Here is a 55,523-nt window from a genome sequence, read left to right as displayed (position 1 = left end):
TGCTTGACGATCGCCAGCCCCAGCCCGGTGCCACCAGTATTGGACGCACGGCTGGAATCGACCCGGTAGAAACGCTCGGTGAGGCGCGGCAGATGCTTGGCGTCGATGCCTACGCCTGAGTCCTGCACGCTCAGGTGCGCACCCTGTTCGTCGGCCCACCAGCGAATGCGGATGCTACCGGCGTCCTGGGTGTATTTGACGGCGTTGAACACCAGGTTGGAAAACGCGCTGCGCAGCTCGGACTCGCTGCCTTTGAGGCGAATGCCCGGGGCTGCTTCCAGGGTGATGCGCTGGTTGCGCGGCCCGGACAGCGCCTCGGCGTCATGCTTGATGGTGCCAAGCAGGGCATCGACACTGACCGGCTGGTTGTCCGACGGATAGTCCGTGGCTTCGAGCTTGGCCAGCAGCAGCAAGTCGTTGAGCAGCGTCTGCATGCGCGAACCTTGTGCGCTCATCTGTTGCAAGGCGCGGCTCCAGCGCGGGTTCACGTCCTCGACGTTATCGAGCAGCGTTTCCAGGTAGCCGGTGATCACTGTCAGCGGTGTGCGCAGCTCGTGGGACACGTTGGCGACGAAGTCTTTGCGCATTTGTTCGAGCTGGTGAATGCGGGTGACGTCGCGCACCAGCATCAGGTGCTCGCTGTTGCCGTAGCGGGTGATGTGCAACTGCACGCGCAGCCGGTCGTTGATCGGGGAGGGGATTTCCAGCGGTTCGAGGTAGTTTCCGGCGTCGAAATACTCCTTGAAACGCGGGTGGCGCACCAGGTTGGTCACAGGCTGGCCGCCGTCCTGCGGGGTCTTGAAGCCAAGCAGGGTTTCAGCGGCGCGGTTCCACCATTCAAGGTTGCCGTCGCTGTCGAGCATGATCACCGCATCGCGCAGCGCAGCGGTGGACTCCTGCACCCGGTCGATCACCGCTTGCAGGCGCCCGCGCACCCGCAGGTCGCGGCGTTGCAGGTGGTAGATGCTGTCAAAGACTTCGCCCCACAGGCCATAACCGTCTGGCGGTGCCTCGTCGGGTTGGTGGTTGCGCAGCCAGTCGTGCAGGCGCAGCAGTTGCTTGAGGGTCCAGCCCAGGTACAGCGCCAGGCCGATAGCCAGGCTCCAGCCGTAGTAACCGCTGATCAGCCCGCCGACCAGGCAGACAGTGATCAGCAACAACAGATGACGAATCAGGGTTGCGTGCCAGTTCTGGTTCAATTTGCGGATCCTTCGGATCCCGCTGCAAGTTGCGCGCTACACGCTGCAAGTCGAAGCGGATCGGTGATGCTTCTAGTCCATGTTCCGGCCTGACGCTGCCGGCTTGCCGCTGCGTTTCTCAGCTCTTGGTAGAGAAGCGATAGCCGGTGCCGCGCACGGTTTGTACCAGATTTTCGTAGGCTTCACCCAGCGCCTTGCGCAGCCGGCGAATGTGCACATCGACCGTACGCTCCTCGACATACACGTTGCCGCCCCACACCTGGTCGAGCAACTGGCCACGGGTGTAGGCGCGCTCCTGGTGGGTCATGAAGAATTGCAGCAGGCGGTATTCGGTGGGGCCCATTTCGGCAGGCTTGCCATCGATGGTCACGCGGTGGCTGATCGGGTCAAGCAGCAGGCCGCCCACTTCGATCGGCGCTTCGCTGTCGCTAGGCCCGGCGCGGCGCAATACGGCTTTCAGGCGCGCGACCAGCTCACGGGGCGAGAATGGCTTGGTGATGTAGTCGTCGGCGCCGACTTCCAGGCCCTGGATCTTGTTGTCCTCTTCGCCCTTGGCGGTGAGCATGATGATCGGAATGCCGCCGGTCAGCTCATCGCGCTTCAGGCGCCGGGCCAGCTCGATACCCGAGGTGCCCGGCAGCATCCAGTCGAGCAGGATCAGGTCGGGCTTGCGGTCAACGATGATGGCGTGGGCCTGCTGCGTGTTTTCGGCCTCCAGGCAGTCATAGCCGGCCATTTCCAACGCAACGGCGATCATCTCGCGGATAGGCGCTTCGTCGTCGACGATCAGAATGTTTCTGCCAACCATGCTCAATTACCTCTCCCGGGAACGATGTCTTGGCCCGCATTAGATAACGGAATTATTGCAGCTGTGTGACAGAGCATGGGCGGTCGTGGCGACATTTCATGACTGGACTAGGCTTGAAGGGGCCGCCCGGGCGGTGCAGCACCCCCCAAAAAAGCCCCGAATACCATGGTGAATCCAATGACACGACATACGCTGAGCTGGATGGCCCTTATCGCAACATTCGCAGTGCCAGGGGTGGCGTTGGCGCAACCCGCGATGGAGAAGGGCGGCATGCTGGTTGATCATGCCGGCATGGCCTTGTACACCTTCGACAAGGACACCGGCGGCAAGTCCATGTGCAATGACGCCTGCGCAAGCAACTGGCCGCCGCTCAAAGCCAGCGCCGGCGACAAGGCCGAAGGCAAGTGGACCCAGATCAAACGCGACGACGGCTCGATGCAATGGGCCTACGACGGCAAGCCACTGTACACCTTCGTCAAGGACAAGAAAGCCGGCGACATGACCGGGGACGGCATGAAGGACGTCTGGCACGTCGCCAAGCCTTGATACCGCAATCGCAGGCTGTCGCCAGCTCCCACAGAGGCCATGTTCAACCGCAATATTGCTGGTTGGACCCAATCCTGTGGGAAATGACAGAGAGTTGTGGCGAGCGGGCTTGTCCCGCGTTGGGCTGCGCAGCAGCCCTGAAAACCCAAGGGGCTGCTACGCAGCCCAACGCGGGGCAAGCCCGCTCGCCACCAGGATATGTCTGGCGGGAGCAGGCTTGTACAAAACCATAGAATCTCCCACCAGGAGCGGCGTTGCTTTTGATTTTTGTGGGAGCTGGCGACAGCCTGCGCTGAGGCCCTTGCAGGCCTCAGCGCAGCGCGTAATCCACCACCACACCGATAAACACCAACATCCCCGCCCAGTGGTTGTGCAGGAAGGCCTTGAAGCATGATTCGCGGTCCAGCTTGCGCGTCGACCAGAACTCCCAGGCAAAGCACGCCGCCGCCCCCAGCAGGCCCAGGTGGAACCAGCCGCCCAGCTCGAAGCGGTTGCCGGCCAGCAGCAGGCAGCCCAACGACAGCATCTGCAAGGTCAGGATGATCACCCGGTCCGCCTCACCGAACAGAATTGCCGTCGACTTGACCCCGATTTTCAGGTCGTCATCGCGGTCGACCATGGCGTAGTAGGTGTCATAACCCACCGTCCACAGCAGGTTGGCGATGTACAGCAGCCAGGCGCTGGCCACCACTGTGCCGCCGGCCGCCGTGAAGGCCATCGGAATACCCCACGAATACGCAGCGCCCAGCACCACCTGCGGGTAATAGGTGTAGCGCTTCATGAACGGGTAGCAGAACGCCAGCGCCACCGCGCCGAATGACAGCCACACTGTGGCTGCATTGGTGCATAGCACCAGCACAAAGCTCACCGCCACCAGCACGGCGAACAGCGCCAGTGCCTCACGGGGTTTGACCCGGCCGCTGGCCAATGGCCGGTCGGCGGTCCGCTTGACGTGGCCGTCGACCTTGCGATCGGCGTAGTCATTGATGCAGCAGCCTGCGGCGCGCATCAGCACCACGCCCAAGCCAAAAATCAGCACGTTGGCCAGCGTCGGCGAGCCGTTGCCGGCAATCCACACCGCTGAAAGCGTTGGCCACAGCAGCAGGTAGATGCCGATCGGGCGGTCCATGCGGCTCAACTGGACGAAGTCCCAGGCACGCGGGTGCAGGCGGTTGAGCGACTTGAGCAGTTGCACGTACATCAGCGGTTATCCTCCTTGTCCGCCTGCCACAGCGCCGGCAGAAACACCTCGGCGACCAGCAGGTCGAGCCCGCCACGTTCAAAGCGCGAGCGGCGCCCCCACAGGCCTGCGTGGGCGCTGCCGGCTGGCAGCCATGCCTGAGGATAAGCGCAAGCTTCGAGCGGGTGCCGGACGAACGCCTGGTCGCAGAACAGCAGCTCGCCCAGCGACCGGCTGCCCAAGGTTTCGAGGTCGAGGCCGCCGCGTTGCAGCACACTGCGCCCGGCCACACTGCGGGCAAATACCCAAGGCTGGCCGTGGCCGCGCAGGTACACCTCGCGTACCCAGCCTTCCTCCCCAGGCGCCAGGCCCAGCGCTGCGCATTCGTCGTCGCGCAGTGGCTGCCAGCCCTCGAACAGGGGCGTCACGCTGAAATGGTCATGGGACAGGGCGGTGAGCCGACGGGTCAGGGAACCTTCGTCGAACAGCCAGCCGAGAGTGTGCTGGTCGAGGTGGCTCGCCAGCTGCGGATACGCCAGCCACGCGACAGCGGCTGCTTGCGGGGTTTCGTACGGCACGTCGGTATGCTTGTTACTGCCAGAGAGGCGGCGAGCTTAGCATGATTGCCCCGGCGGCCTGCATACAGTACAAAGCCCCGACGAGATTGCGCGGTTGCCTCATCGCTGCGCCCACGCAGAAAGCATTGAGCGTGGGAAATCACCCAGCCCTTGCAGGCTGCGCTGCGTGGGAGCGGGCTTGCCCCGCGATGAGGCCATCAGCCGCAACATGAACCCTGCCTGACCGAGGACCCCCCTGATGAAAAAGTGGCAATGTATTGTCTGTGGCCTGATCTACGACGAAGCCGAAGGCTGGCCCGATGACGGCATCGCCCCCGGCACCCGCTGGGAAGACGTACCAGAAGACTGGCTGTGCCCGGACTGCGGCGTCGGCAAGAGCGATTTCGAAATGATCGCCATCGGCTGATCACACCCCTGCACTGAACGAGGAAAGCACGACATGACGTCCCCTGTGGTGATCATCGGCACCGGCCTTGCCGGCTATAACCTGGCCCGCGAGTTTCGCAAGCTCGACAGCGAAACCCCGCTGCTGCTGATGACTGCTGACGACGGCCGTTCCTACTCCAAGCCCATGCTCTCCACCGGTTTTGCCAAGCAAAAGGACGCCGATGGCCTGTGCATGGCCGAACCCGGTGCCATGGCCGAGCAGCTCAAGGCCCAGATCCGCACCCACACCCGCATCAGTGGCATCGACCCCGGCCACAAGCGCCTGTGGGTCGGCGAGGAAGCGGTCGAATACCGCGACCTGGTGCTGGCATGCGGCGCGCAAACCGTGCAGGTGCCGATCGAGGGTGATGCGCGCGAATGGGTGTTCCCGATCAACGACCTTGAGGACTACGCGCGCTTTCGCGCCGCCGCCGCCGGCAAGCGCCGGGTGCTCATCCTGGGCGCAGGGCTGATCGGCTGCGAATTCGCCAACGACATGGCCCTGGGCGGCTTCGAGTGCGACGTGGTCGCGCCCTGCGAGCACGTCATGCCGACCTTGCTGCACCCGGCTGCGGCGGCGGCTGTGCAGGCGGGGCTTGAGGCGCTGGGTGTGCGGTTTCATCTGGGGCCGGTGCTCACGCGGCTACACAAGGCCGCGAGCGGGCTAGAGGCGCACCTGTCTGACGGCCAGGTGATCGCCTGCGACCTGGTGGTTTCGGCCATCGGCTTGCGCCCGCGCACCGACCTTGCCGCCGCTGCCGGCTTGCAGACCAACCGTGGCGTGGTGGTCGACCGCCACCTGCGCACCTCGCACGCCGATATTTTCGCCTTGGGCGATTGCGCCGAAGTCGATGGCATCAACCTGCTCTACGTAATGCCGCTGATGACCTGCGCCCGCGCGCTGGCGCAAACCTTGGCGGGCAACCCCACCGCTGTGAGCTACGGCCCGATGCCGGTCACGGTAAAAACCCCGGCATGCCCGCTGGTGGTTTCGCCCGTGCCCATGGGCCTGGATGGAACCTGGCAGGTTGAAGGCAGCGGGGCGGACCTCAAAGTGCTGTGCCACGGCGCCGATGGCCAGTTGCTGGGTTACGCCCTGACGGGCGAGGCAGTAATGGAGAAACTCGCCCTGAATCGCCAGCTACCCGCGCTTATGGCGTAAATAGCGGGCTGTCTGTCGGTTTTGTCCTGTTCTGGCCGCGACAATGGCCTCTGCGGTACTGGCGCGCCCCCGGAGGGCGTGCCATTCTCACTGGCGTCTGCCGCAGCCTAGAGCCTGCGGCGCCTTGAACGCTGTTCCCCTTCAGCAGCACGGCATAACAACAAAAATTCCGTCCAAAGAGGCTTCACTATGCGTAAACCAGAACTCGCCGCTGTCATCGCCGAAAAAGCCGATCTGACCAAAGACAAGGCCAACCAGGTCCTCAACGCGATTCTCGACAGCATTACCGGGGCGCTCGACAAGGACACCGTCACGCTGGTTGGTTTCGGCACCTTCGAAAAACGCCACCGTGGCGCCCGCACCGGCAAGAACCCGCAAACCGGCGAGCCGGTGAAGATCAAGGCCAGCAACACGGTGGCTTTCAAGCCCGGTAAAAACCTGCGCGACAGCGTCAACGTACCGGCCAAGCCTGCGAAGAAAAAATAACCGTCCCGTCTCTGCGGTTGAACGAACGGGCGCCTGAGGGCGCCCGTTGTGTTTGTGTAGGGAAATGTAGCGAAATTGCTTTATTGGCCCAATTAGCGGATAAACTCCGCGCTTCGGTCACTTTTTAATCGAGGCGCGTTGATGAAGTTCCGCTTTCTTCTTTGGGCTTTGGGGCTGTTGATGGCCAGGGCCAGCCGCAAAAACCCGGCGTTCGAGCAGCAGTTGCAGGGCAAAGACCTGGTGTTCCAGATGCAGACCCTCGACGGCAAGATCGCCCGGCATTTCACGGTGAAGGATCAGCGCATCAGCAGCAAAGGTGGCATGCACCCGCAGCCTGCGTTCGCCATTGCCTTCAAGGACGCCGCCTACGGCTTCGCCACCCTGCAGGCGGGCAACAAGCAGTTGGCGTTCATGCAGGGCATTCAGGACAAGAGCATCCAGATCAAGGGCAACCCGGCGCTGGTGATCTGGTTCCAGGGCTTGATGAAGTACCTGAAACCGAGAAAGAAGAAGGGTTGAGCGCGTAACGGCAGCCCTTTGAGCGCTCGCTATCGCGGGGCAAGCCCGCTCTCATAGAACAAACGCTAACTATCTGATTTACATGGATAACGTGGGAGCGGGCTTGCCCCGCGATAGCGATAGCACTGCCAACATCGCATCGCGGGGCAAGCCCGCTCCCACGGTGCCCAGTTCTCTGCGCGACAGCGCAGCCCGGAAGGGCTGGGTGATCTCCCACAAAGGCAGCGTTCATGCTTTCTGTAGGAGCGGCCTTGCGCCGCGATGGGGCGCGCAGCGGCCCCAACTATCAGCCTCATGCAAAAAACGCCGTCAGTGCGGCGCCTGGAACTGCGAGGCCAGCTCACGCAACAGCGCTTCGGCCTCCAGCACCTTGTTGACCACTTCTTCAGCCTTGCCACGGGTCAACCCCAGGCGCTCGAGCAGGGCATCCGGAATCTCTTCCACCGGCCCTGAACCAATGCCGCGCGAGCGCAGCAGGCGCACCGCCAGGCAGACCAGGTTGGGGTACGCCGAGTATTCGCCTTCATAAGCCGGGTCGTGCTGGAAGCGCAGCGCGGTGGACAACTCGTCAGGCATGTCCCACAGCTTCATCAGCCAGGCGCCGATCTGCTCGCGGCTGATGCCCAGCAGGTGCGTTTCGACATAGCTGTGGCACAGGTGCGGGTTGACCTCCAGGTGCCGGCAGATCAGCGAGAAGTGCGGCGGGAACACATGGGCCAGCAGCAGGTAGCCGAAGTTGTGCAGCAGCCCGGCGAGGTAGGTCAGGCCAGCCTCGGGGCGCTCTGCGCGCGGCATGGCGCGGGTCAGGCCCTCGATGACCGCGGCGGTGTAGATGGATTGTTGCCAGTACGGCGTGGCCTGTTGTGGGTTGTCCTTGGGCAGGCTCAGGGTCTTGCCCAGCGCCAGGCCCAGCGCCAGGTTGATCACCAGGTCGAAGCCCAGCACGCGCACGATGGCGTCTTCCACCGAGCGAATCTTGCCGGGCGAGGCGTAGTACGGCGATGCGGCCCAACTGACCACCTGCGCCGCCAGGGCCGGGTCGGTTTCGACCACGCCGGTGATGTCGTCGATGCTGGCGTTGGGGTCGACCCGCAGCTTGATGATTTTTTGCGCGGTATCGGCCAGCGGCGGGATCTCGATGGTTTCTTCGAGGCGCTTCTGGATGCGCCGGGCAGTGAAGGCACCGACCGCGGTGATGATCTCCTTGGAGTCATCGGCTGGGCGATCCAGGTTGGGGCGGATATCGCGCACCGCCAAGCCGAACGTGCCGGCGCTGGCTTTGCTGAGCATGCGCTTGAAGTCGTCACGGCCGATTTTCAGCAGCAGGCCGCTTTCACCCGACTGGATCAACACATAATCGTTGTCCAACAGCTTGGCTTCGTACTGGCACGGGGAGCTGGTCAATGCCGGAATCGCCGGCAAGGTCTTGAGTTGGTGCTTGTCGAGCATGCTCTTCAAGCGCGGCAGCGGTACTGCCGTGAGTTTGCGACCGGTCAGCTCGTGGAGGCGGTCCAGGTCCAGCAGTTTGCTCTGCGGGAACAGCACCATCAGCGCGCCCACTTCGTCATCGAGGAGGATGGCCTGGACCCGCGACGCAGCGGGCAGGTCGGCATATTCCGGCACCTCGACAAAGGCAACGCCCAGTTTTTCGAGCAACAGCCGGATGACAGACGGTGCGTGTGGGGTTGCGGTGTCGAGGGCAACTTCAGTCATGGTCTGTATCCATTCATTCTTGTAAACGCGAAGTATAACCAGCCTGTCTGGCAAGCTGGATCGATAACGAGACCGGCGTCACACCTGGCCATATTGCTGGCCATGGCGCAGCCACCGGTCGAGCAGCGGGCTGACGTGGCCCGGCCAGCGAGCCAACAGAGCCTGGGCGGCATCACGCACTGCCGGCAGCAAGTCGGCATCGCGCATCAGGTCCGCGACCTTGAACTGTAGCAAACCGGTTTGCCGGGTCCCGAGCATCTCACCGGGGCCGCGCAGTTCGAGGTCCTTTTCGGCGATGACGAAACCGTCGTTGGTTTCGCGCATGATGCCCAGCCGTTCGCGGCCAATCTGCGACAGCGGCGGGTGATACAGCAGCACGCAATGGCTCGCCGCACTGCCCCGGCCCACCCGGCCCCGCAACTGGTGCAACTGTGCCAGGCCCAGGCGTTCGGGGTTCTCGATGATCATCAGGCTGGCGTTGGGGACATCGACGCCCACTTCGATGACGGTGGTGGCCACCAGCAGTTGCAGGTTGCCGGCCTTGAATTCGGCCATCACCGCGGCTTTTTCGGCAGGCTTCATGCGCCCGTGGATCAACCCCACGCGCAGTTCGCCCAAGGCACTGCCGAGGTCTTCGAAGGTGCTTTCGGCCGCCTGGCAGGTGAGCTCCTCGGACTCCTCGATGAGTGTGCACACCCAATAGGCCTGGCGCCCTTCGGCACAGGCGGCGCGCACCCGCTCGACCACTTCGAAGCGCCGGCTGTCAGCCACCAGCACGGTATTGACCGGGGTCCGGCCTGGCGGCAGTTCGTCGAGCACCGAGGTGTCGAGGTCGGCGTAGGCACTCATGGCTAGCGTGCGCGGGATCGGGGTGGCGGTCATGATCAACTGGTGCGGGCACAGCTGGCCCATCACGCCTTTTTTACGCAGCGCCAGGCGCTGCTGCACGCCGAAGCGGTGTTGTTCGTCGATGATCGCCAGGGCCAGGTGCTTGAACTGCACTTCGTCCTGGAACAACGCATGGGTGCCGACCACCATCGGGGCGCCCCCGGCGATTTGCTCCAGGGCGCTGGCCCGCGCCTTGCCCTTGAGTTTGCCGGCCAACCAGGCGACTTCGATGCCCAGCGGCTCCAGCCAGCGCTTGAAGGTGATGTAGTGTTGCTCGGCGAGAATCTCGGTGGGCGCCATCAACGCCACCTGGTAACCGGCCTCCAGCGCCTGCAAGGCAGCCAGCGCGGCGACCACGGTCTTGCCGGCGCCAACATCGCCCTGCACCAGGCGCATCATCGGCTCGGGCTGGCTCAGGTCGTAGGCAATTTCGTTGCCGACCCGCTGTTGCGCGCCGGTCGGCTGGAACCCCAGGTTGGCCAGGTATTGCGCCGGCAAGCGGGTGGCCTTGGGCAGCACCGGCGCGCGCAGGGCACGCTGGCTCTCGCGCAGGCGTTGCTGCGACAGCTGGTGGGTGAGCAGTTCTTCGAATGCCAGGCGGTGCTGGGCCCAGTGATGGCCTTCGGCAAGTTCGTCGACGTCGGCATCGGCGGGCGGGTTGTGCAGGTAGCGGATGGCATCGTCCAGCGGTGCCAACTGGTAATCGCGGGCCAGCTCGTCTGGTAGCCAGTCCGGCAGGCTGCGCGGGCCGAGCATGCCCAGGCTCTGCTGGCACAACTGGCGCAGGCGCTGCTGGGTGAGGCCTTCGGTGCTCGGGTAGATCGGCGTCAGCGTTTGCTCGACCGGCGGCGCCGGCTCGTCGCCATTGAGCGCGCGGTATTCCGGGTGGTAGATCTCCAGCCCAGAGGCGCCGGGGCGCGCCTCGCCATAGCAGCGCAGGTGCGTGCCGCGCTTGAGGCCTTCTTTTTGCGCATTGCTGAAGTGGTAGAAGCGCAGGCTCAGCACGCCGGTGCCGTCGCCCAGGCGCACCACCAGGCTGCGGCGCTTGCCCATGGTTACGTCAGCGCCGCTGACCACGCCTTCGATGACCGCGTCCTGCCCAGGGCGCAACTGGCCGATGGGCACCACGCGAGTGCGGTCCTGGTAGCGCAGGGGCAGGTGGAACAGCACATCCTGCAGGTTCTCCAGGCCGACCTTGGCGAGCTTTTCCGCCATGGCATCACCAACGCCCTTGAGCGCCGTGACCGAAACCTTCGACAGCTCGGTCATGATTCAGGCCGGTTCTTCCACGGGCGGCTTGGCTACCGAGCAGAGGCGGATCGAGTCAGCGAGGATCTCGATGGCCTTTGGCCGCGGGAAGCTTGCACGCCAGGCGATGGCGACGGTACGGAACGGCGCGGGCGCCGTCAGCGGGCGGACTTCGATGATGCCCGGTGCGTAGTGATGGCTGTGGACTGCCGACAACGGCAGGATCGACACGCCCAGGCCCGAGGCGACCATATGGCGGATGGTTTCCAGCGAGCTGGACTCGACCGTGGTGTGCTTGGCCCCTTCGCCGCCCTTGGTCAGCGTCGGGCAGGCTTCGAGCACCTGGTCACGGAAGCAGTGGCCTTCGCCGAGCAGCAGCAGGCTCTTGTCATTGAGCAGCGCGGGGTCGATGGTTTTTTTGGCGGTCCATGGGTGGTCGGCGGGCATCAGCGCGCAGAACGGCTCATCGTACAGCGGCAACGTCAGCACGTCGGCTTCGTTGAAGGGCAGGGCGATGATCACCGCATCGAGCTCACCGTTGCGCAGTTTTTCGCGCAGCACATGGGTGAAGTTTTCTTCGATGTACAGCGGCATCTGCGGCGCTACGCGGTGCAGTTGCGGGATGAGGTGCGGGAACAGGTACGGGCCGACGGTATAGATGGCGCCGACCTTGAGCGGGGCCGTGAGCTGGTTCTTGCCGGCCTGGGCCAGTTCGCGAATGCCCTGGGCCTGTTCGAGCACTTTTTGCGCCTGGGCCACGATACCCTCGCCAACTGGCGTGAGGCGTACCGCGCTCTTGCTGCGCTCGAAAATCAGCACGCCCAGTTCGTCCTCGAGCTTTTTCACGCCAACCGACAGGGTGGGCTGGCTGACATGGCAACGCTCGGCGGCGTGGCCAAAGTGCTGCTCCTGGGCAAGGGTGACGATGTAGCGGAGTTCGGTGAGGGTCATAACGTGCGTCCATGAAGTTGCGGCCCCAGCATAGCGGCTGCAATTGATAGACGCACGTTATCAGACTTGCCGTTTTGTGACAGAAACAAAACGTCAGCGTCGGTCCAGCGAGTACACGAACGGCGCAACCACTTCGATGGTGCCGTTGTTCAACAGCTCTGCCGGGGGCTTGGGCACTGTGCCTGCACGGCGGATCATCTCCAGCGTGGCGCGGTCCAGCGCAGCGCTGCCAGAGCCTCCGGCGAGCGAGAACGACAACACCTTGCCGTCGGCATCGACCACGAAGCGCAGGCGGTTGATGCCCTGCAGCCCGCGACGACGCGCGTCCTCCGGGTACTTCTTGTACTTGGCCAGGTGGCGCAGCAAATCGCTCTGCCAGCTCGGCAGGGCATTGCTGTTGGAGGCGATGCTCGGTGCCGGTGCTGCCGATTTTTTCGGCGGCGCGGTGCTTGGCGGAGTATCGGCCACTTGTTCCTCGGCCGGCGGCTCATCCTTGGGCGGCTCAGGCTTTTTCTCAGGCTTGGGCGGCTGCGGTTTGGGCTTGGGCTTTGGCGGCTTGGGCATGGCGATTTTCGGCTTCGGCGCTTCCACAAGCTTGGGCAGTGGCGGCTCCTCGACCGGGGTTGGCGGTTTTGGCGCAACTTTGGGCGGTGGTGGCGGTGCCGGCTCCGGCAATGGCGCCATCTCGACCATCATCGCTGCCGGCGGCAGTTCGATGGCCTGCGGCACCGACCAGTTGAGCGTCAGCACCACGGCGACCACATGCACGCCCAGCACGATGGCCAGGCTGGTGCCATAGCGCGCCATGTTCGAGCGCGTTTTCGTCATTTCTTGGCTGCCGTCTCGAGGCCGACCAGGCCGACCTTGAGGTAACCGGCGGCGCGCATGGTGTTCATGACTTCCATCAGGTCGCCGTAATCGACGCCTTTGTCAGCCTGGAAGAAAATGGTGGTTTCCTTGTCGCCCTTGGTCTTGGCATCGAGCAAGGCGCCCAGCTGTTCAGGCTGCGCCACCTGGTCATCGCCGACGTACAGCTTCTTGTCGGCCTTGACGCTGACGAACACCGGTTTTTCCGGCCTTGGCGCAGGCTTGGCAGTGGAGGCGGGCAGGTCGACCTTGATGTCGACCGTGGCCAAGGGAGCGGCGACCATGAAGATGATCAGCAGCACCAGCATTACGTCGATGAACGGCGTAACGTTGATTTCGTGGTTTTCGGCGAGGTCGTCGCCACCTTCGTTAAGATGCAGGCCCATGGCTTACCCCACTTTCACCATGTGCGGGGCGACGCGTTCGCCACCTTGGTGGTCCAGGTCACGGCTGACCAGCAGCAGTACCTGGGCGGAGGCGTCCGATACCTGGGCCTTGTAGCCGGCGATGGAGCGGGCGAAGACGTTGTAGATGACCACTGCCGGGATTGCCGCAACCAGGCCCAGCGCGGTTGCCAGCAGGGCTTCGGCGATACCGGGGGCGACCACGGCCAGGTTGGTGGTCTGGGTCTTGGCGATGCCGATGAAGCTGTTCATGATGCCCCATACGGTACCGAACAGACCGACGAACGGCGCGGTGGAACCGATGGTGGCGAGCACGCCGGTGCCGCTGCTCATGTTACGGCCGCTGGCGGCAACCAGGCGCTCCAGGCGGAAGCTGACACGTTCCTTGATGCCTTCTTTCTCGCGGGCGTTGGCCGACAGGCGCATTTCTTCGAGCGCGTCGTGTACCAGCGTGTGTGCCAGGGTGCCTTCCTTGTTGGAGACTTCGCTGGCTTCCTTGAGGCTGATGGACTTCTTCAGGGCAGCGATTTCACCGCGCAGACGGCGCTTGGCACCCATCAGCTCGAAGCCTTTGGCGATCCAGATGGTCCAGGTGATGATCGAGGCGATGGCCAGGCCGATCATCACGGCTTTCACGACGATATCGGCATTTTTGTACATGCCCCACGGCGACAGGTCGTGGGCCATGCCCAGCGAGGTGTCTTCAACCAGTGCCTGGACGTTGTCGTCGGCAGGTGCCTGGCCTTCGGCGGGCGCTGCGGCATCGGCGGGCGCGGCGGCTTGCGCGGCCTGGCCTTCGGCAGCAGGTGCGGCCGGCGCGGCAGCGGTGGCTGGCGTGGTGGCCGGGGTGGTAGCGGGTTCTTCAGCCATGGCTGCCGGGGCCAGTACCAGGCTGAACATCAGCGCGGCGATGGCGCGCCAGGCGCGCGATGGGGTTGGCGAAGCGGAAGGTTGAATGCGAGTCATGCTGGCCGGACCTGATGAAGAAAAATGGGTTAAGTTCTCCAGGCCTCGAAGCAGGCCGAGAACAGACACGGGCGCCATTATTGCAACTAATTCTTGTTAGCAAAAGTAATAATGTTTCTTTTTTTGGCCCTGTCGTAGCCATTGATCGGTAAGACCGATAGCCTGCGCCTTTAAGAAAGGGAGAATGTGCATGTCAGCTGCTTCTGCTTTGATCGTCGGTTGCGGGGATGTTGGCGGGCGTTTGGCGCGTCAACTGCTGGCCTTGGATTGGCATGTCAGCGGCCTGCGGCGTTCGGTCAAGCTGCTGCCCGACGGTGTGCGGCCGATTGCCGCCGACCTGTCCGACCGGCGCATGCCGGATGACTGGCCAGAGCAGGCACCTGACTACCTGGTGTATTGCGTAGCCGCCAGCCAGCATGACGAGGCCGGCTACAAGGCGGCTTATGTCGAGGGGTTGCGCAACGTGCTCGGCTGGTTGCAGCGCAGCGGCCAGGCGCCGCGCCGGCTGCTGTTCGTGTCCAGTAGCAGCGTGTTCGCGCAGAAGGGTGGCGAGTGGGTCTACGAAACGTCTGCCACCGAGCCTGAGGGTTATTCGGGCAAGCTGATGCTTGAGGCCGAACGCCTGGCGCTGGCCAGCAGCATCCCCGCCAGTATTGTGCGCCTGACCGGCATCTACGGCCCGGGCCGTGAATGGCTGTTGACCCAGGTGCGCCAAGGGTATCGCGTTGCCGATGAGCCGCCGCTGTATGGCAACCGTATCCACGCGGATGACGCTGCGGGCTTGTTGGCATTCCTGCTGCAAGCCGATGCTCGGGGTGTGGCGCTTGAAGACTGTTATATCGGCGTGGATGATGCACCGGCGCCGTTGGCCGAGGTGGTGGCCTGGCTGCGCGAGTACCTGGGTGTTACCGAATGGTCAGATGAGCAGCGCGTGCGCCGTACCGGCAGCAAGCGCTGTAGCAACCAGCGTGCGCGGGCGCTGGGCTGGGCGCCGCAGTATCCGACCTATAAAGAGGGGTATGCGGAGATTCTGCAGGGTATCAACTGAGGCAGGCACCGGCTGCGCCGGTGAATCTGTGTGAGCCCAGTGGTCACGCAAGGGCTGTATGTGATCCCTGTAGGAGCGGCCTTGTGCCGCGATGGGCCGCAAAGCGGCCCTGGCGCCTTCAGTTCTTCTCCAGCACCCACTGACGCGCACCCGCCGCCAACTGCGGCATCTCATCCGGCTGGGCGCGGTTCACCGCCTGGAAGATTTCCAACCGATTGCCTTCGCGCTTGAAAATCCATGGCGCGCCAAGCTGGTTGCGCTCAAGCCACAGGCTGTCGTTGCCAGCACCCATGGTCGCGCAATCGCCGGCCATGCACAGGGCAAAGCGATCCGGGCCGGGCAGGCCGGTGACGCTGCCGTTGTCGCTGAAGCGCACGACAGCACCTTGGCCGCGGCCTTCAAGGATCTTCCAGTCACCGCCCAGGTACGCCTTGTACAGCTCGCGCTCGAAGCTGCTGCCCAGCGGCGCGCTGTTGCTGGCTTGCGCGCGAACGAAGGTTTGCGTGTGGCCGGAAGGGTCCTTGGCTTCGAGTTCGTCCCCTGCGAGGGTCAACTGCTCGTTCTGACCGCCCTCGAACTCCACCTGCCAATCTTTCTGGTTGGCAGCCAGGCGCCCATCGGCGGCTTCAAAGCCGTTGCTGAAGCTGGCTTTCTGGTTTTTGACGTCGACCTTCCACTCGAACACCGGGCCGTGATCGGCCAGCGCCTGGCGCAGGCTGGTGCCTTTGACGGCAGCGTCGATGGCGTCCTGGTTGATCCAGGTGCCGTTGAAATCTTCAGGTTTGTGGCTGGCGCAGCCGCCCAGAAGCAGGGCTGCCAGGGCAAGGGGCAATGCATGGCGCATGGGGAGTAACCTTGGGGCAGAAGGGGGTGGTGACGGGCGCCGCGCCCGCCACCTAGGGCATTACTCGAGGACCAGAATTGCGTCCATTTCGACCTGCGCGCCCTTCGGCAGGGCGGCGACGCCAATGGCGGCGCGGGCCGGGTAGGGCTGCTCGAAGTAGCGGCCCATCACCTCGTTGACCTTGGCGAAGTGGCTCAGGTCGGTAAGGAAGATGTTCAGCTTGACGATGTCCTTGAACGAACCGCCAGCGGCTTCTGCCACCGACTTGAGGTTCTCGAATACCTGCACGGTCTGGGCTTCGAAGCCTTCGACCAGCTCCATGGTTTTAGGGTCGAGCGGGATCTGCCCCGACATGTAGACAGTGTTGCCAGCCTTGATCGCTTGCGAGTAGGTGCCGATAGCGGCAGGTGCCTTGTCGCTGGTGATGACGGTCTTGCTCATGAGTGACTCCTTGCGGTGGGCGGACTACGCACGCATGCGGGTGATGCGGACCACGCCGGTCAAGGTGCGCAGCTTCTTGATCACGCGGGCCAGGTGCACGCGGTCGTGCACGCTGACCACCAGTTGGACCACGCTGATACGGCCGTCGCGTTCGTCCATGCTGATTTTCTCGATGTTGCCGTCGGCGGCGTTGACGCTGCTGGCCAGCAGCGCAATCAGGCCGCGCTGGTGCTCAAGCTCCACGCGCAGTTCGACGTTGAACTCGCCGGTAACGTCCTTGGCCCAGGAAAGCTGCAGGCACTTTTCTGGGTTGTGCCGCACTTCGCTGATGTTGCGGCAGTCTTCCAGGTGCACCACCATGCCTTTGCCCGCGGACAGGTGGCCGACAATCGGGTCACCGGGGATCGGGGTGCAGCACTTGGCGTAGCTGAGCACCAGGCCTTCGGTGCCGCGAATGGCCAGTGGGCCTTCGGGTGCTGGCAGTTGCTCGCCTTCGGCGGACAGCAGGCGCCGGGCGACCACGTAGGCCATGCGGTTGCCCAGGCCGATATCTTCGAGCAGGTCTTCGATCAGTTCCAGGCGGTATTCGCTGAGAATCGCTTGCACGCGCTCTTGGGAAATTTGCTCCAGGCTGCTGTCGAAACCGGTGAGCACCTTGTTCAGCAGGCGTTCGCCCAGGCTGATGGACTCGGAGCGGCGCTGTTGCTTGAGGGCGTGGCGAATGTGCGTGCGCGCCTTGCCGGTAACCACGAAATTGAGCCAGGCCGGGTTGGGCCGCGCGCCGGGGGCGCTGACGATTTCGACCGTCGAGCCGCTTTGCAACGGCTCGGACAGCGGCGCCAGGCGGCGGTTGATGCGGCAGGCAATGCAGCTGTTGCCGACGTCGGTGTGCACCGCGTAGGCGAAGTCGACGGCGGTGGAGCCTTTGGGCAGCTCCATGATCCGGCCTTTAGGGGTAAAGACGTAGACCTCGTCCGGGAACAGGTCGATCTTCACGCTCTCGATGAATTCCAGCGAGTTGCCCGCGCGCTGCTGCAGCTCGAGAATGCCCTTGACCCACTGACGGGCGCGGGCGTGGCTGCCCTTGGGGTGCTCGTCCTCGTTGGACTTGTACAGCCAGTGCGCAGCGATGCCGTTGTTGGCCAGCTCTTCCATTTCGCGGGTGCGGATCTGGATTTCGATCGGCACGCCATGCATGCCGAACAGCGTGGTGTGCAGCGACTGGTAGCCGTTGGCCTTGGGGATTGCGATGTAGTCCTTGAAGCGCCCCGGCAGCGGCTTGTACAGATTGTGCACGGCGCCCAGCACGCGGTAGCAGGTGTCGACCTTGTCGACGACGATGCGGAAGGCGTACACGTCCATGATCTCGGTGAAGGCGCGGCGCTTGCCACGCATCTTCTTGTAGATGCCATAGAGGTGTTTCTGCCTGCCACTGACTTCGCCCTCGATGCCATCGGCAGCCAGGCAGTTGGCCAGCGAGGTTTCGATCTTGGCGACCAGCTCCTTGCGGTTGCCACGGGCAGCCTTGACTGCGCGGTGGATCAACGACGAGCGCATCGGGTGCATGGCCTTGAAGCCAAGGTCTTCGAATTCGACGCGCACGTTGTGCATACCCAGGCGGTTGGCGATGGGGGCGTAGATTTCGAGGGTTTCCTTGGCGATGCGCCGGCGTTTTTCGCCGGACAGCACTTCAAGGGTGCGCATGTTGTGCAGGCGGTCGGCCAGCTTGACCAGGATCACGCGGATATCGCGGGCCATGGCCATGGCCATTTTCTGGAAGTTCTCGGCTTGCGCCTCGGCCTTGGTTTCGAAGTTCATCTGGGTCAGCTTGCTGACCCCGTCCACCAGTTCGGCGACGGTTTCACCGAACTGCTGGCACAAGGCTTCTTTGGCGATGCCGGTATCTTCGATCACGTCGTGCAGCATGGCGGCCATCAGGCTTTGATGGTCCATGTGCATGTCGGCAAGAATGCTGGCTACCGCCAGCGGGTGCGTGACGTATGGCTCGCCGCTGCGGCGGCGTTGCCCGTCGTGCGCCTGCTCGGCGTAGAAGTAGGCGCGGCGGACCAGGTTGACCTGTTCCGGGCCCAGATAGGTCGATAGCCGTTCGGCGAGGGCTTCTATACCCGGCATGGTTTCACCTCTTGCAGTCGAAGAGGGCCTTGCGCCGCACGACGTCGACCTGGCATCAATCAGACAGCCTCGTTGTTCTCGTCCTCGAACGCGGCGAACACCGGATCTTCGGTGACGATTTCTTCGGCGGCGATGAATTCGTTGGTGACGATGCCTTCGGCGATTTCACGCAGGGCAACGACGGTAGGTTTGTCGTTTTCCCATGCAACGCGTGGCTCTTTACCGCCGGTCGCCAGCTGACGGGCGCGCTTGGTCGAGAGCATGACCAGCTCGAAGCGGTTATCCACGTGTTCCAGACAGTCTTCAACAGTTACGCGGGCCATGGTGTTCCTCGGTAGCAAATGCGGTAGGCGTACAGCCCAATACGGGCAGGCGGACTCGATAGTTTAAAAAATCACCAGCCAATAGGGAAGGACTGTTTTCTCAACCCGCCCCTCGCGCTGTTACCGTGCATGTGTGATTGCCCGGCGAAACTGCCGCAGCAGACGCCTTTACGCCTGCTCTTGACGATACTGCTTCCACCTCGGCGAATACAACCCCCTTGCCAGATCATCCCATTGCGTGACGGTTGCACAGTGTTTTGCGGCGCTCTTGGGCACGGGGCTGTTGTGGCGAGCGGGCTTGCCCCGCGTTGGGCTGTGTAACAGCCCCAGTCACGGGTTTCAGGGCTGCTTCGCAGCCCAACGCGGGGCAAGCCCGCTCGCCACAACAGCCCTGTGCTCCCAAGGGCTGAGGTCTGGACGTTCAGGTAGAACAGCCCTCACAACATCGCATCGCGCAATCGCGGGGTCAGTTCCTCGAACAGCGTCTGCACCGAGCGCAAGGCCCGGCAATCGGGGCGGGTCAGCAGCCACAACTGGGTGTCGCAGCCGGCCAGCGGGCCGCTCAGTGCCTCCACGCCCGGCAACGCATGCACCATGTAGTCGGGCAGTGCCGCAACGCCCAGGCCGGTGGTCACCAACTGGGCGATGGTCGACATGCCGCTGCACTGGTAGCGCGGGCTCAGCCCAGGGTATTGCTGGTTGCGCCAGACCACCGTGGCGTGGTCCTGCATCGAGTCATCCGGGGCGATCCACGGCACGCTGGTGGGCTCGGCGTCGAGGCGTTCGCGCAACTGCGGGCGGCCGCAGATCACATAGCTGGTCGAGCCCAGGCAACGCCCTACCAAGTGTTCGGGTGGCGCATTGGTCAGGCGCAGGGCGATGTCGGCATCGCGGCGGCTGAGGTTGGCGAAGGTGTTGGAGGTGCCCATCTCCAGCGACAACGCCGGGTAGTTGGGCATGAATTCGGCCAGCGCCGGCAACAGCAGGCTGTGCAGCACCGCCTCGGTGCAGGTCAGGCGCACGGTGCCGCTGACCACCTGCTCGCCGCAGGTCATGGCGATGCGCGCCGCCTCCAGCGCCTGCTCGGCGCGTTCGGCCTGCTCGGCCAGGGCCTGAGCGGTGTCGGTGGGCAGGTAGCCCTTGCGGCTCTTGACGAACAGCGCCGTACCCAGCGCCGACTCAAGCCGGCGGATCGAGCGAAAAACCGTCGAAACGTCGACTTTCAGCAGCTCGGCGGCCTTTGCCAATGAGCGCCCGCGTTCCAGGGCCAGCACCAGCGAAAGGTCGGAATGGTTGATCTGATATTGCATTGGTGCACGCTCTGCTTGCTGAATTGCCAATGTCTGTTGCGTTGGGGCCATTTTATAGTGAAACGGCCCCGGGGAATCAATGCACCCTGTCGGGCAGACAGCCCCCACGATGGGCCAGTGAAAAAAACAACAGCAGCACCATCGTCGCCTTCCGAGGCGTCATCCGCAGCTCCACATCGCCGCTCCGAATCAAAGGATGTACAGCCATGACGTCGGTCTCTCCGTGCGCCAGTTCTTCCCGCGAGATGCAACAATTCCTGGAAGCCCACCCGGACACCCAGTACGTTGATCTGCTGATCTCCGACATGAACGGCGTGGTGCGCGGCAAACGCATCGAGCGCGCCAGCCTGCACAAGGTCTACGAAAAAGGCATCAACCTGCCGGCCTCGCTGTTCGCCCTCGACATCAACGGCGCCACCGTCGAAAGTACCGGCCTTGGCCTGGATATCGGCGATGCCGACCGTATCTGCTACCCGATCCCTGGTACCTTGTGCAACGAGCCCTGGCAAAAGCGCCCCACCGCGCAACTGCTGATGACCATGCACGAAATCGAAGGCCAGCCGTTTTTTGCCGACCCGCGCGAGGTGCTGCGCCAGGTGGTGAGCAAGTTCGACGACCTGGGCCTGGATATCTGCGCGGCCTTCGAGCTTGAGTTCTATCTGATCGACCAGGACAACCTCAACGGCCGCCCGCAGCCGCCGCGTTCGCCGATTTCGGGCAAGCGGCCGCAGTCGACCCAGGTGTACCTGATCGACGACCTCGACGAATACGCCGATTGCCTGCAGGACATGCTCGAAGCTGCCAAGGAGCAAGACCTGCCGGCCGATGCCATCGTCAAGGAAAGCGCCCCGGCGCAGTTCGAGGTGAACCTGCACCATGTCGCCGACCCGCTGAAGGCCTGCGACTACGCCATTCTGCTCAAACGCCTGGTCAAGAACGTCGCCTACGATCACGAAATGGACACCACGTTCATGGCCAAGCCCTACCCGGGCCAGGCCGGCAACGGGCTGCATGTGCACATTTCGTTGCTCGACAAGAACACCGGCAAGAACATCTTTGCCTGCGATGACCCGCTGCAAAGCGACACCCTGCGCCACGCCATCGGCGGTGTGCTGGAGACCATGCCGGCCTCCATGGCGCTGCTGTGCCCGAACGTGAACTCGTACCGCCGTTTCGGCGCGCAGTTCTATGTGCCGAATGCGCCGAGCTGGGGCTTGGACAACCGCACCGTGGCCTTGCGCGTGCCCACCGACAGCCCGGAAAACGTGCGCATCGAGCACCGCGTTGCCGGCGCCGACGCCAACCCCTACCTGATGCTGGCGGCAATCCTTGCGGGCATTCACCACGGGCTGACCCAGCAGATCGAGCCGGGCGCGCCGATTGAAGGCAATTCCTACGAACAACTGGAACAGAGCCTGCCCAACAACCTGCGCGATGCCCTGCGCGCGCTGGACGACAGCGAAGTGCTCAACCAATACATCAGCCCGGACTACATCGACATTTTCGTGGCCTGCAAAGAAAGCGAGCTGGCCGAATTCGAAGTGTCGATTTCCGACCTTGAGTACAACTGGTACCTGCACACGGTGTAAGCCCATGAGCGCAAATACGGTCCCTTTGATCGGTGTCAGCGCCTGCCGTCAGCAGGTGGGGAAAAACTCGTCGCACACGGTCGGCGACAAGTATGTCGAGGCCGCAGGCTACGCCGGCTTGCCGCTGATCCTGCCGGCCCGCGACGGCGGCAGCGACAGCCAGGCGCTGCTGGCGCCACTCAATGGCATTCTGTTCAGCGGTTCGCCTTCCAATGTCGAGCCGCATCATTACAATGGCGCCCCCAGCGCCGCGGGTACCCGCCACGACCTGGCGCGTGACCGCCTGACCTTGCCGTTGCTGCAGGCGGCTATCGCGGCCGGCGTGCCGGTGCTGTGTATCTGCCGGGGTTTCCAGGAACTCAATGTGGCCTTGGGCGGCAGCCTGCACCAGCGCGTGCACGAAGTGCCCGGCTACCGGGATCACCGCGAAGCGCAGGAAGCAGCGCTGGAGGTGCAGTACAGCCCAAGCCACCCGGTGCGAGTCAGCCCAGGAGGTATGTTCGAGCGGATCGGTTTGCCAGCGCAGTTCGAGGTCAACTCGCTGCACAGCCAGGGCATCGACCGCCTGGCACCGGGCCTGCGCGTTGAGGCGTGCGCCCCGGATGGCCTGATCGAAGCGGTGTCGATGCCGGATGCGCCGGGCTTTGTGCTCGGCGTGCAATGGCACCCGGAATGGCGTTTTGCCGAGAACCCGGTTTCGCTGCGCCTGTTTCAGGCGTTTCGCGAGGCCTGCATTGCCCATGCTGCACGGGAAGGTGCGCGCCAGAACGGTTTCTGACGCCCGCCGAAGGTCCTGGAGGACTGGTCCCACACGCGAGCTTTCAATGAGTGAAAGCGGGTCTGCCGCGGCAGGTCTGTCAAAATAATTCCAATATCTACGGCAAAAACTCATGAATGAATACACAGACCACGGCCGCCCACCCGATGCGGCCGAATCGGGCAACACCACGCAAGGCAAGGGCCTGGCCAAGGGCCGCCTGGGGCTGTTGGCCAGCGTGGTGCTGGGCATTTCCACCATTGCCCCGGTCTATACCCTGACCGGCGCGCTCGGCCCGACCGTGCGCGAGGTCGGCGCCCACTTGCCTGCGGTCTTCATCGTCGGCTTTCTGCCGATGCTGCTGGTGGCCCTGGGCTACCGCGAGCTGAACTCGGCGGAGCCGGACAGCGGCACTTCGTTTACCTGGTCGGCGCGGGCGTTCGGGCCGATGATCGGCTGGATTGGCGGCTGGGGGCTGGTGGTCGCCACCACCATCGTGCTGTCCAACCTGGCAGGCGTTGCGGTCGACTTCTTCTACCTGTTCCTCGCCCAGATCACCGGTAACCAGGCGCTGGCGGGCCTTGCCGACAATTTGTTGGTGAATGTCACCACCTGTTGCGCGTTCATTGCCCTGGCGGTGTGGATTTGCTGTCGCGGCATGGCCACCACCATGACCGTGCAGTACGGGCTGGTGGCGCTGCAATTGATGGTGCTGATCGGCTTTGCCTTCGCCGCCTTTGGCGAAACCACCGCGCCGCCGCCGCTGGCGTTCGACCTGGCGTGGTTCAACCCGTTTGGCGTGGAGTCGTTCTCCTCGTTTGCGGCGGGGCTGTCGCTGTCGATCTTCATCTTCTGGGGTTGGGACGTGTGCCTGACCGTGAGCGAAGAGTCGGTGGGCAGTGAAGAGGTGCCGGGCAAGGCAGCTACCTGGACGGTGCTGCTGATTCTGGGCCTGTACCTGCTGACCGCCATCGCCACCCTGCAATTTGCCGGCATCAGCGACCAAGGCCTGGGCCTGGGCAACCCGCGTATCCAGGAAAACGTCTTTGCTCACCTGGCGGGGCCGGTGATGGGGCCGCTGGCGGTGCTGATGTCGATCGCCGTGCTGGCCAGTACGGCGGCGTCGCTGCAGTCGACCTTCGTTTCGCCGGCCCGCACGCTGCTGGCCATGGGGTACTACGGCGCTGTGCCGCAGCGTTTTGCCAAGGTGTGCCCGCGTTCGCAAACGCCGCGTTACGCGACCATTTGTGCAGGCGTTGCGGCAGCGCTGTTCTACGTCACCATGCGCACCCTGAGCGAGAACGTGTTGGCTGACACCATCACCGCGCTGGGCATGATGATCTGCTTCTACTATTCGCTGACCGCGTTTGCCTGCGTGTGGTACTTCCGCCGCAGCTTGTTCAGCAGCGCGCGCCACTTCTTCATGCGGGGGGTGTGCCCGCTGCTGGGTGGGGCGATCCTGTCGGTGATCTTCGTGCGCACGGCGGTAGACAGCGCGTCGCCGGACTTCGGCAGCGGCTCGCATGTGGGCGGGTTGGGGCTGGTATTCGTGATTGCGGCGATTATCTCGGCGCTGGGGATTGTGCTGATGATGCTGTCGCGCTTGCGGCTGCCGGCCTACTTCCTGGGCGCTACATTGCGTCAGCAGGCCACTATTCAGTTGCAGGATTGACGCTGGGGGGCGCTTTGCGCCCCTTTCGCGGCGCAAGGCCGCTCCTACAGGGATCGCGTTTCTCTGTAGGAGCGGCCTTGTGCCGCGAAAGGGCCTCGCAGAGGCCCCGGCATTCTTCAGCCAACCAGCTGTTTCAGCAGCTCACCATGGGCCTGCTTCTGCTTTTCAAGCTTCAGCCCTTCTGCATGGGCCAAGGCATCCGCGCCGTCTTCACGGTTTGAGCGGAATACTGCCTTGAGGTCGTCCAGTGCCACGTCGAACTGGTTATTGATGATCAGGTACTCGTACTCGGCATAGTGCCTCATCTCACTCACCGCTTCCTTCATGCGCCCGGCGATGATCTCTTCGCTGTCCTGGCCACGCCCGTCCAGGCGGTGGCGCAGGGCTTCGAGGCTTGGCGGCAGGATGAAGATCGAGCGTGCCTCGGGCATCAGCTCGCGTACCTGCTGGGCGCCTTGCCAGTCGATTTCCAGGATCAGGTCGAAGCCTTGGTCGAGGGTCTCCTGCAAAGCGCTGCGCGAGGTGCCGTAGAAGTTGCCGAACACCTCGGCATGCTCGAGGAAGTCGCCCTGGGCGATCAGGCTGTGGAATTCTTCGTGGGCAACGAAGTGGTAGTTCACCCCGTGCTCTTCACCCGGCCGCTTGGTGCGGGTGGTGTGCGAGACCGAGACGCGAACGCGTGGGTCGTCCTTGATCAGGGCTGTGACCAGGCTGGTCTTGCCGGCGCCAGAGGGGGCCGAGACGATATAAAGGGTGCCGCTGCTGTGGTTCATGGTGGGGGTGGCCTTACTCGATGTTCTGTACTTGTTCACGCATCTGCTCGATCAACACCTTGAGGTTGACCGCTGCCTGCGTGCTGCGGGGGTCGAAGGCCTTGGAGCCCAGGGTGTTGGCTTCGCGGTTGAGTTCCTGCATCAGGAAGTCCAGGCGCCGGCCAGCGGCGCCGCCGGACTTGAGCACCCGGCGCACTTCGGTGACGTGGGTGCTTAGGCGGTCCAGTTCTTCGGCGACATCGCTTTTCTGTGCCAGCAGCACCATTTCCTGTTCCAGGCGCTGCGGGTCGAGCTCGGCCTGCATGTCGGTGAAGCGGTCGACAATCTTCTGCCGCTGCACGGCAAGCATCTGCGGCACCAGGGCGCGCAGGGTGGTGACCTCGGCGGCCATGCTGTCCAGGCGCTCGTTGATCAGCCGCGCCAGCTCCGCGCCTTCACGCTGCCGGCCGGCCTTGAGTTCGGCCAGGGCCTCGTCGAACAGCGCCATGGCTTCGGCGTTGAGCGCTTGCGGGTCGGTTGCATCGGCAACCAGCACGCCCGGCCAGGCCAGCACTTCCAGCGGGTTCAACGGCGCCGGCTGCTTGATCAGCGCGGCGATGGTTTCGGCGGCAGCGACCAGTTGCGCGGCGCGCTCGCGGTCAACCTGCAGTGGCTTGCCGGTGCTGTCTTCGTTGAGGCGCAAGGTGCATTCGACCTTGCCACGCGACAAGCCCTGGCGCAGGCCTTCGCGCACGGCGCCCTCGAGGTCGCGCAGGGCCTCGGGCAGGCGCAGGTGCGGCTCGAGATAGCGATGGTTGACCGAGCGCAGCTCCCAGACCAGGGTGCCTTGGCTGCCAACGCGCTCGGCGCGGGCAAAGGCGGTCATGCTGTGCACCATGGGGAGTACCTCGCGAAATCGGTGAGCGGGGGAAGCCTTTCGGCTGCAAGGCGCAGGATTGTAGCGCAGTGCGACGCAGGCGCCCAATCCGGCCATGCTACAGGCGCCCTGTTTTCGTGCAGGAAAAATCGACGGGCTGTGGCGCCTGCGACGATAGGCATGTCCTCCATGGGCCACGACCTCTATACTGCTGGGCAGATTCAAGTCCCGGTACAGGTATCCCAGATGAAACGTCCAAGTGGTCGCGCCGCCGATCAGCTCCGCTCGATCCGCATCACCCGTAACTACACCAAGCACGCCGAAGGCTCGGTGCTGGTCGAGTTCGGTGACACCAAAGTCATCTGCACAGTCAGCGTCGAAAACGGTGTTCCCCGCTTCCTCAAAGGCCAGGGCCAGGGCTGGCTGACCGCCGAGTACGGCATGCTGCCGCGCGCCACTGGCGAGCGTAACCAGCGCGAAGCCAGCCGTGGCAAGCAAGGTGGCCGCACCCTCGAAATCCAGCGCTTGATCGGCCGCTCGCTGCGCGCTGCGCTGGACATGAGCAAGCTCGGTGACATCACCCTGTACATCGACTGCGACGTGATCCAGGCCGATGGAGGTACCCGCACCGCGTCGATCACCGGCGCCATGGTTGCCCTGTGCGATGCGCTGGCGGTGATCAAGAAGCGCGGCGGCCTGAAGGGCGGCAACCCGCTCAAGCACATGATCGCTGCCGTTTCGGTGGGCATGTACCAGGGCGAAGCCGTGCTCGACCTCGACTACCCCGAGGACTCCGCGGCCGAGACCGACCTGAACGTGGTCATGACCAGCGCCGGTGGTTTCATCGAAGTGCAAGGCACTGCCGAAGGTGCGCCGTTCCAGCCTGAAGACTTCAACGCCATGCTGGCGCTGGCGCAAAAGGGCATGAACGAAATCTTCGAACTGCAGAACGCCGCCCTGGCCGACTGACAGCAATCGCAGATGCAAAAAGCCGACCTCAAGGGTCGGCTTTTTTGTGTGCCTGGTGCGACCTTAGATGGTCAGCGTCCAGTCGTAGTCCACGATCAGCGGCGCATGCTGGGAGAAGCGCGGCTGGCGTGGCAGGCGGGCATTGCGCACGAAGCGGCGCAGGCCTGGGGTGAGGATCTGGTAGTCGAACCGGTAACCCAGGTTGAGCATTTCGGCCTGCTCGTTATCTGGCCACCAGCTGTACTGGTCGCCTTCACGGCTGACTTCGCGCAGTGCGTCGACGTAACCCATTTCGCCGGTGATCGAATCCATCCAGGCGCGCTCGGGCGGCAGGAAGCCAGGCGACTGCTGGCAGTCACGCCAGTTTTTGATGTCGAGCTTCTGCTGGGCCACGTAGAACGAGCCGCAGTAGATGTATTCGCGACGCTTGCGACGCTGTTTGTCCAGGTACTTGCCGAAGTCGTCCATCAACTTGAATTTCTGGTTCAGGTCTTCGTCGCCGTTCATGCCCGAAGGCAGCAACAGCGTGGCAATACTGACTTTGTCGAAATCTGCTTGCAGGTAACGCCCGTAACGGTCGGCTGTCTCGAAGCCCAGGCCGGTGATGACTGCCTTGGGCTGCATGCGCGAGTAGAGTGCCACGCCACCTTGGGTGGGCACCTCCGCATCGCAGGCGTAAAGGAAATAGCCATCGAGCTGGAAAGCTGGGTCATCGAGTTCAAAGGCCGAGGCGCGGGTATCCTGAAGGCAGATGACGTCGGCATTCTGGGCTTGTAGCCAGCTGAGCAAACCACGCTCGGCTGCAGCCTGAATGCCATTAACGTTCACACTGATGATCCGCATAAATGGCCCCAAAAATCTCGTGCGTGTATGATACCCGAGCTCAACACATTTAGCTAAATCCGTGGTGTCCGGGACCTTTCATGCAGCCGTATCAGCGCGACTTCATCCGTTTTGCCATCGATCGCGGCGTTCTGCGCTTCGGTGAGTTCACCCTGAAATCGGGGCGTACCAGCCCGTACTTCTTCAATGCCGGCCTGTTCAATACAGGTTCCGCCCTGGCACAGCTGGGGCGTTGCTACGCGGCGGCCATCGTCGACAGCAAGATCCCGTTCGACGTGCTGTTTGGCCCGGCGTACAAGGGCATCCCGCTCGCGGCGGCCACTGCTGTTGCGCTTGCCGAACAGCATCAGCTCGACGTGCCGTGGTGCTTCAACCGCAAGGAAGCCAAGGCGCACGGCGAGGGCGGCAGCCTGGTTGGCGCGCCGCTGGCCGGCGATGTATTGATCATCGATGACGTGATCACTGCCGGTACTGCAATCCGCGAGGTCATGCAGATCATCAGCGCACAGCAGGCCAAGCCCGCTGGCGTTTTGATTGCGCTGAACCGTGAAGAACGCGGCAATGGCGAGCTGTCGGCCATCCAGGAAGTCGAGCGTGATTTCGGCATCCCGGTGGTCAGCATCGTGTCGCTGACCCAGGTGCTGCAGTTCCTGGCAGACGACCCGCAACTCAAGCAGCACCTCGCGGCGGTGCAGGCGTACCGCGACCAGTACGGCATTTGATGCGGTACTGAAATAGAGAAGGCGACCCGAGGGTCGCCTTCTTTTTTGCCTGCTTTTCAGTGGGGTTTGGGATACGGGTCCTGCTCGGCATCGCCTGCGCCGGTCAAGATATTCCACGCGCGCTTGGGATGGGGACTCGCGTCGAATTGTGGGCAGGGCGGGAGGGATGTTTTACTCTGGTTGGAATATTCATGGCCGCAATCGGCGCATGCGTAGGTGCCAGAGGAAACATCACTGCCGTAGGGGACCTCGGTTTTTTGCATCGCTGACCTCCTTTGCCTGTGTAGGAGTCTTAAGAGTAATCAGGCTTTGCAATTGCGTGTTGTAGGACCCTTCCCACCTTGGCGTAGGAGCGTTCCGAGCAGCGTTGCTGCCTAACCTCCGCGATAGCGTCAGTTCAGGCAGCTCGACTCGGCCTGCTGGCCTCATCGCGGGGCAAGCCCGCTCCCACAAAAGCAGCTTTCATGCACCCCGTGGGAGCGGGCTTGCCCCGCGATGAGGCCACCTCAGGCCTGTGCAGCACCTCGCAAGCCTTCACTCATTCAGCGCAGCACTGAAACCACGCTCAATCAATCAGTCCCATACTTCGGCGAACGCGGCCCGTAGAGGATGCCGCCGTTAGGGTAGGGCGACAGCAGCCGTGCGCTGGTCATGCCCGCAATCGGGTAGCCAGCGTCATCCTGCACGCTGCTGATGATCTGGTTGATCGCTGCAGTGACCAGCATGCCAATCAGCCCGCCTTGGTTCTGCCGGCCTTCTTCGCTGGAGGCCGTGGCGCTGCCGGTCCACAACGTGGTGCCGGTCTTCAGGTCGACCAGCTTGGCGTTGGCGGTCACGATCGTGGCGCTGCTGATGACCATGTAGCGGGTGCCGTAGTCACTGACAGTCACGTACAGGCCGGCATCGGCGCCGAAAATCTCCTGCAGCTTGGCCGGCGGCAACTGGTGGATGTCGGCAGGGGTGGTCATGCCGTTCTGGCGGAAGGTCTCATCCACCAAAGCCACTGGCATCACGTAGTAACCCGCCTCGGCCAACGGATAGGTCACCTGCGACAGCATGCTGTAGGTGGCTTTGACATCCGGCGATTCGTTCAGCGGCGGCAGGATCAGGATCGACTTCGGCCGGGCTTGCTTGTAGGCCGAGTAGTCGATGGTCTTGCGCTCGGCACAACCGGCGAACAGGGCCAGCACGCATGCGCCGGCGATCAGTCGGGTCAGGTGCTTGATCACTGTTTAGCCCCTTTGCTGGCGTTGCTCATCAGAAAGTCCATGTACGCCGCCGATTCAGGGAACAGCGCCTTTTCGGTGCGGAACTGCTGAATCATCTGGTCGTCCTTGCCCAGGCCCGAGTACAGCAGCCCGAGTTGCGCATGGTAGCCCGGCGGCACGGCGCCGTTCTTTGCCTTGATCTTTTCCAGGTCGCGCTCAAGGGCCGCGACTTGTTCTTCCTTGGAGTCGCCCTTGAGGTAGCCGTACACCTGCGGCTGATAGCTTTCCCACTGGTACAGGGTCTTGTGCGAGGAACAGCCGGCCAGCAATGCGCCGGCCAGCAGCAGGCCGGCGCCGGTGCGCCAGGCTGAAGAGGAGAGAGTCATCGAACGATCTTCCTTGTCGTGTGTTTCAGGTTACTGGGCCTGTGGCTTCCACTGGCCGCTTTCTACGGCGCCAACCAGCTTGTTGACGGCCTCGCGCATGGCCAGGTCAAGCACCTTGCCGTTGAGCGTCGAGTCATAGCTGGCGGTGCCGCCAAAGCCAATGATCTCGCGGTTGGACAGGGCATATTCACCTGCGCCCTGGCTCGAATACACCACTTCCGAGGTGCTGATGTTGACGATGTTCAACGCCACCTTGGCGTAGGCGATCTGGGTTTTGCCGCGGCCGAGAATGCCGAACAGCTGGTGATCGCCGACCTCTTTGCGGCCGAACTCGGTGACATCGCCGGTCACCACGAAATCGGCGCCTTTCAGGCGCTGGGCCTGGCCCTTGATGGTGGCTTCCTGCTTGATTTCACCCATGTTGTCGCGGTCCAGCACGTTGAACCGGTTGGTCTGCTGCAGGTGGGTGATGAGAATGGTCTTGGCCTGGCCGCCGAGGCGGTCGACGCCATCGGAGAAGATGCCGCGCATGTAGCTCGAACGGTTGTCGAACTTGCCCACGGCAATCGGGGTGCGCAGGCCGCTGTACGGGCGATTGACGCTTTCGACTTGTTGTACGGCGACGGCTTTGGACGTTTCAGTGGCACAGCCGGCGAGGGACCCGACAGCCAAGGCAGCTGCCAGCACGAGTCCATGTGATGCGTATTTCACGCGCGTTCTCCAGGTAAATAAAAACTGTATGCGGCGGGGAGGATACTGGCTGGCGGCGGGAGCGGGCCAGCAAAAAAGCCTCGCGGTGCTTCGGCACCGCGAGGTTACAGATGAATCAGTGGCGCTTGCGGTTGCTGATCAGCGTGCCCACGCCGGTGTCGGTGAAGATCTCCAGCAGCACGGCGTTCGGCACGCGACCGTCGATGATGTGCGAGCTGCTTACGCCGCCTTGCACCGCTTCGAGCGCGCACTTGATCTTCGGCAGCATGCCGCCGTAGATGGTGCCGTCGGCGATCAGGTCGTTGACCTGCTCGGTGGTAAGGCCAGTCAGTACCTGGCCTTGCTTGTCCATCAGACCGGCGATGTTGGTCAGCAGCATCAGCTTTTCAGCCTTCAGCGCCTCGGCCACCTTGCCGGCCACCAGGTCGGCGTTGATGTTGTACGACTCACCGTTGGCGCCTACGCCGATTGGCGCGATGACCGGGATGAAGTCGCCGCGCACCAGCATGTTGAGCAGGTCGGTGTTGACGCTGACCACCTCGCCGACATGGCCGATGTCGATGATTTCCGGCTGGGTCATCTCAGGGGTCTGGCGGCTGACGGTGAGCTTGCGCGCACGGATCAGCTCGGCGTCCTTGCCGGTCAGGCCAATGGCGCTGCCGCCATGGCGGTTGATCAGGTTGACGATGTCTTTGTTGACCTGGCCGCCCAGCACCATTTCGACCACGTCCATGGTCGCCGCGTCAGTCACGCGCATGCCATCGATGAAGTGGCTTTCGATGGACAGGCGCTTGAGCAGATCACCGATCTGCGGGCCACCGCCGTGCACCACCACCGGGTTGATACCCACAGCTTTCATCAACACGATGTCACGGGCGAAGCCGGTCTTGAGCTCCTCGCTTTCCATCGCGTTGCCGCCGTACTTGATCACCAGGGTCTTGCCGACGAAGCGGCGGATGTAAGGCAGTGCTTCGGACAAAACCTCGGCTACATGGGAAGCGGCATCGCGATCGAGGGTCATGCAGGGCTCCAGGTCAGGAACGGATAGTCATCAGAACGGCAGTTGCAGGCCCGGTTGGACGCGCAGCAACTGCGTGCGGAATACAGCCTTGATACGGTCGAGCTCGGCATCGCTGTCGGCTTCGAAGCGCAGCACCAGCACCGGCGTGGTGTTGGAGGCGCGAACCAGGCCCCAGCCGTGCGGGTAGTCGACCCGCACACCGTCGATGGTGGTCAGGTTGGCTTGGCCCCAATCGGCGTCGCGTTGCAGTGCATCAATGATGCTGAATTTACCCTCGTCGGTCACATCAATGTTGATTTCCGGCGTGGAAATATCATTCGGGAACGCGGCGAACAGGCTCTCGGCATCCTGGCCGGCCTTGCTGAGGATCTCCAGCAGGCGCGCGGCGCTGTAGATACCGTCGTCGAAACCGTACCAGCGTTCCTTGATGAAGATGTGACCGCTCATCTCGCCTGCGAGCAGCGAACCGGTCTGTTTCATCTTCTTCTTGATCAACGAGTGACCGGTCTTCCACATTAGCGCGCGGCCACCGTGCTGTTCGATCAGCGGGGTCAGGCGGCGGGTGCATTTGACGTCGAAGATGATCTCGGCGCCCGGGTTGCGCGACAGCACGTCCTGGGCAAACAGCATCAGCAGGCGGTCTGGGTAGACGATGTTGCCGGTGTTGGTCACAACGCCGACGCGGTCGCCGTCGCCGTCGAAGGCCAGGCCCAGGTCGGCGCCGGTTTGCTTGACCTTGGCGATCAGGTCCACCAGGTTTTCCGGCTTGCCCGGGTCGGGGTGGTGGTTGGGGAAGTTGCCATCCACCTCGCAGAACAGCGGGATCACCTCGCAGCCCAGCGCTTCGATCAGTTGCGGCGCGATCACGCCAGCCGCGCCGTTGCCGCAGTCCACGACCACTTTAAGGCGCTTGGCCAGCTTCACGTCGGCGGTGATCTGCTCGTAGTAGCGCTGCAGAATCTCGACTTTTTCGACGCGGCCTTCGCCACGGCTGAGGTCGTTGGTTTTCAGGCGGGTCAGCAGGGCCTGGATCTGTTCGTTGGCCAGGGTGTCGCCGGCGATGACGATCTTGAAGCCGTTGTAGTCCGACGGGTTGTGGCTACCGGTGAGCATCACCCCGGATTTGCCAGCCAGCACGTTGGCGGCGTAGTACAGCGCAGGGGTTGGCACCAGGCCGACGTCGCTGACGTGGCAGCCGGCGTCGGCCAGGCCTTTGATCAGTTGCTCGACCAGCATCGGGCCGGACAGGCGGCCGTCGCGGCCGACCGAGACCTGCGGCTCGCCTTGGGCCAGGCTCTGGGCGCCGATGGCGCGGCCGATCCAGTAGGCGGTTTCGGCATGCAGGGTCTTGCCGACCACGCCGCGAATGTCATAGGCGCGGAAGATGCTGTCGGGCAGTGCGGGGACCAGTTGGGCCATGTCGTTCATCTGTGGGGACTCCAAGTATTCAAAGGCTTCTGGGCTGGCGCAAACAGAACGCTTGGACGGTGGAATGCCCCGAGAGTTCGCCAGCCATGGCCCGAACGGTCGCGATCCGGCTCAGCGGGTGCCGGAATGACCGAAGCCGCCAGCGCCGCGCTGGGTCTCGTCAAACTGCTCGACGATGTCGAAATGCGCCTGCACCACCGGCACCAGAATCAGCTGCGCAATACGCTCGCCAACGGTGATGGTGAACGGCGTGTTGCCACGGTTCCAGCACGACACCATCAGCTCGCCCTGGTAGTCCGAGTCGATCAGGCCCACCAGGTTGCCGAGCACGATGCCGTGTTTGTGGCCCAGGCCCGAGCGCGGCAGGATCATTGCGGCAAGGCCAGGGTCGCCGATGTACACCGACAGCCCAGTGGGGATCAGCAAGGTCTGGCCGGGCTCCAGGACGGTGTCCTGTTTCAGCAGGGCGCGCAGGTCCAGGCCGGCGGAACCGGGGGTGGCGTACTGCGGCAGGGGGAATTCGTTGCCCAGGCGTGGGTCGAGGATCTTGGCTTGAAGAGCGTGCATGTAACTTATTGAACCTGATTGAGTCGTTCGGCGATGAAAGCAACCAGTTGGCGGGCGATCTTGCCCTTGCTGGTCTGCGCGAAGAGGGTTTGGTGTTGCTGGCGGTCGATCACGGTCAGGGCGTTTTCCTCGCTGTTGAAGCCGATGCTGGGGTTGGCCACATCATTGGCGACGATCAGGTCGAGGTTCTTGTCCTTGAGCTTGCGCGTGGCGTAGTCGAGCAGGTGTTCGGTTTCGGCGGCGAAGCCGACGCTGAACGGGCGATCAGCCCGGCCGGCAATGGTCGCAAGGATATCGGGATTGCGCACCATCTGCAGCAGCATGCCGTCGCCTGTGGTGGGATCTTTCTTCAGCTTCTGTGTGGCGACGACTTCCGGGCGGTAGTCCGCAACCGCAGCCGAGGCGATGAACAGGTCGCACGGCATGGCTGCTTCGCATGCCGCGAGCATGTCCCGCGCGCTCACCACGTCGATGCGGCTGACCCGGTCGGGTGTCGGCAGGTGCACGGGGCCCGTTACCAGGGTGACCCGAGCCCCGGCTTCAGCGGCCGCCTCGGCCAGGGCGAAGCCCATCTTCCCTGAGCTATGGTTGGTGATGTAGCGCACCGGGTCGATGTTTTCCTGGGTCGGCCCGGCGGTAATCAGCACGTGCTTGCCGGTCAATGCCTCGCGCTTGAAGCTCTCGGCGGCGCACCACGCCAGGTCGGTGGCTTCGAGCATGCGCCCAAGGCCGACGTCGCCACAGGCCTGGCTGCCCGAGGCCGGGCCGAACACCTGAATGCCGCGGCTCTTGAGCAGCTCGAGGTTGGCTTGGGTGGCGGGGTCGCGCCACATGGCCTGGTTCATGGCCGGGGCGACGGCAACGGTGGCGTCGGTGGCCAGCACCAGGGTGGTCAGCAAGTCGTTGGCAATGCCTTGCGCCATGCGTGCCATCAGGTCCGCGGTGGCCGGGGCGATGAGCACCAGGTCGGCCCATTTGGCCAGCTCGATATGGCCCATGGCGGCTTCTGCGGCAGGGTCGAGCAGGTCCATGTGCACCGGGTGCCCGGACAACGCCTGCAGCGTGAGCGGGGTGATGAACTCGGCACCACCGCGGGTCATGACCACACGCACCTGGGCGCCGTGTTCGAGGAGTCGGCGAATCAGCTCGGCGCTCTTGTAGGCGGCAATGCCGCCACCCACGCCGAGAACGATGCGCTTGCGATACAGCCGCTGCATAGGCTTGCCTTTATCCAGTGAAAGCGGGCGGCGACGTTACTGCCTGCGGCAGATCGTCGCATTTTCGAAGCGAACTAGATTAACACAGCGGTCAAATTCGCCGCAGTACCACGCAAGGAGCGTCGATGAGCATCAGGGAATGGCCGGCTGAAGAGCGGCCGAGGGAGAAGTTGCTGCAGCGCGGTGCGGGCAGCCTTTCGGATGCCGAGTTGCTGGCGGTGTTTCTGGGCTCCGGTGTGAAGGGGCGCAATGTGCTGGAGCTGGCGCGTGGGCTGCTGGTGAAGTTCGGCGGCCTGCGCCAGCTGCTTGAGGCCAGCCGGGAGAGCTTTGTCGGCGAGCTGGGGCTGGGGCCGGTGCGCTATGGCCAGTTGCAGGCATTGCTGGAGATCGGCCGGCGCAACCTGGCGATGTCGATCGAGCGTGAATCGGCCATGGACAGCCCGCAGGCGGTGCGGCGCTACCTGAAGGCGATGTTGCGCCATGAGCCCAGCGAGGTGTTCGGTTGCCTGTTTCTGGACACCAAGCACCGGCCATTGGCGTTCGAGATTCTGTTTCGCGGCACCATCGACCGGGCGAGTATCTACCCGCGCGAGGTGGTGCGCCGGGCGCTGCTGCACAATGCTGCAGCACTGATCCTCTGCCACAACCATCCATCCGGGCACTGCGAGCCGAGCCAGGATGACGTGCACTTGACGCTGATGCTCAAGCGCTCGCTGGCGCTGATCGATGTCCGGGTGATGGACCATGTCATCGTCGGTGATGGCGAGCCGCTGTCGATGGTCGAGCATGGCTGGTTGGCGGGGTAGGGGCACTAGCGACCGCTGTTTGGTGTAGGAGCGGCCTTGTGTCGCGATGGGCTGCAAAGCAGCCCCAAGATCCGAGCACCATGCAGAATCGCCGGGGCTGCTTTGCAGCCCATCGCGACACAAGGCCGCTCCTACATTGACCGCGTGACACGGCATTATCGATGTAGCGGTAAGCCACACTCTGTGGGAGCGGGCTTGCTCGGAATGCCGATCAACGCCCGACTGTCACCTTGCTGAACTCCAGCCGCCCGAACGGGCTGCTCTGGAACCCTTGTACATCCTGGCGCAGCAAGGTCGCGGCGGTTGGGTGCGCCAACGGTACCCACAGCGCCTGCTGCTGGATCAGCGTCTGCGCCTGTTGGTACAGGCGGCTGCGCACGCTCTGGTCGTTGGTGGTGCGCCCAGCATTGATCAACTGGTCCAGGCGGTTGTCGCAAAAGCGCGCGAAGTTGGTCCCGGAGGTCACCGCCGCGCATGAAAACTGCGGGCTGAGGAAATTGTCCGGGTCGCCGTTGTCGCCGGCCCAACCCATGAACAGCAGGTCATGCTCGCCCGCCTTGGCGCGGCGGATCAGCTCGCCCCACTCGATGGTACGCACCTCGGCCTTGATGCCGACCTTGCCCAGGTCGGCCTGCAGCATCTGCGCGCCCAGGCTTGGGTTGGGGTTGAGCAGGCTGCCCGAGGGGCGGGTCCAGATGGTGGTGCTGAAACCGTCGGCAAGGCCAGCCTTGGCCAGCAGCGCGCGGGCTTTGTCCTGGTCCATGGCGTAGCCCGGCAGGTCCTTGGCGTAGCTCCAGGTGTTGGGCGGATACGGGCCGTTGGCGGCGGTTGCTGTGCCTTCGAACACAGCCTTGAGGTAGGCGGCCTTGTCGAAGGCCAGGTTGATCGCCTGGCGCACTTCAGGCTTGTCCAGCGGCGGATGCTGGCTGTTGATGGCCACGAACGCGGTCATGAAGGCTGGCGTGCTGGCCACCTTCAAATCAGCGTTCTTGCTGGCTTCGGCCACATCCAGTGGCTTGGGCGAGAGGGCGACCTGGCATTCGTTGCGCTTGAGTTTTTGCAGGCGCACGTTGGCGTCGGTGGTGATGGCGAAGATCAACGGGTCGACCGACGGCTTGCCGGCGAAGTAGTCGGGGTTGGCGCGGTAGCGCACCACGGCGTCCTTCTGGAAGCGCTGGAACACGAACGGGCCGGTGCCGATGGGCTGGGTGTTGAGTTTTTCCGGGGTGCCGGCCTTGAGCAGCTTGTCGGCGTATTCAGCCGAGTAGATCGAGGCAAAGCCCATGCTCAGGGTCGCCAGGAAGGTGGCATCCGGGTGGGTCAAGGTGAAACGCACCGAGTTGGCATCGGGTGCGTCGATCGACTTGATCAGGCTGCCCAGTTGCAGCGACTGCGCATGGGGGTAACCGCCCGGTGCGGTCTTGTGCCAGGCATGCGCCGGGTAAAGCATGCGCTGGAAGCTGAACAGCACGTCGTCTGCGCTGAGTTCACGGCTCGGTTTGAAATACGTCGTGGTGTGGAATTTAACGTCTTTTCGCAGCTGGAAGTCGTAGATCAGCCCATCTGGCGACACGCTCCAGCGCTCCGCAAGGCTTGGCACCACCTTGCCGGCTGCGGCGTCGAACTCGACCAGGCGGTTCATCAGCACATCGGCCGAGGCATTGGTGGTGGTCAGCGAGTTGTACTGGACCACATCGAAGCCTTCCGGGCTGGCTTCGGTGCACACCGCCAGCGGGGCGGCCTGGGCCATGCCCGCCGCGCAGAAGGCGGTGAAAAGTAGAGAAAGGGCGGCAGCACGCATGGTGGCTCCTTGGCTATCAAATGGCACCATCTGCCGGTGCAGTCTGGGAAAGTTCCTACCCTAGTGCGGGCTGGAGCAAATGACCACACCCATCCGCATTAATTCGGCGACGGGCGGTCGACAGCCCGGCGCCCCAGTCGTTATGCTGCCCCGGCGCACTCTGCGACTACAGAACACTCATATTCTGTTGTTGTGGCTAAGTCTTTCTGGTATAAAGCAGCGCTCTTTTCTAGGGGCTCGGCCTGTCGCATCAGCGAATCCGGTCGGTAAGACCTCCAGAATCACGGCGCCTGGCGCCAAAGACTGAGAGATTAAGCGGCCAACCCATGCCGGGTTGGGCATGTGGTTTTAGAGGGCTGAGTCATGTCGAGAGTCTGTCAAGTTACTGGTAAGGGTCCAGTAACCGGGAACAACATTTCCCACGCAAACAACAAAACCCGTCGTCGTTTCCTGCCAAACCTGCAGCACCACCGTTTCTGGGTTGAATCCGAGAAGCGTTTCGTGCGTCTGCGCGTTTCCGCCAAAGGCATGCGTATCATCGACAAGCGCGGCATCGATGCCGTTCTGGTTGACATCCGTAAAGCTGGCGCCAAGGTCTAAGGGAGAACATCATGCGTGAATTGATCCGTCTGGTTTCGAGTGCCGGTACCGGCCACTTCTACACCACCGACAAGAACAAGCGCACCACCCCGGACAAAATCGAGATCAAGAAGTACGATCCCGTTGTTCGCAAGCACGTGGTGTACAAGGAAGCCAAGATCAAGTAATTGATCGGCAACCTTGAAAAACCCGCTCCCGAAAGGTGGCGGGTTTTTTTATGCCTGCAGCAAGCCCACGCGGGTTATTTCTGCTCGAACATCACGTAGATCTTGCGGCACGGCTCCAGCACTTCCCAGGTGCCCTTGAAGCCTGCGGGGATCACGAAGCGGTCGCCGGCGCGCAGGGTCTTGGCATTGCCTTGCTCGTCGCGCAGCACCGACACGCCCTGGACGATCTCGCAGTATTCATGCTCGGTGTAGTTCACTGTCCACTGGCCCTGCTCGCCTTCCCACACACCCGCGGCAAACTGCCCGCATGGGCTTGAGTAATGGTTGTAGACCGCCTGGTCCGGCTCGCCCTTGATGATTTTCTCGGCTGCCGGGCGGTAGCGTTCTGCTTCGGTGAGCACCTGGGCGAAGTCGACGATGCTGGCGATACTCATGGTAGATACCCTGTTGTTGTTTAATAAAATGCACATCAGTAGGCTTTTAGGCCTTTTGTGTCAAATATATTGATAGTTTGGCTGGCCTGGTTTAGGGTGGCGTTTGCCCGTGCGCGTCGTCGCCCGGCCAGAATTTCTGACAGCGCCCGTGAGTCCTCAGTGCGGCGCTGCACCTAAACAAGAGAGGAGTTTCCTATGACCACCCTGACTCGTGCGGACTGGGAACAGCGTGCCCAGCAACTGAAGATCGACGGCCGCGCGTTCATCAACGGCGAATACACCGATGCCGTATCCGGTGAAACCTTCGACTGCCTGAGCCCGGTGGACGGACGCTTCCTGGCCAAGGTTGCCAGCTGTGACCTGGCCGACGCCAACCGCGCCGTCGAGAACGCCCGTGAAGTGTTCGAATCCGGTGTCTGGTCGCGCCTGGCACCGGCCAAGCGCAAGGCAACCCTGATCCGCTTCGCAGGCCTGCTGCGCCAGCACGTTGAAGAGCTGGCCCTGCTGGAAACCCTCGACATGGGCAAGCCCATCGGTGACTCCTCGTCCATCGACGTGCCTGGCGCTGCCAATGCCATTCACTGGACCGCCGAGGCCATCGACAAAGTCTACGACGAAGTGGCCCCCACGCCGCACGACCAGCTTGGCCTGGTGACCCGCGAGCCAGTGGGTGTGGTTGCAGCCATCGTGCCATGGAACTTCCCGCTGCTGATGGCTAGCTGGAAGCTCGGCCCGGCCCTGGCGACCGGTAACTCCATCGTACTCAAGCCGTCGGAAAAGTCGCCACTGACCGCCATCCGCATCGCTCAGCTGGCCATCGAAGCCGGCCTGCCGAAAGGCGTGCTCAACGTGCTGCCAGGCCATGGCCACACCGTGGGCAAGGCGCTGGCCCTGCACATGGACGTCGATACCCTGGTGTTCACCGGCTCCACCAAGATCGCCAAGCAACTGATGATCTACGCCGGTGAGTCGAACATGAAGCGCGTCTGGCTCGAAGCCGGCGGCAAGAGCCCGAACATCGTCTTCGCCGATGCCCCAGACCTGCAAGCCGCAGCCGAAGCTGCCGCCAGCGCCATCGCCTTCAACCAGGGCGAAGTCTGCACCGCAGGCTCGCGCCTGCTGGTCGAGCGTTCGATCAAGGACAAGTTCCTGCCGATGGTGGTCGAGGCGCTGAAGGCCTGGAAACCAGGCAACCCGCTGGACCCAGCCACCACCGTGGGGGCTCTGGTGGACACCCAGCAGATGAACACCGTGCTGTCGTACATCGATGCCGGCCACCAGGACGGCGCCAAGCTGCTGGCTGGCGGCAAGCGCATCCTTGAAGAAACGGGCGGCACCTATGTCGAGCCCACCATCTTCGATGGCGTGACCAACGCCATGAAAATCGCCCAGGAAGAGATCTTCGGCCCGGTGCTGTCGGTCATCACCTTCGACAGCGCCGAAGAAGCCGTGGCAATTGCCAACGACACGCCGTATGGCCTGGCGGCGGGTATCTGGACCGCAGACATCTCCAAGGCCCACAAGACGGCACGCGCGGTGCGCGCTGGCAGCGTCTGGGTCAACCAGTACGACGGCGGCGACATGACCGCGCCGTTCGGTGGTTTCAAGCAGTCGGGCAATGGCCGTGACAAGTCGCTGCACGCGCTGGAAAAATACACCGAGCTGAAGGCGACCTGGATCAAGCTGTAATCCACTAGCGCCTTTTCGCGGTGGTTCGGCATTCCGAGCCACCGCGATGCTTCATACCCACTGTTTGCGCCCCGGAGGCCGCCATGCGTTGGGGCACCTACTTCGCCGTGCTGGCATCCGTGCTCAGCGTCGGGCTTGCCTTGGGCGTGAGCATGCCGCTGGTGTCCCTGCGCCTCGAAAGCTGGGGTTACGGCAGCTTCGCCATCGGCGTCATGGCGGCGATGCCCGCCATTGGCGTACTGATCGGCGCCAGCCTGGCCAGCCGCCTGGCCGGCTGGGTGGGCGTGCCCACGGCAATGCGCCTGTGCCTGTGGGGCGGGGCGCTGTCGATTGGCCTCGTGGCGCTGTTGCCCAGCTATGCGCTGTGGTTGCTGCTGCGGCTGATGATCGGCATGTCGCTGACCGTGGTGTTCATCCTTGGCGAAAGCTGGATCAACCAGTTGGTGGTCGAGCATTGGCGCGGGCGGCTGGTGGCGCTGTATGGCAGCAGCTATGCACTCAGCCAACTGGCCGGGCCGCTGGTGCTGGGCTTTCTCGGCTCGGACGATGACTTTGGCTTCTGGGCCGCCACCGGTTTGCTGTTGCTGGCGCCGTTGGTCCTGCTGGGGCGCGGCGGGGCGCCCAGCACCGAGGCCTGCAACGTGACCTTTGGCGACTTGCTGGGCTTCTGTCGGCGCTTGCCGGTGATCGCCTGGGCCATCGCGCTGTTTGCCGCATTCGAGGCGATGATTCTGACCTTGCTGCCGGTGTATTGCCTGCAGCAGGGTTTTACCGCCGAGGTGGCGCTGTTCATGGTGGGGACGGTGGTGGTGGGGGATGCGGTGTTGCAGTTGCCGATTGGCGCGCTGGCTGACCGGATGTCCCGGCGCACGCTGTTCAGCGGCTGTGCACTGTTGCTGATGGTGTCCAGCCTGGCGATTCCGCTGCTGTTGCACACACCGTTGATCTGGCCGTTGTGGGTGCTGTTCGGCGCCAGTGCGGGCGGGCTGTTTACCCTGTCGCTGGTGTTGATTGGCGAACGCTACCGCGATGATGCGCTGGTGCGCGCCAATGCCCATGTGGCGCAGTTGTGGGGTATTGGCTGCCTGCTGGGGCCGTTGCTGGCCGGGGCTGGCAGCCAATGGGTCAGCGGGCATGCGCTGCTGTGGTTGATGGCAGCGGGCGCTGCCGGGCTGGTGCTGCTGACCCGGCGCAAGGATGCCTTCGAGCCGGCGCCGGTCTGAGCCACCGCCATCGCGGGGCAAGCCCGCTCCCACGCCGAGTGTGGGGGCACCGTTCTGCGACAGCCTGCGATGAGGTCACCACAAGCGTGCACTAACCTGAAGGCTCAGGCGAACAAAGCGTGGGAGCGGGCTTGCCGCGCGATGCGGCTACAGCATCTTCTCCAACCCCACCGCCTTGCTCACCCAGGCATTGAAGCGCCGCCACCAGCCGCCCGGTTCGGTCAGCAGGACGTGGCGCTGGCCGTTGTCCTCGGTCACCCAGACCATCTTGCCGTCGAGCAACTGCGGCTGGTAGCTCAGCGCCGGCGCCATACCCTGCAACGCCAGCTCGCGGGTGTATTCGGCAAGCTCCGGGCTGTCTACCAGCACCCCGACTTCGGTGTTCCACAGCACCGAACGGGGGTCGAAGTTGAACGAACCGATAAAGGTCTTGTGCCGGTCGAACACCATCGCCTTGCTGTGCAGGCTGGAATCGGAGCTGCCGCGCAAGGTCAGGCCGCGGCGGCTGATGGCGTCGCCCGGCTGGCGGCGCAGCTCGTACAGTTCGACGCCGTGCTCCAGCAGCGCGCGGCGGTAGGGCGCATAGCCGCCGTGCACCGCCGGCACGTCTGTGGCTTCCAGCGAGTTGGTCAGCAGCTTGACCGAGGCACCGGCATCGGCGCGGCTGGTCAGGTACAACAGGCCCGGTTGCCCGGGCACGAAATAGGCCGACACCAGAATCAGCTCGCGGTGCACGCCGTCAAGCTCGGGGGCCAGTTGGTGGCTCATCAGCAGTTGCGTGTCCGGCTCGCCTGCGGCCAGCACCTTGCTCGGCGCGTCCCACAATGCCTGGCTGTGGGCCCAGATCAGTTCGTTGCGCCAGACGTCCAGGCGCGGCTGGGTTTGGTAGGCCATCAGCCGCTCGTAGGCCGCCTTGCGGTCAATGCGTGCCTTGGCCAGCCAGGTCTCCAGGCGCTGGCGGCTGGCGCGCAGGTCGTCGCCATCGGGCTGGCGCCACAAGTAGTCGTTGATCGGCCGGCTGAGCGCGCTGTTCCAGTACTGGTCGAAGCTGTGCCCTAACTGCTCGGCCACAGGGCCAACGCTCAGCAGGTCGATGTCGGTGAAGTTCAGGTTGGGTTCGGCGTCGAAGTACTCATCGCCCAGGTTGCGCCCGCCGACGATGGCCATGCTGTTGTCGACCAGAAACAGCTTGTTGTGCATGCGCCGGTGCTGGCGCGACAGGTTCAGCAAGCGGCCTGCGGCGCGGGTCGCGCCAGTGCCGCGGCCCAGGTGCAGGGGGTTGAACACGCGGATCTGGATGTTCGGGTGGGCGGCCAGGGTGCCGATCAGCGTATCCAGGCCGTCGCTTGCGGTGTCGTCCAGCAACACCCGCACGCGCACGCCACGGTCGGCCGCGCGCAGTAGCTCGTGCACCAGGGCGCGGGTGCTGAGGCCGTCATGGACGATGTAGTACTGCACGTCGATGCTGGTTTGCGCGTTGCGGATCAGCTCGGCACGGGCGCGGAACGCCTCGTTGCTGTTGGGCAGCAGGCGAAAGCCCGAGCGCCCTTGATACGGCGCTGCCTGGCGCAGCACCGAGCGGCCGAACGCCGAATCGCTGGCCGGCAACGCCTGGCTGACATTGCGCGGGGTACTGACGCTGGCGCAGCCGGCAAGGCCGAGCAGCAGCGCCAGCAGCAGAGGCACAGCTCGCTGGAGTCTCAAGGGTGATGCATCCTGTGGGGCAAGGGCTTGGGGCTTGGACCACCGAATGCGCGGCAAAGTTACCCGCCGTGCAGCTCGGCCTGCAGCAGGCGCATGGCGGTTTCCCCAACCTTGCGCACGGCGGCTTCGATCTGCGGGGTTGGCCGCGCGGCGAAGTTCATGCGCAAGCAGTTGCGGTACTTGCCCGACGCCGAAAAGATGCTGCCTACGGCAATCTGTACGCCTTGTTCCAGTAAAGCCCGGTTCAGGCGCAGCGTATCGAAACTTTCCGGCAATTCCACCCACAGCATGAAACCGCCCTGGGGCCGGCTGGCGCGGGTGCCGGGCGGGAAGTAGCGGGTCACCCAGTCGCTCATCTGATCGCGGGCGCGCTGGTACTGGCTGCGCATGCGGCGCAGGTGCGGCTGGTAGTGGCCCTCGGCAATGAAGTCGGCAATCGCCAGTTGCGGCTGGCAGGCGGTACAGCCGGTGCTGATGTACTTCATGTGCAGCACCCGCTCCAGGTACCGCCCAGGCGCTACCCAGCCCACGCGCAGGCCGGGCGCCAGGGTCTTGGAGAACGAACTGCACAGCAACACGCGGCCATCGTCGTCGAATGACTTGACTGTGCTTGGCCGTGGGTAGGTGTAGGCAAGGTCGCCATACACGTCGTCTTCGAGAATCGCCACGTCGTAGCGCTGGGCGAGGGTCAGCAGGGCCTTCTTGCGTGCCTCGGGCATGATGTAGCCCAGCGGGTTGTTGCAGTTGGGGGTGATCTGGATGAGCTTGATCGGCCACTGCTCAAGGGCCAGCTCCAGCGCTTCGAGGCTGATGCCGGTGATGGGGTCGGTGGGGATCTCCAGCGCCTTCATGCCCAGCCCTTTGAGGGTTTGCATGGCGCCGTGGAAGCTCGGCGAGTCTACCGCGACGATATCGCCGGGCTCGCACACCGCGCGGATGCTGCACGACAGCGCTTCGTGGCAACCGGTGGTCACCACCAGGTCGGCGGTGCCCAAGCGGCAGCCGGAATCGAGCATCAGCCGGGCGATCTGCTCGCGCAACTGTACGTTGCCGTGGATGTTGTCGTAATACAGCCCTGGCATGTCCAGGCGCCGGCTGATCTGCGCCAGGCTGCGCAGCAACGGCTTGAGGGTGGGGCTGTCGATATCGGGCATGCCGCGCCCAAGCTGGATGACGTCCGGGTGCGGCGTGCTGCGCACCAGCTCCAGCACCTGCTCCCACTGCGAGATATCCACAGGGCGCTGTGCCGGGCGGCTGATGGCGGGTAGGGCGGGTAGCTGGCGGTCTTCGGCAACGAAGTAGCCGGACTTGGGCCGTGGCGAGACCAGGCCGTTGTCTTCGAGCATGCGGTAGGCCTGCTGTACGGTGCTCAGGCTGACGCCGTGCTCGACGCTCAGGGCGCGCACCGAAGGTAGGCGCTGGCCGGGGCGATACAGGCCCTGCTCGATGCGCGAGCCGAGCAGTTCTGCCAGGTTGAGGTAGAGCGTCACGGCATACTCCGGGGTGGTTCTGTAGGCAGGGACCGATACAGATCGTAGCAAAATACTCCATTCAGCGCGTACTGCGCTAATTCTGTATGGAAATAATAAACAGGGGTTGAATCTGTATCGCCATTACCTGCCGGGCGCAAGCTGTGCACACAGTATCAACTGAGTGGGAGATCGCAGCGATGGGAAGTTTCAGTGATGTGCGTGTGCAACTGTTGGCCAAGGAACTGGAGGCCGGTCAAGCGAGCAATGTCTACGATCCGCTCGCCAACCTGAGCCGCTGGGGCATGATGCTGCATCGCTGGCGCACCCGCCGGTCGCTGCTGGAGCTCGATGCGCGGCAATTGCGTGATATCGGGCTGAGCTGGGAGCAGGCCCGCGAAGAGGGCTGCAAGCCGTTTTGGCGTGAATGAGCCACTGTGGCTGCAAAGCGCGACTTCTGTAGGAGCGGCCTTGTGTCGCGAAAGGGCTGCGCAGCGGCCCCGGTATCTGCGCCTCCTGCAAATCCCGGGGCTGCGACGCAGCCCTTTCGCGACACAAGGCCGCTCCTACACTAAGGCCGCGTCGTTTTTGATTTTTGTGGAAGCTGGCCTCTACAGCAACTCTTTAAGCCGATACCACAACATCCCCAACGCCAGCAGCGGCGAGCGCAGCAACTGGCCGCCAGGGAAGGTTGGGTGGGGCACCTTGGCGAACAGGTCGAAACGCCCGCTGTGCTGCCCGCTGATCGCTTCGCCAAGCAGGCGCCCGGCCAGGTGGGTGGCGTTGAGGCCGTGCCCGGAGTAAGCCTGGGCGTAGTACACATTGGGCTGCCCGGCCAGGCGGCCGATCTGCGGCAGGCGATTGGCGCCAATGCCGATCATGCCGCCCCATTGGTAGTCGATGCGCACATCTGCCAGTTGCGGGAATACCTGCAACATCTTCGGGCGCATGTACGCAGCGATGTCCTTCGGGTCGCGCCCGGAATAATGACAGGCGCCACCGAACAGCAGGCGGTTGTCGGCTGACAGCCGGTAATAATCCAGCGCCACCCGCTGGTCGCATACCGCCATGTTTTGTGGCAACAACTGGCGGGCGCGCTCTTCACCCAGCGGCTCGGTGGCGATGATATAGCTGCCGGCGGGCAGTACCTTGCCGCCCAGTTCGCGGTTGAGGTTGTTGTGGTAGGCGTTGCAGCACAGCACGAGGGTCTTGGCCCGCACCTGGCCCTGGGCGGTGTGCACCGTGACTTGTGTGCCGTAGTCGATGCGGGTGACCTCGGACTGCTCGAACAGCTGCACCCCCAGGCGCGCAGCGGCGGCGGCTTCGCCGAGGGCAAGGTTGAGCGGGTGCAGGTGGCCCGAACCCATGTCGACCAGGCCGCCGACATAACGCTCGGCGCCAACCACACTGTGGATATCTTCCTTGGCCACCAGCCGCAGTTCGTGGGCATACCCCAGGCTGCGCAGGGCCTCGGCCTCTTCGGCGAAGCCTTGCAGCTCGGCAGGTTTGTTGGCCAGGTCGCAATAGCCCCAGGTCAGGTCGCAGTCGATGGCGTGCCGGGCAACGCGCTCGCGGACAATCTCGACGGCCTCCAGGCCCATCAGCTTCAAGCTGCGCACGCCGTCTTCGCCAAGCACCGGCAGGAACTGCTCAAGGCCGTGGCCGACGCCGCGAATCAACTGCCCGCCGTTGCGCCCGCTGGCGCCCCAACCGAGCTTGCGCGCCTCCAGCAGGATGACCGAAAACCCACGCTCGGCCAGCTCGATGGCGGTATTGAGCCCCGAATAGCCACCGCCAACCACACACACATCGGCGCTGTGTTCGCCCTGCAGGAACGGGTGAGCGGGGTGCGGCGCGCTGCTGGCGGCATAGTAGGAGGCGGCGTGCTGCGCGCTGTGGATCATGGAGGAGCGTCCTGGGTTGAGGCGAAAGGTGGAGCATAGGCAACTGGCCAATCGCGGGGCAAGCCCGCTGCCACGAAGACCGCGCCTGCCATCGCGCGATTGGCCTTATACTGCGGCGCACACCTGACCGATGCGATGCCATGTCCTGCAATAGCCACAAGATCCACTTCCTGCGCGAACTCATCCCTTCGTTCGAGTGCGAGCCCGGCTGCCACGACTGCTGCGGCCCGGTGACCACCTCGGCCGAAGAAATGGCCCGCCTGCCGCGCACGTCACAAAAGCAGCAGGAGGCCGCCCTGGAGCGCCTGGACTGCGTCCACCTCGGCCCCAACGGCTGCACCGTCTATGAAGAGCGCCCGATGATCTGCCGCCTGTTCGGCACCACACCGCGCCTGGCCTGCCCGCGAGGCCGAGGGCCCGCGCAAGCCATCGAGGCCGAGGCCGAACAGCTGGTGCATCAGTTCATTGCCAGCACGCGGCAAGTGCTGGTTTGAGCGTCAGTCCGGGATCGGCAAGCACAGGCTCTCTTTGACTTCTTCCATCACGATGTAGCTCTTCGATTCGCGCACATGCGGCAGCTTGAGCAGGATGTCGCCGAGCAGCTTGCGGTACGAGGCCATCTCGGAAATCCGCGCCTTCACCAGGTAGTCGAAGTCACCCGACACCAGGTGGCACTCCAGCACATGGGGCAACTTGAGCACGGCTCGGCGGAATTCTTCGAAGGTGTCGCCAGACTTGTAGTCCAGGCTGATTTCGACGAACACCAACAGGCTGCCCTTGAGGTGCTGCGGGTTCAGCCGGGCGTTGTAGCCCATGATGATCCCTTCGCGCTCCAGGCGGCGCACGCGCTCGGTGCAGGGGGTGGTCGACAGCCCGACTTTCTCGCCCAGTTCGGTGAAGGAAATACGCCCGTCATTCTGCAGGATGCGCAGGATGTTACGGTCGATCTTGTCCAGTTCACGCTTGCTTTGGTGCTGGGTTCGCATAGGGGATGCCGCTCCGTGAAAGGCGTTTGTGCCGAGAATTCTCGCCAAATATAGGCCTTTATATAGTGAATTGCACTGGCCTTTGCTTCCTATACTGCGCGCATCCATGCCATTCCAACAAAACAGCGCGGTGCGCCGCGTGCGAGGGGTAAACGATGCGAGTTCTGGTACTTGGTAGCGGTGTGATCGGAACCGCCAGTGCCTATTACCTGGCCCGGCAAGGTTTCGAGGTAACGGTGGTCGACCGCCAGCCAGCGGTGGCCATGGAAACCAGCTTTGCCAACGCCGGCCAGATCTCGCCCGGCTACGCCTCGCCCTGGGCCGCGCCGGGTGTGCCGCTCAAGGCCATCAAGTGGCTGCTGGAGCGCCACGCCCCGCTGGCCATCAAGCTCACGGGCGATGTCGACCAGTACCTGTGGATGGCGCAGATGCTGCGCAACTGCACCGCCAGCCGCTACGCGGTGAACAAAGAGCGCATGGTGCGGTTGTCCGAATACAGCCGTGACTGCCTCGACGAACTGCGCGCCGAAACCGGCATCGCCTATGAAAGCCGCACCTTGGGCACCACGCAGCTGTTCCGTACCCAGGCTCAGGTCGATGCCGCTGCCAAGGACATTGCCGTGCTGGAGCAGTCCGGTGTGCCGTACGAGTTGCTTGACCGTGATGGCATCGCCCGCGTGGAGCCGGCTCTGGCCGGCGTCAAAGGTATCCTCGCCGGCGCCCTGCGGCTGCCTAACGACCAGACCGGCGACTGCCAGCTGTTTACCACCAAGCTTGCTGAAATGGCCATCAAGGAAGGCGTTGAATTCCGCTTTGGCCAAGACATCCAGCGCCTGGACTTCGCCGGTGACCGCATCAATGGCGTGTGGGTCGACGGCAAGCTGGAAACCGCCGACCGCTATGTGCTGGCACTGGGCAGTTATTCGCCGCAGATGCTCAAGCCGCTGGGTATCAAGGCGCCGGTCTACCCGCTCAAGGGTTACTCGCTGACGGTGCCGATCACCGATGCCAGCATGGCGCCGACCTCGACCATTCTCGACGAAACCTACAAGGTTGCGATCACCCGTTTCGACAACCGCATCCGGGTGGGCGGCATGGCCGAAATCGCAGGTTTCGACCTGACGCTGAACCCGCGTCGGCGCGAAACGCTGGAGATGATCGTCAACGACCTTTATCCTCGCGGCGGCGATCTGAGCCAGGCCGATTTCTGGACCGGCCTGCGCCCGGCAACCCCGGACGGCACGCCCATCGTTGGCGCCACCCGCTACCGCAACCTGTTCCTCAATACAGGCCACGGCACGCTGGGCTGGACCATGGCTTGCGGCTCCGGGCGCCTGCTGGCAGACCTGATTGCACGCAAAAAGCCGCAGATCAGCGCCGAAGGCCTGGATATTTCTCGCTACGGCAACGAACGGGAAGTGTCCAAGCAGGGTCATACGGCGCCAGCGCACCAGTAATGGCCAATCGCTGGGCAAGCCCGCTCCCACGGTTGGGTGGGGCGGGCTCGCGCCGTGATCAGTCTGAAACACCGAGTTCAACCACTATAAGGCAGCACCGCCATGCGCCCCGCCCGCGCCCTGATCGACCTCCAGGCCCTGCGCCACAACTACCGCCTTGCCCGAGAACTGACCGGCGCCAAGGCGCTCGCCGTGGTCAAGGCTGACGCCTACGGGCATGGTGCGGTGCGGTGTGCACAGGCGCTGCAAGCCGAGGCCGACGGCTTTGCCGTGGCCTGCATCGAAGAAGCGCTGGAACTGCGTGCGGCCGGCATCAAGGCGCCAGTGTTGTTGCTCGAAGGCTTTTTCGAGGCCAGCGAGTTGGCGCTGATCGCCGAGCACGACCTGTGGTGCGTGGTGCATTCGCTATGGCAGCTCGAAGCCATTGAGCAGAGCGGGGTGCACAAGCCGCTGACGCTGTGGCTGAAGATGGACACCGGCATGCACCGTGTCGGCATCCACCCCAAGGATTACCACAGCGCCTACCAGCGCTTGCTGGCCAGCGGCAAGGTGGCGCGCATCGTGCTTATGAGCCACTTCGCCCGCGCCGATGAACTCGACGTCGATGCCACCGCCCAGCAAGTGGCGGTGTTCGACGCCGCACGCAAGGGCCTGGCGGCAGAGTGCAGCCTGCGCAACTCGCCGGCGGTGCTGGGCTGGCCGGCTATCAAGAGCGACTGGGTGCGCCCCGGCATCATGCTGTATGGCGCCAGCCCGTTCGAGGTCGAACAGGCCCAGGCCAGCCGTCTGCAACCGGTGATGACCCTGCAATCGCGCATCATCAGCGTGCGTGAACTGCCCGCTGGCGAGCCGGTCGGCTACGGCGCCCGGTTCATCAGCCCACGCCCCACCCGCGTCGGTGTGGTGGCCATGGGTTACGCTGACGGCTACCCACGCCACGCGCCCACTGGCACGCCGGTTGTGGTGGCTGGCAAGCGCACCGGGCTGATCGGCCGGGTGTCGATGGACATGCTCTGCGTCGACCTCACCGAGGTGCCCGAGGCCACCGTCGGCAGCCCGGTGGAGCTGTGGGGCAAGCAGGTGCTGGCCAGCGACGTGGCGCAGCAGGCCGATACCATCGCCTACCAGATCTTCTGCAACCTCAAGCGAGTGCCGCTGGAGTACATCGGCGAATAAACCGCAGAAGCGGACCGGTTGCGGGGCGTGTGTGTTGTAAATACTGAACGGCGTTGCCATCATATCTCCCACACATCCCCCCACCTCGACCGTTTCTGGAGGCGCACGCATTGGACGTCGGTGAACGACTGCAAGCCATTCGCAAGCTCAAAGGCCTGTCCCAGCGCGAACTCGCCAAACGCGCCGGGGTGACCAACAGCACCATTTCGATGATCGAAAAGAACAGCGTCAGCCCTTCGATCAGCTCGCTGCGCAAGGTGCTGAGCGGCATTCCGATGTCCATGGTCGAGTTCTTCTCGGTCGAAATGGCGCCTGAGAGCCCTACGCAGATCGTCTACAAGGCCCACGAACTGATCGACATTTCCGACGGCGCCGTGACCATGAAGCTGGTCGGCAAGTCGCACCCCAACCGCGCCATCGCCTTCCTCAACGAGGAATACCCGCCGGGCGCCGACACCGGTGAAGAAATGCTCACCCATGATGGCGAGGAAACCGGCATCCTGCTCGAAGGGCGCCTGGAGCTGGTAGTAGGGGCCGAGACGTTTCTGCTCGAAGCGGGCGATAGCTACTACTTTGAAAGCACCCGCCCGCACCGTTTTCGCAACCCTTTTGACGAGCCGGCACGGTTGATCAGCGCGGCGACCCCGTCGAACTTTTGATCCAGCGCAGTGCATTGATTCGCCAATACCCTTTCTAGGAGTGGGGTCGTTTCACGGCCTGCGGGTTCCCGCTATACTTTTCAACGCTCGCGATACCGTGGCCGCGGGCGTGATTAGCCACCATGAGGGTGTTCGCGTGAACCAGATCAAGAAGATGCTGGCCGTACCAGCAGCTGTACTCGCCCTGTGGGCAGCCAGCGCAACCGCTGCAACCAATGACGATATCGCCAAGCGCCTTGAACCGGTCGGCCAGGTGTGCGTCCAGGGCCAGGAATGCAAAGGCATGGAAGTGGCAGCTTCGGCAGGTGGCGGCGGCGCCAAGACGCCCGACGAAATCATCGCCAAGCACTGCAATGCCTGCCATGGCACCGGCCTGCTGGGCGCGCCGAAAGTCGGCGACACCGCCGCCTGGAAAGAACGCGCCGACCACCAGGGCGGCCTCGACGGCATCCTGGCCAAGGCCATCACCGGCATCAACGCCATGCCGCCGAAGGGCACCTGCTCCGATTGCTCGGACGACGACCTCAAGGCTGCGATCCAGAAAATGTCGGGGCTGTGAGCCGCAGCTGATTTCAAGCAAGCCCGCCTTTGATGGCGGGCTTTGTTTTTCTGCTTACCAGGTAGTATCTCCGCCGACCTGATGAGCTCGGATCAGGGCGTCTTCTTTCCTGCTACCAGCTTTTGAACCATCTTGACGGTCTGGAGGTAGGCCGACTCCACCTCGGAGGGCTGCGTGGTTAGCTGGGCACGAAACTTGGAGTATTCCGTTTCGGCATGCGCAATAGCTTGCTGATGGCTGACCTTGCCGGCACCTTGCAGGGCTTTGCCGCCCATCGCCAGGATCAATTGCTCAAGGTGGGACAGCCAATCCTTCATGTAGGTCGGCTCTTGGTTCATGGCTCGGAATTCAGCAGCATCGAAGTAGGCCGAGACCAGCGTATTCAGGCGTCTCAGCTCATTGGAGTCGAGGTAGTTCTTGGCATTTCCCACTTCTGCCTTGGTGGGTTGGCTCCCGGCAAAAGACAGCAGCCCCATGAAGGGCTTGCCCGCATCAGCACGCTGCGCGATCACTTCGGCAGCGGTCTGGCCGTGGGCCGCGTAGTGCAGCTTGTTCTGAACGGCCTTGAAGAACATCACGCTGGCCTCAGCCTTGGGATCGTAATCCACGCTGGTGGCATAGAGGTCGAGCACTTGCCGGTAAAGCACTTTCTCGCTTGAGCGGATGTCGCGAATGCGATCCAGCAGCTCTTTCCAATAACTGCCGCCGCCTAGATTTTTCAGGCGAGCGTCGTCCATGGTGAAGCCCTTGACCAGATACTCGCGTAGGCGCTCGGTGGCCCAGATGCGAAAGCGAGTCCCTTGTTGAGACTTTACTCGGTAGCCGACCGAGATGATGACGTCGAGGTTATAGAAGTTGGTAGGTTTGGTAGAAAATTCGGAAATACCGATTTTTCTCATCACGTGCTCAGGGACTAGTTCACCCTCATCGAAAACGTTCTTGATGTGCTCGCTGATGGTCGATTTAGCTTTGCCAAACAGGGTTGCCATCTGGTCCTGGCTCAGCCAGACCGTGTCACCGTCGAGCCGCACATCAATGGCGGGTGCGTCGCCTCGCTGGTACAGGACGATATCGCCCGTTGGTTGTTCACTCATGTCTGCGCTCCTTCCTGTTCCGCAACGATGGCGTTGATTTACGCCCTCAGTTCAGCCTGCGCGCAACAATACAGCTGATATCGGCATTGGGCGACCCGATAGCGGCACTGGCAACCAACTTGGTCGCATATGGGTCCAAATGCTGACTTTCAGATATCGCAGGAGGCCCCGATGCACCTCTGCTCCATAGATCTTGCCGTTGAACAGGCCCTCTCGCGCCTGCCGGCCCACATCCACATGGGCCTGCCCTTGGGCCTGGGCAAGCCCAATGCCTTCGTCAATGCGCTGTACGCCCGCATCCGCGATCTGCCTGAGCGCCGTCTGACCCTCTACACCGCGCTGTCGCTTGGCCGCCCTGCGCTTGGCAATGGCCTGCAGCGGCGTCTGCTGGAGCCGTTCGTGGAGCGGGTATTCGCTGACTATGAGGAGCTGACCTACCTGGCCGACCTGCGCGCTGGCAGCTTGCCGCCGAACATCCGCGTCGAGCAGTTCTTCATGCAGCCCGGCAGCCTGCTGCACAGCGAGCAGGCGCAGCAGGACTATGTCAGCAGCAATTACAGCCACGCCGCCCGCGACATCAATGCCAAGGGCCTGAACCTGGTGGCCCAACTGGTGGCCGCCGCGCCCGAGCGCCCGGGCCACCTGAGCCTTGCCTGCAACCCCGATATCACCCTCGACTTGCTGCCGATGATCGAACGCCGCCGCGCGGCGGGCGAAACCATTTTGCTGCTCGGCCAAGTGCATGCCGAACTGCCGTACATGCCCGGCGACTCGGAGCTGGCCATCGACGATTTCGACCTGCTGATCGATACTCCCGAACAGCGCCGGCTGTTCAGTACCCCGAACATGCCGGTGAACACGCAAGACCACTGCATTGGCCTGCACGCCAGCACCTTGGTGCGCGATGGCGGCACGCTGCAGATCGGCATCGGCGCCATGGGCGATGCGTTGGCGGCAGCGTTGCTGGCGCGCCAGGGCGACAACGGCGGTTACCGGGCGCTGCTCGATGAGCTGGACATTCGCCCATGGCAGGCGCTGATCAACCGCGAGGGTGGGCTGGATAGCTTCGCCCAAGGCCTGTACGGCTGCAGCGAGATGTTCGTCAACGGCCTGCTGGCCCTGGCCGAGGCTGGGGTGGTGCGCCGGCCTGCCGATGAGGACGGGGTGCTGGTGCATGGTGGGTTCTTCCTTGGCCCGCGGGATTTTTACCAGCGGCTGCGTGAAATGCCGCTTGAGCAGCGGGCACAGTTCGCCATGACTGGCATCAGCTTCATCAACGAGCTGTACGGCCAGGAAGCGCTCAAGCGCCGACAGCGGCGCGATGCCCGCTTCGTCAACAGCGTGTTCGGCATGACCCTGATGGGCGCCGCCGTGGCTGACCAGCTGGAGGACGGCCGGGTGCTCAGCGGGGTAGGCGGGCAATACAACTTCGTCGCCCAAGGCCATGCGCTGGAGGGCGCACGCTCGGTGCTGCTGCTGCGTAGCTGGCGTGAGGCGGGCGGTGAGGTCAACTCGAACCTGTATTGGACGTATGGGCACTGCACCATTCCCCGGCACCTGCGCGATATCGTCATCACCGAGTACGGCATTGCCGACCTGCGCGGGCAGACCGACAGCGAATGCATTGCCCGGCTGCTGGCGATCTGCGATTCACGCTTCCAGGCCGAGCTGATGGCTCAGGCCAAGGCGGCAGGCAAGCTGGCCAAGGGTTTCGAGCTGGATGCGCGTTACCGCGACAACACGCCCGACCGCCTGGAAGCGATCAGGGCCCGGCATGGGCGGTTGTTCCCCGAGTACCCGCTGGGCACCGATTTCACCGCCGAAGAGCGCGACCTGCTGCGTGCGCTGAACTGGCTCAAGAGCAAGTTCAAGCTGAGCGAGGTGCTGGAGTTGGGCAAGGCCGCGCTGGATGCGCCAGGGCCTGAAGGCTATGAAGCGCACCTGGCGCGCATGCAACTGGCGCAGCCGCAGGGGCTCAAGGAGGAGCTGTACCAGCGCTTGTTGCTGGCAGGGCTTGCCGCTACCCGCTAAACGCGAGAGCGGGCTTGCCCCGCTCATGCCGAGGTTTCGGACACGGTTCTGTGCAGGCCTGTTCAGGCCTCATCGCAGGCTGTCGCCCCCACACAGACACCGTGCTCAACCGCAACATTGCTGGTTGGACCCAATCCTATGGGAAATGATGGCAGTTGTGGCGAGCGGGCTTGTCCCGCGTTGGGCTGCGCAGCAGCCCTGAGGTTTACCCTTGGGTTTTCAGGGGCTGCTGCGCAGCCCAACGCGGGACAAGCCCGCTCGCCACAAGGAGATGTGTCTGGCGAGAACAGGCTTGTACAAAACCATAGAATCTCCCACAGGAATCGGGGTCACACCGCAACACTGCGGCTGTGCACGGTTTCTGTGGGAGCTGGCGCCAGCCTGCGATGAGGCCCGGGCAGGTGTTCGGGCCTTACTCGATGAAGGTAACCACGCCACCTTCCAACGATTTGACCCGGGCCAGCGACTCGACGCGGTAGCCCTGGCTGTCCAGCTCGGCGCGCCCGCCCTGGAACGACTTCTCGATAACGATACCCAGGCCCGCCACGGTGGCGCCGGCCTGCTTGATGATCGAGATCAGCGCCTGCGACGCCTTGCCGTTGGCCAGGAAGTCGTCGATGACCAGCACGCGGTCGCTGCTGTTGAGATGGCGCGGCGAAACCGCCACGGTGTTCTCGGTCTGCTTGGTGAAGGAGTACACCGAGGCTGTCAGCAGGTTCTCGGTCAGGGTCAGCGACTGGTGCTTGCGGGCGAAGATCACCGGCACACCCAGCTTCAGGCCCGTCATCACCGCAGGCGCAATACCCGAGGCTTCGATGGTGACGATCTTGGTCACGCCGGAATCGGCGAACAGGCGGGCGAACTCGTCACCGATCAACTGCATCAGCGCAGGGTCGATCTGGTGGTTGAGAAACGCGTCGACTTTGAGAACCTGATCGGAAAGCACGATGCCTTCTTCGCGAATTTTCTGCTGCAGTGCTTGCACTGTGGATTCCTCGATGGAGC

The 55,523-nt window shown here is 63.5% G+C and carries 56 protein-coding genes and 1 pseudogene (1 of these 57 running past the window's edge); 23 read left to right on the top strand and 34 right to left on the bottom strand.

Annotated elements, in window-relative coordinates; all coding sequences use genetic code 11:
• On the bottom strand, positions 1–1,199 hold the 5' portion of the coding sequence (gene phoR, locus HU719_RS11700) for a phosphate regulon sensor histidine kinase PhoR (RefSeq protein ID WP_186535177.1). 106 nt of this gene lie to the left of the window's left edge; only the first 1,199 of its 1,305 coding nucleotides appear in the window; its start codon is at positions 1,197–1,199; its stop codon lies off the left edge, out of view.
• 118 nt (positions 1,200–1,317) lie between these two features.
• Positions 1,318–2,007 carry a phosphate regulon transcriptional regulator PhoB gene (phoB, locus tag HU719_RS11695; RefSeq protein WP_186518688.1) on the bottom strand — a complete coding sequence of 230 codons (690 nt, stop codon included), beginning with the start codon at positions 2,005–2,007 and terminating at the stop codon, positions 1,318–1,320.
• Between the two features lie 177 nt (positions 2,008–2,184).
• Here phoB and HU719_RS11690 point away from each other — a divergent pair, with 177 nt between their 5' ends.
• Positions 2,185–2,553, top strand: coding sequence for a COG4315 family predicted lipoprotein (locus HU719_RS11690; protein ID WP_186535175.1), 369 nt, complete (start codon positions 2,185–2,187; stop codon positions 2,551–2,553).
• A 310-nt stretch (positions 2,554–2,863) separates the two neighbouring features.
• Here HU719_RS11690 and ubiA read toward each other — a convergent pair whose 3' ends face one another.
• Positions 2,864–3,754 carry a 4-hydroxybenzoate octaprenyltransferase gene (gene ubiA, locus HU719_RS11685; protein WP_186537481.1) on the bottom strand — a complete coding sequence of 297 codons (891 nt, stop codon included), beginning with the start codon at positions 3,752–3,754 and terminating at the stop codon, positions 2,864–2,866.
• Entirely contained in the window at positions 3,754–4,311 is a 558-nt protein-coding gene (locus HU719_RS11680) for a chorismate lyase (RefSeq protein ID WP_186523084.1), read from the bottom strand. Before HU719_RS11680 ends, ubiA begins: the two co-directional genes overlap by 1 nt.
• A gap of 238 nt (positions 4,312–4,549) precedes the next feature.
• Between HU719_RS11680 and HU719_RS11675 the strand changes: the two genes are divergently transcribed.
• The 4 genes from HU719_RS11675 (at position 4,550) to HU719_RS11660 (ending at position 6,904) form a co-directional block, all read left to right on the top strand.
• Complete coding sequence (locus HU719_RS11675; protein ID WP_011536423.1) at positions 4,550–4,717, top strand: rubredoxin; 168 nt, start codon at positions 4,550–4,552, stop codon at positions 4,715–4,717.
• 33 nt (positions 4,718–4,750) lie between these two features.
• Positions 4,751–5,899: an NAD(P)/FAD-dependent oxidoreductase gene (locus tag HU719_RS11670; RefSeq protein WP_186523087.1), complete on the top strand. Its 1,149-nt coding sequence runs from the start codon at positions 4,751–4,753 to the stop codon at positions 5,897–5,899.
• 189 nt (positions 5,900–6,088) lie between these two features.
• A complete protein-coding gene (locus tag HU719_RS11665; RefSeq protein ID WP_186523089.1) occupies positions 6,089–6,385 on the top strand; it encodes an HU family DNA-binding protein in 297 nt (98 codons plus the stop codon).
• Positions 6,386–6,526: 141 nt separating this feature from the next.
• Complete coding sequence (locus tag HU719_RS11660) at positions 6,527–6,904, top strand: helicase (protein ID WP_186523091.1); 378 nt, start codon at positions 6,527–6,529, stop codon at positions 6,902–6,904.
• Positions 6,905–7,213: 309 nt separating this feature from the next.
• On the opposite strand, the gene HU719_RS11655 is transcribed toward HU719_RS11660, so the two are convergent.
• The 6 genes from HU719_RS11655 to exbB all read right to left on the bottom strand — a co-directional run bounded on the left by HU719_RS11655 (position 7,214) and on the right by exbB (position 13,941).
• Positions 7,214–8,617 carry an aminoacyl-tRNA deacylase and HDOD domain-containing protein gene (locus HU719_RS11655; RefSeq protein ID WP_186523093.1) on the bottom strand — a complete coding sequence of 468 codons (1,404 nt, stop codon included), beginning with the start codon at positions 8,615–8,617 and terminating at the stop codon, positions 7,214–7,216.
• Between the two features lie 78 nt (positions 8,618–8,695).
• Positions 8,696–10,774, bottom strand: a complete 2,079-nt coding sequence (recG, locus tag HU719_RS11650; RefSeq protein ID WP_186523095.1) for an ATP-dependent DNA helicase RecG — start codon at positions 10,772–10,774, stop codon at positions 8,696–8,698.
• A 3-nt stretch (positions 10,775–10,777) separates the two neighbouring features.
• Complete coding sequence (locus HU719_RS11645; RefSeq protein WP_186523097.1) at positions 10,778–11,704, bottom strand: hydrogen peroxide-inducible genes activator; 927 nt, start codon at positions 11,702–11,704, stop codon at positions 10,778–10,780.
• Between the two features lie 93 nt (positions 11,705–11,797).
• Complete coding sequence (locus HU719_RS11640; RefSeq protein ID WP_186523100.1) at positions 11,798–12,532, bottom strand: energy transducer TonB; 735 nt, start codon at positions 12,530–12,532, stop codon at positions 11,798–11,800.
• Positions 12,529–12,957, bottom strand: coding sequence for a TonB system transport protein ExbD (gene exbD / locus HU719_RS11635; RefSeq protein ID WP_186536820.1), 429 nt, complete (start codon positions 12,955–12,957; stop codon positions 12,529–12,531). The genes HU719_RS11640 and exbD overlap by 4 nt, the downstream gene beginning before the upstream one ends.
• A gap of 3 nt (positions 12,958–12,960) precedes the next feature.
• Entirely contained in the window at positions 12,961–13,941 is a 981-nt protein-coding gene (gene exbB / locus HU719_RS11630; protein ID WP_186536819.1) for a tonB-system energizer ExbB, read from the bottom strand.
• Positions 13,942–14,131: 190 nt separating this feature from the next.
• Between exbB and HU719_RS11625 the strand changes: the two genes are divergently transcribed.
• The gene (locus HU719_RS11625) at positions 14,132–14,989 is read left to right on the top strand and encodes an SDR family oxidoreductase (protein ID WP_186536818.1); all 858 of its coding nucleotides are present in this window, start codon (positions 14,132–14,134) and stop codon (positions 14,987–14,989) included.
• 118 nt (positions 14,990–15,107) lie between these two features.
• Here HU719_RS11625 and HU719_RS11620 read toward each other — a convergent pair whose 3' ends face one another.
• From HU719_RS11620 to HU719_RS11600, 5 genes are all read right to left on the bottom strand, one after another.
• Entirely contained in the window at positions 15,108–15,833 is a 726-nt protein-coding gene (locus tag HU719_RS11620; protein ID WP_186536817.1) for a hypothetical protein, read from the bottom strand.
• Between the two features lie 60 nt (positions 15,834–15,893).
• Entirely contained in the window at positions 15,894–16,274 is a 381-nt protein-coding gene (locus HU719_RS11615) for a RidA family protein (protein WP_110991989.1), read from the bottom strand.
• 24 nt (positions 16,275–16,298) lie between these two features.
• Entirely contained in the window at positions 16,299–18,407 is a 2,109-nt protein-coding gene (gene spoT, locus HU719_RS11610) for a bifunctional GTP diphosphokinase/guanosine-3',5'-bis pyrophosphate 3'-pyrophosphohydrolase (RefSeq protein WP_186520632.1), read from the bottom strand.
• Positions 18,408–18,466: 59 nt separating this feature from the next.
• Positions 18,467–18,730: a DNA-directed RNA polymerase subunit omega gene (rpoZ, locus tag HU719_RS11605; protein ID WP_003253383.1), complete on the bottom strand. Its 264-nt coding sequence runs from the start codon at positions 18,728–18,730 to the stop codon at positions 18,467–18,469.
• 437 nt (positions 18,731–19,167) lie between these two features.
• Complete coding sequence (locus HU719_RS11600; protein ID WP_186520631.1) at positions 19,168–20,040, bottom strand: LysR family transcriptional regulator; 873 nt, start codon at positions 20,038–20,040, stop codon at positions 19,168–19,170.
• Between the two features lie 245 nt (positions 20,041–20,285).
• On the opposite strand from HU719_RS11600, the gene HU719_RS11595 reads away from it, so the two are divergent.
• From HU719_RS11595 to HU719_RS11585, 3 genes are all read left to right on the top strand, one after another.
• Positions 20,286–21,629, top strand: coding sequence for a glutamine synthetase family protein (locus HU719_RS11595; RefSeq protein ID WP_422631740.1), 1,344 nt, complete (start codon positions 20,286–20,288; stop codon positions 21,627–21,629).
• A gap of 4 nt (positions 21,630–21,633) precedes the next feature.
• On the top strand, positions 21,634–22,407 hold the full coding sequence (locus tag HU719_RS11590; RefSeq protein ID WP_186536815.1) for a gamma-glutamyl-gamma-aminobutyrate hydrolase family protein: 774 nt from the start codon (positions 21,634–21,636) through the stop codon (positions 22,405–22,407).
• Positions 22,408–22,519: 112 nt separating this feature from the next.
• The gene (locus HU719_RS11585; RefSeq protein WP_186520628.1) at positions 22,520–24,058 is read left to right on the top strand and encodes an APC family permease; all 1,539 of its coding nucleotides are present in this window, start codon (positions 22,520–22,522) and stop codon (positions 24,056–24,058) included.
• 116 nt (positions 24,059–24,174) lie between these two features.
• Here HU719_RS11585 and gmk read toward each other — a convergent pair whose 3' ends face one another.
• Positions 24,175–24,831, bottom strand: a complete 657-nt coding sequence (gmk, locus tag HU719_RS11580; protein ID WP_186536814.1) for a guanylate kinase — start codon at positions 24,829–24,831, stop codon at positions 24,175–24,177.
• Between the two features lie 13 nt (positions 24,832–24,844).
• Positions 24,845–25,708 carry a YicC/YloC family endoribonuclease gene (locus tag HU719_RS11575; protein WP_186536813.1) on the bottom strand — a complete coding sequence of 288 codons (864 nt, stop codon included), beginning with the start codon at positions 25,706–25,708 and terminating at the stop codon, positions 24,845–24,847.
• A 225-nt stretch (positions 25,709–25,933) separates the two neighbouring features.
• On the opposite strand from HU719_RS11575, the gene rph reads away from it, so the two are divergent.
• Positions 25,934–26,656 carry a ribonuclease PH gene (rph, locus tag HU719_RS11570; RefSeq protein WP_186520625.1) on the top strand — a complete coding sequence of 241 codons (723 nt, stop codon included), beginning with the start codon at positions 25,934–25,936 and terminating at the stop codon, positions 26,654–26,656.
• Positions 26,657–26,719: 63 nt separating this feature from the next.
• Here rph and crc read toward each other — a convergent pair whose 3' ends face one another.
• Positions 26,720–27,499, bottom strand: a complete 780-nt coding sequence (crc, locus tag HU719_RS11565) for a catabolite repression control protein Crc (RefSeq protein WP_186520624.1) — start codon at positions 27,497–27,499, stop codon at positions 26,720–26,722.
• 80 nt (positions 27,500–27,579) lie between these two features.
• Here crc and pyrE point away from each other — a divergent pair, with 80 nt between their 5' ends.
• Positions 27,580–28,221 (top strand): orotate phosphoribosyltransferase, encoded by a 642-nt coding sequence (pyrE, locus tag HU719_RS11560; protein ID WP_186520623.1) that lies wholly within the window; start codon positions 27,580–27,582, stop codon positions 28,219–28,221.
• Between the two features lie 56 nt (positions 28,222–28,277).
• Here the strand turns inward: pyrE and HU719_RS11555 are convergent, their stop codons facing one another.
• The 8 genes and pseudogenes from HU719_RS11555 to coaBC all read right to left on the bottom strand — a co-directional run bounded on the left by HU719_RS11555 (position 28,278) and on the right by coaBC (position 34,759).
• Positions 28,278–28,484 carry a hypothetical protein gene (locus HU719_RS11555; RefSeq protein ID WP_186520622.1) on the bottom strand — a complete coding sequence of 69 codons (207 nt, stop codon included), beginning with the start codon at positions 28,482–28,484 and terminating at the stop codon, positions 28,278–28,280.
• A 306-nt stretch (positions 28,485–28,790) separates the two neighbouring features.
• Positions 28,791–29,438 (bottom strand): DUF799 domain-containing protein, encoded by a 648-nt coding sequence (locus HU719_RS11550; RefSeq protein ID WP_186536821.1) that lies wholly within the window; start codon positions 29,436–29,438, stop codon positions 28,791–28,793.
• Between the two features lie 8 nt (positions 29,439–29,446).
• Positions 29,447–29,815, bottom strand: coding sequence for a DUF4810 domain-containing protein (locus tag HU719_RS11545; RefSeq protein ID WP_186536812.1), 369 nt, complete (start codon positions 29,813–29,815; stop codon positions 29,447–29,449).
• 30 nt (positions 29,816–29,845) lie between these two features.
• Positions 29,846–30,526 (bottom strand): CsgG/HfaB family protein, encoded by a 681-nt coding sequence (locus tag HU719_RS11540; RefSeq protein WP_186520620.1) that lies wholly within the window; start codon positions 30,524–30,526, stop codon positions 29,846–29,848.
• 115 nt (positions 30,527–30,641) lie between these two features.
• Positions 30,642–31,547 carry an acetylglutamate kinase gene (argB, locus tag HU719_RS11535; RefSeq protein ID WP_186523545.1) on the bottom strand — a complete coding sequence of 302 codons (906 nt, stop codon included), beginning with the start codon at positions 31,545–31,547 and terminating at the stop codon, positions 30,642–30,644.
• Between the two features lie 30 nt (positions 31,548–31,577).
• Positions 31,578–32,951 (bottom strand): annotated as a pseudogene (locus tag HU719_RS11530) (phosphomannomutase/phosphoglucomutase); the annotation flags it as partial.
• A 135-nt stretch (positions 32,952–33,086) separates the two neighbouring features.
• Complete coding sequence (gene dut, locus HU719_RS11525; RefSeq protein WP_186523540.1) at positions 33,087–33,542, bottom strand: dUTP diphosphatase; 456 nt, start codon at positions 33,540–33,542, stop codon at positions 33,087–33,089.
• A 5-nt stretch (positions 33,543–33,547) separates the two neighbouring features.
• Positions 33,548–34,759 (bottom strand): bifunctional phosphopantothenoylcysteine decarboxylase/phosphopantothenate--cysteine ligase CoaBC, encoded by a 1,212-nt coding sequence (gene coaBC, locus HU719_RS11520; protein WP_186523538.1) that lies wholly within the window; start codon positions 34,757–34,759, stop codon positions 33,548–33,550.
• A 125-nt stretch (positions 34,760–34,884) separates the two neighbouring features.
• Between coaBC and radC the strand changes: the two genes are divergently transcribed.
• Positions 34,885–35,565: a RadC family protein gene (radC, locus tag HU719_RS11515; RefSeq protein ID WP_186523535.1), complete on the top strand. Its 681-nt coding sequence runs from the start codon at positions 34,885–34,887 to the stop codon at positions 35,563–35,565.
• A 211-nt stretch (positions 35,566–35,776) separates the two neighbouring features.
• On the opposite strand, the gene HU719_RS11510 is transcribed toward radC, so the two are convergent.
• Positions 35,777–37,366: an ABC transporter substrate-binding protein gene (locus HU719_RS11510; RefSeq protein WP_186537056.1), complete on the bottom strand. Its 1,590-nt coding sequence runs from the start codon at positions 37,364–37,366 to the stop codon at positions 35,777–35,779.
• 363 nt (positions 37,367–37,729) lie between these two features.
• On the opposite strand from HU719_RS11510, the gene rpmB reads away from it, so the two are divergent.
• Together rpmB and rpmG are read left to right on the top strand one after the other, a co-directional pair.
• Positions 37,730–37,966 carry a 50S ribosomal protein L28 gene (rpmB, locus tag HU719_RS11505; RefSeq protein ID WP_003253504.1) on the top strand — a complete coding sequence of 79 codons (237 nt, stop codon included), beginning with the start codon at positions 37,730–37,732 and terminating at the stop codon, positions 37,964–37,966.
• An 11-nt stretch (positions 37,967–37,977) separates the two neighbouring features.
• Entirely contained in the window at positions 37,978–38,133 is a 156-nt protein-coding gene (gene rpmG / locus HU719_RS11500; protein WP_003253507.1) for a 50S ribosomal protein L33, read from the top strand.
• Between the two features lie 74 nt (positions 38,134–38,207).
• On the opposite strand, the gene HU719_RS11495 is transcribed toward rpmG, so the two are convergent.
• A complete protein-coding gene (locus HU719_RS11495; protein ID WP_186521778.1) occupies positions 38,208–38,567 on the bottom strand; it encodes a cupin domain-containing protein in 360 nt (119 codons plus the stop codon).
• Positions 38,568–38,762: 195 nt separating this feature from the next.
• Here HU719_RS11495 and HU719_RS11490 point away from each other — a divergent pair, with 195 nt between their 5' ends.
• Positions 38,763–40,256 (top strand): aldehyde dehydrogenase, encoded by a 1,494-nt coding sequence (locus HU719_RS11490; RefSeq protein ID WP_186537055.1) that lies wholly within the window; start codon positions 38,763–38,765, stop codon positions 40,254–40,256.
• A gap of 83 nt (positions 40,257–40,339) precedes the next feature.
• Complete coding sequence (locus HU719_RS11485; RefSeq protein ID WP_186521780.1) at positions 40,340–41,479, top strand: MFS transporter; 1,140 nt, start codon at positions 40,340–40,342, stop codon at positions 41,477–41,479.
• Between the two features lie 147 nt (positions 41,480–41,626).
• On the opposite strand, the gene HU719_RS11480 is transcribed toward HU719_RS11485, so the two are convergent.
• Positions 41,627–43,183, bottom strand: a complete 1,557-nt coding sequence (locus HU719_RS11480) for a phospholipase D family protein (protein ID WP_186537054.1) — start codon at positions 43,181–43,183, stop codon at positions 41,627–41,629.
• A 59-nt stretch (positions 43,184–43,242) separates the two neighbouring features.
• Positions 43,243–44,673, bottom strand: coding sequence for an aminotransferase-like domain-containing protein (locus HU719_RS11475; protein ID WP_186537053.1), 1,431 nt, complete (start codon positions 44,671–44,673; stop codon positions 43,243–43,245).
• 179 nt (positions 44,674–44,852) lie between these two features.
• Between HU719_RS11475 and HU719_RS11470 the strand changes: the two genes are divergently transcribed.
• Entirely contained in the window at positions 44,853–45,083 is a 231-nt protein-coding gene (locus HU719_RS11470) for a DUF1127 domain-containing protein (protein WP_186521784.1), read from the top strand.
• Between the two features lie 180 nt (positions 45,084–45,263).
• Here the strand turns inward: HU719_RS11470 and HU719_RS11465 are convergent, their stop codons facing one another.
• A complete protein-coding gene (locus HU719_RS11465; RefSeq protein ID WP_186537052.1) occupies positions 45,264–46,556 on the bottom strand; it encodes an NAD(P)/FAD-dependent oxidoreductase in 1,293 nt (430 codons plus the stop codon).
• Between the two features lie 140 nt (positions 46,557–46,696).
• Here HU719_RS11465 and HU719_RS11460 point away from each other — a divergent pair, with 140 nt between their 5' ends.
• On the top strand, positions 46,697–47,050 hold the full coding sequence (locus HU719_RS11460; RefSeq protein ID WP_186537051.1) for a YkgJ family cysteine cluster protein: 354 nt from the start codon (positions 46,697–46,699) through the stop codon (positions 47,048–47,050).
• A 3-nt stretch (positions 47,051–47,053) separates the two neighbouring features.
• Here HU719_RS11460 and dadR read toward each other — a convergent pair whose 3' ends face one another.
• Positions 47,054–47,542, bottom strand: a complete 489-nt coding sequence (gene dadR / locus HU719_RS11455) for a transcriptional regulator DadR (protein WP_003258963.1) — start codon at positions 47,540–47,542, stop codon at positions 47,054–47,056.
• Positions 47,543–47,697: 155 nt separating this feature from the next.
• On the opposite strand from dadR, the gene dadA reads away from it, so the two are divergent.
• From dadA to HU719_RS11435, 4 genes are all read left to right on the top strand, one after another.
• Positions 47,698–48,999: a D-amino acid dehydrogenase gene (dadA, locus tag HU719_RS11450; RefSeq protein ID WP_186521787.1), complete on the top strand. Its 1,302-nt coding sequence runs from the start codon at positions 47,698–47,700 to the stop codon at positions 48,997–48,999.
• Positions 49,000–49,101: 102 nt separating this feature from the next.
• The gene (alr, locus tag HU719_RS11445) at positions 49,102–50,175 is read left to right on the top strand and encodes an alanine racemase (RefSeq protein WP_186537050.1); all 1,074 of its coding nucleotides are present in this window, start codon (positions 49,102–49,104) and stop codon (positions 50,173–50,175) included.
• 110 nt (positions 50,176–50,285) lie between these two features.
• Positions 50,286–50,834 carry a cupin domain-containing protein gene (locus tag HU719_RS11440; RefSeq protein WP_186521790.1) on the top strand — a complete coding sequence of 183 codons (549 nt, stop codon included), beginning with the start codon at positions 50,286–50,288 and terminating at the stop codon, positions 50,832–50,834.
• A 136-nt stretch (positions 50,835–50,970) separates the two neighbouring features.
• A complete protein-coding gene (locus HU719_RS11435) occupies positions 50,971–51,393 on the top strand; it encodes a c-type cytochrome (protein WP_186521792.1) in 423 nt (140 codons plus the stop codon).
• Positions 51,394–51,485: 92 nt separating this feature from the next.
• On the opposite strand, the gene HU719_RS11430 is transcribed toward HU719_RS11435, so the two are convergent.
• Entirely contained in the window at positions 51,486–52,487 is a 1,002-nt protein-coding gene (locus HU719_RS11430) for a virulence RhuM family protein (RefSeq protein WP_186537049.1), read from the bottom strand.
• A 171-nt stretch (positions 52,488–52,658) separates the two neighbouring features.
• On the opposite strand from HU719_RS11430, the gene HU719_RS11425 reads away from it, so the two are divergent.
• Complete coding sequence (locus HU719_RS11425) at positions 52,659–54,518, top strand: acetyl-CoA hydrolase/transferase C-terminal domain-containing protein (protein WP_186537048.1); 1,860 nt, start codon at positions 52,659–52,661, stop codon at positions 54,516–54,518.
• Between the two features lie 412 nt (positions 54,519–54,930).
• Here HU719_RS11425 and HU719_RS11420 read toward each other — a convergent pair whose 3' ends face one another.
• Positions 54,931–55,503, bottom strand: a complete 573-nt coding sequence (locus HU719_RS11420) for a xanthine phosphoribosyltransferase (protein ID WP_186537047.1) — start codon at positions 55,501–55,503, stop codon at positions 54,931–54,933.
• Positions 55,504–55,523 lie beyond the last annotated feature (20 nt).

Source organism: Pseudomonas farsensis (genome assembly GCF_014268805.2).
GTDB classification, from domain to species: domain Bacteria; phylum Pseudomonadota; class Gammaproteobacteria; order Pseudomonadales; family Pseudomonadaceae; genus Aquipseudomonas; species Aquipseudomonas farsensis.
The sequence above is the reverse complement of the archived record's forward strand: the minus strand, read 5'-3'. Positions and strand labels throughout refer to the sequence as shown.

Coding starts and splice junctions, on each gene's coding strand:
- phoB (WP_186518688.1), bottom strand. CDS start 2,007: ATGGTTGGCAGAAACATTCTGATCGTCGACGACGAAGCGCCTATCCGC.
- HU719_RS11690 (WP_186535175.1), top strand. CDS start 2,185: ATGACACGACATACGCTGAGCTGGATGGCCCTTATCGCAACATTCGCA.
- ubiA (WP_186537481.1), bottom strand. CDS start 3,754: ATGTACGTGCAACTGCTCAAGTCGCTCAACCGCCTGCACCCGCGTGCC.
- HU719_RS11675 (WP_011536423.1), top strand. CDS start 4,550: ATGAAAAAGTGGCAATGTATTGTCTGTGGCCTGATCTACGACGAAGCC.
- HU719_RS11670 (WP_186523087.1), top strand. CDS start 4,751: ATGACGTCCCCTGTGGTGATCATCGGCACCGGCCTTGCCGGCTATAAC.
- HU719_RS11665 (WP_186523089.1), top strand. CDS start 6,089: ATGCGTAAACCAGAACTCGCCGCTGTCATCGCCGAAAAAGCCGATCTG.
- HU719_RS11660 (WP_186523091.1), top strand. CDS start 6,527: ATGAAGTTCCGCTTTCTTCTTTGGGCTTTGGGGCTGTTGATGGCCAGG.
- HU719_RS11655 (WP_186523093.1), bottom strand. CDS start 8,617: ATGACTGAAGTTGCCCTCGACACCGCAACCCCACACGCACCGTCTGTC.
- recG (WP_186523095.1), bottom strand. CDS start 10,774: ATGACCGAGCTGTCGAAGGTTTCGGTCACGGCGCTCAAGGGCGTTGGT.
- HU719_RS11645 (WP_186523097.1), bottom strand. CDS start 11,704: ATGACCCTCACCGAACTCCGCTACATCGTCACCCTTGCCCAGGAGCAG.
- HU719_RS11640 (WP_186523100.1), bottom strand. CDS start 12,532: ATGACGAAAACGCGCTCGAACATGGCGCGCTATGGCACCAGCCTGGCC.
- exbD (WP_186536820.1), bottom strand. CDS start 12,957: ATGGGCCTGCATCTTAACGAAGGTGGCGACGACCTCGCCGAAAACCAC.
- exbB (WP_186536819.1), bottom strand. CDS start 13,941: ATGACTCGCATTCAACCTTCCGCTTCGCCAACCCCATCGCGCGCCTGG.
- HU719_RS11625 (WP_186536818.1), top strand. CDS start 14,132: ATGTCAGCTGCTTCTGCTTTGATCGTCGGTTGCGGGGATGTTGGCGGG.
- HU719_RS11620 (WP_186536817.1), bottom strand. CDS start 15,833: ATGCGCCATGCATTGCCCCTTGCCCTGGCAGCCCTGCTTCTGGGCGGC.
- HU719_RS11615 (WP_110991989.1), bottom strand. CDS start 16,274: ATGAGCAAGACCGTCATCACCAGCGACAAGGCACCTGCCGCTATCGGC.
- spoT (WP_186520632.1), bottom strand. CDS start 18,407: ATGCCGGGTATAGAAGCCCTCGCCGAACGGCTATCGACCTATCTGGGC.
- rpoZ (WP_003253383.1), bottom strand. CDS start 18,730: ATGGCCCGCGTAACTGTTGAAGACTGTCTGGAACACGTGGATAACCGC.
- HU719_RS11600 (WP_186520631.1), bottom strand. CDS start 20,040: ATGCAATATCAGATCAACCATTCCGACCTTTCGCTGGTGCTGGCCCTG.
- HU719_RS11595 (WP_422631740.1), top strand. CDS start 20,286: ATGCAACAATTCCTGGAAGCCCACCCGGACACCCAGTACGTTGATCTG.
- HU719_RS11590 (WP_186536815.1), top strand. CDS start 21,634: ATGAGCGCAAATACGGTCCCTTTGATCGGTGTCAGCGCCTGCCGTCAG.
- HU719_RS11585 (WP_186520628.1), top strand. CDS start 22,520: ATGAATGAATACACAGACCACGGCCGCCCACCCGATGCGGCCGAATCG.
- gmk (WP_186536814.1), bottom strand. CDS start 24,831: ATGAACCACAGCAGCGGCACCCTTTATATCGTCTCGGCCCCCTCTGGC.
- HU719_RS11575 (WP_186536813.1), bottom strand. CDS start 25,708: ATGGTGCACAGCATGACCGCCTTTGCCCGCGCCGAGCGCGTTGGCAGC.
- rph (WP_186520625.1), top strand. CDS start 25,934: ATGAAACGTCCAAGTGGTCGCGCCGCCGATCAGCTCCGCTCGATCCGC.
- crc (WP_186520624.1), bottom strand. CDS start 27,499: ATGCGGATCATCAGTGTGAACGTTAATGGCATTCAGGCTGCAGCCGAG.
- pyrE (WP_186520623.1), top strand. CDS start 27,580: ATGCAGCCGTATCAGCGCGACTTCATCCGTTTTGCCATCGATCGCGGC.
- HU719_RS11555 (WP_186520622.1), bottom strand. CDS start 28,484: ATGCAAAAAACCGAGGTCCCCTACGGCAGTGATGTTTCCTCTGGCACC.
- HU719_RS11545 (WP_186536812.1), bottom strand. CDS start 29,815: ATGACTCTCTCCTCTTCAGCCTGGCGCACCGGCGCCGGCCTGCTGCTG.
- argB (WP_186523545.1), bottom strand. CDS start 31,547: ATGACCCTCGATCGCGATGCCGCTTCCCATGTAGCCGAGGTTTTGTCC.
- dut (WP_186523540.1), bottom strand. CDS start 33,542: ATGCACGCTCTTCAAGCCAAGATCCTCGACCCACGCCTGGGCAACGAA.
- coaBC (WP_186523538.1), bottom strand. CDS start 34,759: ATGCAGCGGCTGTATCGCAAGCGCATCGTTCTCGGCGTGGGTGGCGGC.
- radC (WP_186523535.1), top strand. CDS start 34,885: ATGAGCATCAGGGAATGGCCGGCTGAAGAGCGGCCGAGGGAGAAGTTG.
- HU719_RS11510 (WP_186537056.1), bottom strand. CDS start 37,366: ATGCGTGCTGCCGCCCTTTCTCTACTTTTCACCGCCTTCTGCGCGGCG.
- rpmB (WP_003253504.1), top strand. CDS start 37,730: ATGTCGAGAGTCTGTCAAGTTACTGGTAAGGGTCCAGTAACCGGGAAC.
- rpmG (WP_003253507.1), top strand. CDS start 37,978: ATGCGTGAATTGATCCGTCTGGTTTCGAGTGCCGGTACCGGCCACTTC.
- HU719_RS11495 (WP_186521778.1), bottom strand. CDS start 38,567: ATGAGTATCGCCAGCATCGTCGACTTCGCCCAGGTGCTCACCGAAGCA.
- HU719_RS11490 (WP_186537055.1), top strand. CDS start 38,763: ATGACCACCCTGACTCGTGCGGACTGGGAACAGCGTGCCCAGCAACTG.
- HU719_RS11485 (WP_186521780.1), top strand. CDS start 40,340: ATGCGTTGGGGCACCTACTTCGCCGTGCTGGCATCCGTGCTCAGCGTC.
- HU719_RS11470 (WP_186521784.1), top strand. CDS start 44,853: ATGGGAAGTTTCAGTGATGTGCGTGTGCAACTGTTGGCCAAGGAACTG.
- HU719_RS11465 (WP_186537052.1), bottom strand. CDS start 46,556: ATGATCCACAGCGCGCAGCACGCCGCCTCCTACTATGCCGCCAGCAGC.
- HU719_RS11460 (WP_186537051.1), top strand. CDS start 46,697: ATGTCCTGCAATAGCCACAAGATCCACTTCCTGCGCGAACTCATCCCT.
- dadR (WP_003258963.1), bottom strand. CDS start 47,542: ATGCGAACCCAGCACCAAAGCAAGCGTGAACTGGACAAGATCGACCGT.
- dadA (WP_186521787.1), top strand. CDS start 47,698: ATGCGAGTTCTGGTACTTGGTAGCGGTGTGATCGGAACCGCCAGTGCC.
- alr (WP_186537050.1), top strand. CDS start 49,102: ATGCGCCCCGCCCGCGCCCTGATCGACCTCCAGGCCCTGCGCCACAAC.
- HU719_RS11430 (WP_186537049.1), bottom strand. CDS start 52,487: ATGAGTGAACAACCAACGGGCGATATCGTCCTGTACCAGCGAGGCGAC.
- HU719_RS11425 (WP_186537048.1), top strand. CDS start 52,659: ATGCACCTCTGCTCCATAGATCTTGCCGTTGAACAGGCCCTCTCGCGC.